The sequence below is a fragment of the Ellagibacter sp. genome (assembly GCF_048412355.1).
In the GTDB taxonomy this organism is placed as follows: Bacteria; Actinomycetota; Coriobacteriia; order Coriobacteriales; family Eggerthellaceae; genus Ellagibacter.
Window position 1 is genome coordinate 57,672 of record NZ_DBFSAP010000047.1, and the last position, 42,720, is coordinate 100,391.

Sequence of the window (42,720 nt, forward strand, 5' to 3'; positions counted from 1 at the left end):
AGCTCCTTGTCTACGAGGACCAGGGGTCGGGTGCATTCATGCGCCTGACTTGCTTCGGCGACTACGCCGAGCCCACCGTCTCCGAATCGTTGCAAGCCGGAGCCGATCTCGTGTCGTTCTCAGGCGATAAGCTGCTCGGCGGCCCCCAGGCGGGCATCATCGTCGGGGCGAAGCCGCTGATCGCGCGCCTGAAGAAAAATCCACTCGCCCGCGCGCTGCGCCTCGACAAGATGACGCTCGCCGCGCTCGAGGCCACATTGCGCCTCTACCTGAACCCCGAGAACGCGCGCCGCGAAATCCCCACCCTGCGCATGCTCACCGAAACCGCCGATGAGGTCCGCGTCCGCTCCAAGAAGCTTGCGAGCATGCTGAAGAAAGCGCTCCCCGCAGATGCCTGCGAGGTTTCCATCGTCGAGGAGATTTCCCGTGCTGGCGGCGGGGCGCTGCCCATGTGCGATATCCCCACCTATTGCGTGCAGGTCAAGTTCTTGCAAGGCGACGCGCTCTCATGCGATCGCCACCTCGTTTCGGAGCGACTCGTTCCCGTTGTGGGACGCCTGAAGAAGGACATGCTGCTCTTCGATGGGCGAACTGCGCTCGACGAGGAAGAAATGCAGGAAATCGTGCGCGCATGCACCGAGTATTTCGAAGGGATCGACCGATGAAGAACCACGACCTCGTCCTGGGAACCGCAGGGCACATCGATCACGGTAAGTCCTCGCTTATCCTCGCGTTGACTGGAACCGATCCTGATCGACTCTCGGAAGAGAAGCAGCGCGGTATCACCATCGAGCTCGGCTTCGCGCGCCTTTCTCTCGACGACGGCACCACCTTAGGCGTGGTCGACGTTCCCGGTCACGAGAAGTTCGTCCGCCAGATGATCTCGGGCTCGACCGGCATTGACATGGCACTCCTGTGCATCGCAGCTGACGATGGCGTCATGCCCCAAACAACCGAGCACTTGGCCGTGCTGGAGCTTCTGCGCATCCCCACGCTCGTCGTCGCGCTCACGAAGACCGACCTCGTTGACGACGAATGGGTCGAATTCATGATCGATGAGGTGAAAGGTCGCCTTGCGGGTGGACCTTACGAGAATGCCGAGATCATTGCTGTATCGAGCCGCACGGGAGAGGGGCTCGACGACCTGAAGGCGGCGCTCTGCCGGGCAGCGAAAGCAACGAAGCGCCAAAAAGCTTCCGACGGTGCTCGCCTGCCTATCGACCGCGTTTTCACAATCAAAGGCGCAGGCACGGTCATCACGGGAACGCTCTGGAGCGGCACCATTTCGATAGGTGACGAACTTGAAGTGCTCCCGAGCGGACGCATGTCCCGTGTAAGGAGCATCCAAATCCACGGAGAGAGCGTCGATCGCGCCGAGGCCGGCCATCGCGTCGCGCTCAACCTGAACGCGCTTTCCACCGAAGAGGTGCGGCCAGGCGATTTTCTCGCAGCGCTCCACACCGTCACCGCGACCGACCGCTTCGATGCCGACTTCACCTACCTCGGCCTCTCCTCGTCCGACAAACCCCTCGAAAGCGGGGCGCGCGTCCATGTTTCGCACGGAACGCGCGAGGTCACAGGGCGAATCCTTCGCATCGGGGACGAGCAGGGTTTCAAGCCAGGCGAGAGAGCCTATGCCCAAATCCGCCTCGACGAGGAGCTTCCCGTATCCTGGCAAGACCACTTCATCGTGCGGTCGTATTCCCCCGTGCACGTCATCGGCGGCGGCGTCGTGCTCCGCGCGCACCCCAAGCGCTCGACCACGGCGACCCCCGAGAAGATCGCGCTCCTCGATGCTTTGCGCGACGGAGATGGCGATCGTGCAGCGGAATGCGCGTTCAACCTTGAGAAGGCGCCGGTAACGTGCGAGGGCATCGTTCATGCAGCAGGATGCAGCCAAGCTGCGGCGAGACGAGCCCTCGAGTCGCTCGAGAAATCGCGCAAGGCCACCCGACTCTCCTCCGAGCAAGCTGGCACGAAAGAGTACTTCACCACGCCGCGCTATGTGCAGAAGATGCGCTCAACGATCGAGAACGCTCTGCTCGCCTTCCATAACGAGAATCCGACGTCGACCGGCATGTCGAAGGAGGCGCTCCGCCAGAAAGCGGCCGCCCGCCTTTCACCCGACTGCTTCGATGCCCTCCTCGCTGATGCGCAAGCTGCTAAGCGCGCTGTTGTCAACGGCGGCGAGGTTTGCCATCCCCAAGCAGGCGCTGGAGCTCAGGCGTTGGAGAAGCAGGCCGCGGAAGCCCTGCTTGCCGTACTTCGCGAGGCTGATGGCTCCCCCGCGACACTCGATGAGATCTTTTCGAGCTGCAAAATCGAGCCTTCTCTCGGCCGACGCGCCATGGCTTCCCTCGAGAAGGCGGACGAAGCGGTGCGCATCACGAAAGAACTCGCCTTCTCCACTGAGGCACTTGCCCAATTTGAACAGGCCGTTCGCACTCGTCTCGCCGACGGGGCCTCTGCGAGCGCCGCAGAACTGAGGGACGCTATGGGCACCACGCGCAAATACGCCATTCCCTTGTTGGAATATTTCGACGACAAGGGCATCACCCGCCGCTCGGGCGACGAGCGCGTGTTAACCGGAAGATAGCGCAGCGCATCTAGCGAGATAACGGCGCCGCACCACGCCGCGTGCCCAGCGAGCAGGGGGAGAAACACCCCCTTTCGTGAAACGCACTCGCTGCAGCAAGCGAACGCCCATCTCCAAGAAAAAGGCCTCAGACGGACCATTCCGCCTGAGGCCTTCGATGTTATGCGCGCCGTTTTCCCTTAGAGGGATGCGACGTAGCGCTCGAGATTCTTCTTCAGTCGACCGAGGAAGCTTTCGCCCAAAGCGGAAAGCTCGGCACCATCCTTCGTGATATACCCGAGATGGATTGTCACATCCGTCTCAAGCGAGACAGTCGTCAGCGCCGGACCATCGGCGATACCCACGAGAATACCGCTCGTCACTGTATAGCCATTGAGGGCTACACAGAGCTCAGAGAGCGAGGCGCGATCGGTCGTCGCAATCTTCTTCGCGCACACAGGGTCGCACACCGCTTCTTCCGCGAATTCAGCAGGAGCGTCTTTACCCTGGTCAAAATAGATATACGGCCAATCAGCAAGATCGTCCAACGTAAGCGACTGCGCATTCGACATCGGGTGGCTCGAGGGCAGGGCCACGCGCGGCGCCGACTGCACGAGCTCGGTGTATCGAACGCCCGCTGCTTTGAACGCCTCGTCGAGAGCGGCATCCGAAGCGGACGTCTTGAGCAGGATGCCCAGTTCGCTCACTCCCTGCGCAACATCATCAATGACGCCTTGCGTCGTGCAGTCGCGCAGCGCATAGGAGTACTCATCGCCGCCCGCCGCAAGCACGGTGTGCGCGAACGTCTGCACATCGAAGAGGTAGTGCTGACCTGAAACCGAAAACGTTTTCGACATAGCCTTCTCCTTACTTCTGCGTACGCTCATCGACGAAACGGCTCGCTTTGTGAGCGGATGACGTGCCCAGCTTGCCTGCGTCGTACACGATCACCTTAGCAGGTCGCACGCCGCAATGGGCCTTCAATGCTGCCTCGACACGCTTCGCAACCTCGGCATACGGCTCTTCGCTGCCAAACGCGCGCTCGACCGAGACTTCGTAGCGAGTCGTGTAGTTCTCGTCGTACACGCGAATGGAGTACTCGCCGGTAAGGCCCTTCGACGCGCGAACAACGTATTCCACATCGGAGGGGAACACGTTCACGGCGCCGACGATGAACATCTCGTCCTTGCGACCGGTCACGTGGATGCGGGCAAGGGTGCGCCCGCATTCGCACTTGTCGGTGCTCACATATCCGATGTCGCCCGAGCGGAAACGGATCATCGGACGTGCCTTCTTCATGAGCGTCGTGTAGGTAAGCTCACCGACGCTGCCTGGCTCAAGCACCTCACCGGTCGTCGGGTCGACAGTTTCCACGAGAATCTGGTCCTCGACGATATGCAGGCCGTCTTTCGCCTCGCACATCGCTGCGCATGCGCCGTAGATGTCGGACAGACCGAAGAAATCGACGACCTTAGCGCCCCACAAATCCTCGATCGCCTCACGCGTCGACGAGATAGAACCGCCAGGCTCGCCTGCGACGATGATGGTGTGGATGCTGAAATCTTCGCGCGGGTCGAACCCCTTCTCCTTCGCTTTCTCGCCAAGCGCCCAAGCGTAGGAAGGTGACGTCCAGATAACGGTCGGCTGATACTGCTTCAGCACGAACAGCAGGCGATCGGAAGGCACCGCGCCAACCCAGATGGCGAGCGCGCCGAGTTCCTGCGCACCCATAACGTCGGGGCCGCCGACGTAGAGCGCGAAGTTCAGCCCGTGCACGTAGCGATCGTTCGGGCGCATACCCGCTTGCCAGAAGAGGCGCGCTTCGGTCGATTGCCACAGGTCGAAGTCTTCTTGCGTGAAGGGGCTTACCGTGGGAACGCCGGTCGAGCCGGATGAGGTCGCCATAAACACGACGTCTTCCTCGGGAACGGAGCACATCTCGCCGAAGAAGCTTCCGACATGCTGCGTCTCGCGCTCCGTCTTCTTGTCGATGAAGGGGAATTTCTCGATGTCGGCGAGCGACGTGATGTCCTCGGGCTTCACACCGGCCTCATCGAAGGAGCGCTTGTAGTACACCGTGTTTTCGTATGCGTACTTCACCATTGCCTGCAGACGCTCGAGCTGGAGCTTCTCCAACTCAGGACGCGGCATGCATTCTATTTCGGGGTCGTAGTATTTCTGATCGTAGGGTATGTTCTTCTTCGCCATGCAAATACTCCTCGTTGCTATTCGTGGATGCCAGATAATAAAACCACTCGAACCTGCTTGAGGCAAGCATTTGGATTGGACTTTCTTTTGAGTACTCGTTATCTTTATAATCGATAGTTGCATATAATGCATTTGCAATACCGCCATCTACTCGAGGCGGTTTGCTTTAAGAAAGGTACTCCATGACTTTACAACAACTTCGCTACCTTATAGCTATTGCCGAATTCGGCTCCATCAATGCTGCTGCTCAAAATCTCTATGCCTCGCAGTCCAATCTTTCTACCGCGATCAAAGAGCTTGAGACTGAACTCGGAATCACCATATTCACCCGCAGCAATCGTGGCGTCACCCTCACCAATGACGGAACCGAGCTGCTCGGCTACGCACGTCAGGTTATCCAACAGGCCGACATGCTCTCCGAGCGCTACGCGAAGGGATCTTCGAGCCACGCGCGCCTGACGGTTTCGACGCAACACTACGCCTTCAGTGTGCAGGCCTTTGTCGAGGTCGCCGAAATGTACACCGGAGACGAGTACGAGTTCACTTTGAGGGAATGCCGAACTGGCGAGATTATCGACGACGTGCGAACCTTCCGTAGCGAGATTGGAATCCTCTTCCGCGATAACTTCAACTCACGTGTACTCGACAAAGCCTTTGCCGATGCAAACGTCGTTTTCACGCCGCTTTTTGATGCGCAGGTCCACGTGTTCGTCGGCGAACATCACCCGCTTGCGAAGGCGAAGATTCTCAAACTGGATGACCTTGAGGATTATCCGCGCTACTCCTTCGAACAAGGCACGGAGAATTCCTTCTACTACGCCGAAGAGCCTTTCAATCAGATTCCCCATAAGAAGGAGATCCGTTTCTCCGACCGCGGAACGTTGACGAACCTCCTTACCAATCATATCGGCTATACGTTGTCTACCGGCGTCCTCTCCTCCGAGATGCACACGGGCATCGTGTCCATCCCGCTCGACACCCGAGGCCTTCCCGGCAGCAACGGTACGATGCAGGTCGGCTATATTATCCATAGCCAGATGAAACGCAGCCCGCTTCTCGAGGATTATATTTCGATGCTCGAGAACGTCATGAAGGACAATCCGTTCGTCCACCCGTACAAGCACTAAAAAAGGCGATGTTTCACGTGAAACATCGCCTCTCGCAAGCTGAGCGCATTCGGGTTATTTAACAGCGCCAATGCGGCAGATCTTGCCCCCGCAGTCAGGGCAGGTTCCCTTCATGATGGGCTTACCGTTTTTGGTAACACCCTCAACCGGGTTCTGCATTTCCTTCTTCGCCTTGCACTTGACGCAATATGCTTCGATGGCCATTCCTATAAACCTCTCTATCGAATCGATATGGGTGGAACCAAAAGCCCGTTTCACCTCAAACGTTCGAAATTATACAGGAAGCAGACAATCTACCTCTAAGAAATCCTACTCCCCTTAGATATTCTTTAGCATTTCCACAACGAACTCGACATTCTTGGAAAGATTGTCCGATTTCACCACGTCAATCGTATCATCCTTCTGACCAAAGAACGCAGGCTTAATCCCGTCCATGCCAGCGAGATGCATAGCCTGAAAACCTTGCTGCGCGGCGTATGCTCCAGACCCCTCGCCCCACGGGATAGTCGCACCGCCCACGTGCGCGCCCGTTGCCTGAGCCGCCTTCTTCACGTAGCGCTTCATACGAGAAGAGACGGATACCTTGCGCAGCGTGCCCTCGCTCTCGATAAGCGACAGCGACCCTGCACCCATCGCCTCGAGATCCACGATGATCGCACCACGCAACTCATCGGCGTGGTCGGCGAGAAACGCCTTCATGCCGTTATGGCCGGAAAGCTCGCAGCCAAGAGCGACGAACCAGACTTCCGTCGTAATCTCGGGGTTATGGAAGTGGTAGATGCGCTCCTCGTCTTCTTCGGGCTCCACAGGCTCCGGCATCATATCTGGCGTCACGATTTCCTCTTCGGAGCGAACGTTTGCATTGCCCATCGAGATGCGCGAGAAGGCGCCTCCGTTCCAACGGCTGCGGCCACCACGGCGCGCGCCATCGTCAGACGCCGGCTCAAAAGCGGTCGTCTTGTCCTCGTAGAAGCTGTTGTCCTCGTCGTAGTAATCGTCGTCGTACTCGTCCTGTGAATATTCCCCGTAGCCAGCCTGCGCAGCTGCATCAGCCTCGTAAGACGCAGACTCGTCGCGGAAGCTCTCCCAACCACCTCGGTCGGCCCCCACAGTGCGAGCATCGAAGGAATCATCGACGTCGAGCCATTCCTGCGGCGTCATGGGAGTGTCTTCTTGCTTCTTCTTGCGGCTAAAGCGGTCGAAGAACTTGCGAACGCGAGACTTCGGCATCTCAACATACCCAGGGCCCGCGAATGCGCCTGTCTCGGTGACAGTGCCGTCGTACGCCGAATCATCAGCATCGTCGACATAGATGTCTTCGTCGGCGACATTCTCGAAAAGCTCCTCATCGACAGGGGCGAAAGAGCCTGTCGCGCTCGCAGGTGCAAAAGATCCGATCTGATTGATCGCGACCGTCGCGTCATCGGACGTTTCCTCGGCAGTTTCATTCTCTTGGGGTGCCTCCGCCGGCTTTTCAAGCGTGATTGAGCCGGAAAGCGACGGAAGAGAGCCTCTCAGGCTCGATATCGACATAGACGAAGGATGAGTCGGAGCGGCTTCCGTTTGGCCCTGAGAAGAGCTCTCAATGGACGGAATTTGAGCACGAAGTCTCTCAACAGGCGATTTTTTTCCCTTTGAGGCGTCTGCAAGAGGCGCGCGCTGCTTCTTCAGCTCGGCGACAGGCTTCAAATCTTCTGCCGTTATCGCCTCGAGCGTCGGTGCCTGTGCAGTGCGGCTTGCTTCCGCGGCCAAAGGAGCCACGAACGGCGCAGGGGCTTCCGCCGCCGCCTGGGCAGCCGCTTCCTCGCGCAGGCCGGTCACGTCGATCGGCGTCATCGCGCACGTAGCGTATTCCTCGGTCGAGGCGGGCGCGGGCGAGTCTGCAGCTCCAGCCTGAACGTTCGACATCGACGCTGCATCCTGTACGGGAACAACAGGAGGAATCGCCGTTGTGGAAACGCGCTGCTCGCCAGCGGGAGAATCGGCGGGCTGCGCCGACACTTCATTGTTAGCAATCGGAGTTGTCTCTGCGGAAACCGGCTCGACAGCGAGGGGCGCCGAGGTATCGACAGGCTTCGTCCATTCGGGCATAGACCAATCGGGGATTGCCTGATCTCTCTCCCCCGCGATGGACACACGCTCCTGTTCGATCACCGCGAAGGTAGTATCTCCGCCCTCACTCTCGAAGCCCGGTGCCTTCACTTCCATTATGGAATCGCGCATAGCAGCCAATCGCTGCTCAGTCTCGGACACAACCGCCTCGTTCGCTTCCTGGAAATGAACTCTGCTCGCGCTCACCGCGGCATCGAGCGCATCGGCATATCGAGAGCGATGGACAGGCTTGTCGTCATTCTTGGGACGCTTGGCCTTTTCCTGGGCGCGCGCAAACCACGCGGGAACGCTCGACCCGTCATCTTCAACCACCATCTCGGCGGCCGCAGGAGCATTCTGCTGCGAGGCGTCGGCATATGCAGCCTCATACGGGGAACCGAGCTGCGACATTTCCTTGTCGAGATATCCCTCGATGGGAGAACCCTGAGCAGCAGGTTGCGGGCGCGACGCCGCCAGCGCTGCCTCGGCGGCATCAGCTTGCGCCGCGATCTGTTCCTGAAGAGCAGCGGCAGCTTCGGCGGGTATCGGTGCGAAGGCGGCCGAGGTGTCCTCGCGAAGCGCCTGTATATCCTCCGCACTAGGCTTACCGAGCGGCTCGTCTTTTACCTGTACGAGATTTTCGGAAATGTCGAATACAGGGGCGGCTCCCGGCACGGGCTTTCCGGAAATCGCCGCGATTGCCGCTTTCGCCTGAGCAAGGCGCGCCTCTGCCGAACCCGCAGGTGCCTGAGCCGTTTCGTAGACCACGGAGGCCCCATCGGGAACCACACCAGCAACGCGAGCCGCTTCCTCTCCGTGGATTACCGGATCCTTTTCATGATTCTCAACAGCAGACGTGGGGCTGCCTACACGAGCGGCTGTCTCCATGAGCACAGCGACTCCTGAAGCATTGCAATTGGCGCCAGCGCTATATCCAGCTGTACGGTGCGCGAGCGCGAAGATTCCCGGAGCAATCGCGATAATCGCAGCAATCACTGTGATGATCGAGACAACGACGACGGGAGCACCCGACGCATTGCCGAGAGCCAACACGCGAATCAGCAGCAGAATTGCGGTAACCGCAGCTGCAACAGGTGCACAAAGCTTGATTATCGGAAGAATTCCCAGAAGAGGCTCGTTCAACTCAGCCTGAACCTTACCGCTATCGTAATGGGAAACGATCACGATCTTTCGATGGGAAGACTTCATGTCGGCGGCAGCGGGCTCGTATTTCGCCACCACGTTCTGACTCACGCCTTTACCGAGCATGCGAGAGAGAACCGGCTTGCCAAGCGATTCGGCGAGCATAAGACCTCCGCTTACCAGAGCAAGGAAGAATGCGAGAATTCCAATAGCGGGAACCGCAAGGCCCAAAACCACTGCAACGAGCAAGATGTCTGCACAAATGAGCGATGGCGTCTCCGTGTTGGAGGCTATGGCGAAGTCCTCGATTTCCGCTGCGAGGCCCGCTTCCTTCTGAAGATAGTCGGCGATATAGAGCGCCGCCTGCTGCTCCTCTTCGGTACCGCCAGGTCGCGGCCCGATTTCCTCGGAGAGATATGACACATGGTCGATGATATCCGGCATAGGATGCCCTTTCGCTTTCCTTTTGTATGAAGGCATATATGCTGCATACTATACGCTATTTATTGAAGGTGCCCAAATAATCACGGATAAAAGCATCTGCGCTCTGCGCTTGTGAACGGGCATTTTCATACATTTCTCGACTCGACGCCGTTTTGCTATCAAACGCTTCCACTACGAGCTCGTCTGGATCCTCCGGAAGCTTCTCCGCGAGTTCGCCCGCCTGTTTCTCCGCGTTGTTGTATGCGTCGTTGTGCTCGGTCGCCGCTTGCGTGTCGCGATTGATAAGCGCATCGTTCGATTCGATGGCGTAGCCTTGCGCCTCAAGTCGCTTATCTATGTAGCTCATATATGCGCTCAAATCCAACTGCGGAAAGAGCTGCTCGGCATTCTGCAGCGCAGTCTTCGCCTTCGAAAAGGACTCTATCGCCTGCTGGGACTTCTCTGTCGACGCCTGCATATCGGCTGACGTTGCCGAGGAAGCGATATCTGCCGCCTCGCGGGCAAGCCCGTCGGCAGCGAGAACTAACTGCCACCCTTTCGTTACCTCTTGCCTCGCTTGGAGAGCACTCACCGTGTCGTCAATTATGGCAGCGCCGCTTGTCATCATCTGACGACGAGCCGTTATCGTATCGACCACCTTTAAATCGGGGGCATTGCTCGCCTCGGAGCTGCTATTTATCGCTACTTGACCTACCGCTTCCTCTGCCGCATCAAGCTCATCGATACAGGTCGACTTCCCATCCTGCACCTTTTTCTGAACATCAAGCATATCGTCTACTGAAAGGGAGGTGACGTCATTGTTCGCTAAATCGACGACGACGGCATCTATTTCCGCCAACAGGTCGTCGGTCCCGGACAGCTCAGAGATGGCGCTGCTCAAGACCCCTTTGTACGTCTGCTGATCTTGATAGGTGCCGAAACCCCACCACGTCAACCCTCCAGCCACCGAGAGCAGTACCACGGTGAGCACGGACGATACGATCAACCGCCCGCGTTTGCGTGCACGCTTGCGCGATGCAACTTCAGCATCGAACGATCGAGGTTCACGCGCGCTGTGCGACCCATGAGCTACCCCACTCGCTCTTTTCTGCTCGAGACGACGTTGTCTGCGCTCAGATCGACTTTGCGCACGCGCTGCTGAACGCGACGCTTCCCGCTGTGTCAGCGCAAGCCCCTCGTCTTTTGACGGCGTGGATATGCGTTTCTTCTTACCAGGAAGCGTGAAAAGGGAAATTGTTCCGAAGGGGCTCGAGCTCCCTTCACCATCGAGCGAATTTTTAGCCGCATCGAGAACACTGAAGGAAATCTCGTTCGAGGTTCCCTCCGTGTTTCTCTTGATGTGCGCCGCTTTCGCGACTTTGTCGATTCGCTTAGCCATGGCAATGTTTCACGTGAAACATCTACTCGTTTGCTGCCGCAAGTCGAGCGATGATCTCGTCGATGGTGCACACTTCTATCGTTTTGCTCGGAAGCGAGCGGAGAAACACCTTCCCATAGCTCTTCGTTATCAAGCGCTTGTCAGCCAAGATGAGAACACCCTTATCGGAAGCCTTCCTGATAAGCCTTCCCGCTGCTTGTTTCGTCTCGAGCACTGCCTGGGGCAGCGAGTAATGGCTCCATGCGTGGTCGTCGCGCGTGGCTCTTTCGCACGAGAGCGGGTCGGTCGGCTTTGAAAACGGCAGCTTAGGAATGATCACACCGCGAAGGGTCGATCCCGGCGCATCGAATCCTTCCCAAAAACTTTTCAACGCAAAGAGTGAAAGATGCCTGTCTTTGATGAAATCATCACGAAGACCTTTAACGGAAACTCCCCATTTCTGACAAACGAGGCGCAGATCCTCTTCTTTGAGGACAGGTTGAACGACGTCGAAGCACTTCTCCATTTCGCGCCGGTTTGTGAACAGCGTCAACATCGACCCCTGCTGCGCGATATGCGTACCAACCAAAAGCCGTTCGAGGGCCTCGAGATAATGCGGGTCGGAAGGCTCTGGAATGTCGTTTGCCACATATACCGTCATATTCTTGTCGAAGTCGTAGCTCGAATCAAGCTGACAGGTGCGCGCACGCGTATCCTCGCCTGCATTCAGCCCCATCGCGTTTTCGAAAGAAGTGAAATCCCCGTCGATGGACAGCGTTGCAGAAGCGAACACGACCGATTTCGTCTGCGAGTACAGCTTGTCTTCAAGAGCCTCTCCCACATTGACGACAAGCGCCTCCAGCTTATCCGTCTGCTTGTCCTTCTTTCGGCACAGCTCCGCAGCGTAAGCGTAGCTGTCAGACTTCTCGCCGAAGATCACCTCGACTGCTCCCACGAGGTCTTTCAAATCCATCGCTACAGAGGCGATTTCGCGCTGGGGTTCCGCCGCACCCTCGATGTTCTCAAGATAGCCGACGAGCTCCTGACTGCAGGTAATCGCCTTTTCCGCGCTTACCTGCATAGCCTTTGCAAGCGTTCTCAACGAACCGAACGTCTCTGAAGCCCGAATATCATCGTTGAGCCACAACTCCGTGCGGTCATAGCTTCGACTGCGCTTATTCGGGTCGAAGTACAGCAAATCCTTGATGTGAGGGGCAAATTCATGGGCTGCCGCAGCAAACATGTCACCTGCAGACTTCACCTTGCCAATCAACCCCTCGAACAGCGTCGCTCCATCGTTTTTAAGAGAGGAACTCAACTTCCTTTCAACACGGGCATAGACATTGCGACTCTCGCCGCTGGCAACTTTTTGCGCAAGTCGAGTGACATCTTCCGCTGCAATCTCCAGCGAGAAGGCGCGGCGAGCTTCCGCCTCGGCACCGTGAGCCTCATCGATGATCCAATGGCGAACGGGCGGGAGCAGACCGTTATCAGCGGCCGCATCGCAGAACAGCAGCGTATGATTTGTGACCACAACATCCGCCGTTTCGGCAAAGCGACGAGCGCCATGCACGAAACACGTTGTTCCATAGAAGGGACATTTACGGCGAAGACAGTCATGGCTCGTGGTCGTCACTGCTCGGCGAGGCACCACGCGATAATCCATTTTCAAACTGTCCATATCGTCATAATCGGTCTGATCGATAAACGACAGCAGCGCGCCCAGAGAAGGAGCCTGGGAATGCTCCGTGCCCTGAACATCAACCATCTTGACGCCTTCTTTTACGAAGCGGTTGACCTTTTTCAGGCATGGGTAATGGGAAAAGCCCTTCAGCGGGGCGTACGTGACGTCGCCAAGCGACTGGGCAAGTGCGGGAAGCTCATGATAGACCAGCTGGTCGAGCAGGGCATTCGTCTTCGTCGCAACACCAATGGCGATGTTGTTCTTCTTCGCCATGAGAACCGCAGGGAGCAAATACGCCATCGACTTTCCAACGCCGGTGCCTGCCTCGACTATGAGATTCTCGGAAGCTTCGAGGGCCGCACGAACTTCTTGAGCCATCGCGAGCTGCTCTTCACGGGGATCAAAATCAACATAAAGCTTTCCCACAATCCCCGTCGGAGAAAATGCTTGAGCAATATCCTCCGCAGTCGGATATTCCATCGTTTGAATCATCTTCGCATCGATACGAGGTCTCCGCTCATACGAGGTCATGCTTTTATGGCGGAGTTCCTTAAGGGAAAACGGCTTTGCCTCCGGCTGGGCAAAATGCTGGAACACCACTGCTGTGTTCCATTGCTCCACCGGTGCGAGAAGCGCGATGCATTTCACCAAGGCCGGCGGCATCTCGTACACCGCCGCAAGCAAGATTCGAAACAGCGCGCACGTCGCTGCAACGTCGTCATCCGCGCGGTGCGTTGACGTCGGCGCCCCAAAAGCCTTCACTAAATCGATAAGGCGATGCGACCTCATACGAGGAAGCGCAATGCGCGCCAGATCGAGCGAGTCAATCCAAATGTTGTCCAAAAGCGGGTATCCACTCGGATGGCGAGTTGTAAACGTGCGGTCAAACTCAGCGTTGTGGGCGACCATCTTCGCATCTCGCGCAAACTCGACAAGCCCCGCGAGTGCCTCATCCGGCGAAGGTGCGTCCGCTACATCTTCATCATGGATGTTCGTCAAATGAGCGACATCATCGGGAATCGCTTTCCCCGGATTAACGAACGTCACATACCAATCAACGACCTCACCGTGTTCCATGCGCGCTGCGGCAATCTGCGTAAGCTCGTCATGGTTAAAAGAGAAGCCCGTGGTTTCGGTGTCAATTACCACGATGTTCTCGTCAAGATCGCCGAAGTCGGACTCTTTGGCCAAATCAGATAAGCGGCGGTAACGCTCACGAACTCGCTCGGGGGTTCCGTCGCTGATATATGCATCGAGATTGCTATTCATGAAACTTCTCTCGTTATTCCTCTCAATTGTTTCACGTGAAACACTCGTCAATTATAAGATAATGTTTCACGTGAAACATTATCCAGCGAAGGAAGCGCACATGGAACGTTATTTCGGCTCATATCAGAAAATCGAGCCTTCATCGAAGAAAGAGGGCGCTCTCCTTCTCAGCGCCGACAACATTATCGGCGATTCCTACGAAATCATCTTCGATGGTGATACAGCCTGGGTTAAGAATCGTTTCGGGGCGCGAGTAGGCCATTTTACCATCGATTTCTCCCGACAGCTTCGCGTCTTGAACGCTCGCGGGTGGAAATTCACCGCATTGCTCTCACTTGTCGCGTTCACACAGGAACCGGAGCCAGGCACATACTGGGCTGAAATGGCCGTATTCTGCTTCGAGCCTCAATATGAGTCTTCAATCACGGAGTTCTCAAAGAGCATCTCGTCTATGCTCGCTGAGGGAATTCGCCCCGAGATCAATCTTGGCGAACAAGCCATATCGAAGGTCATCGAGTCGAACGGCACCTGGAAGCCTGACATGCGCAGCAGCAGGCCTAAAAGCGAAAACGGCACCGTCGTGATGAAAAGCCAGCGAAAAATGAGCGAATCGCTCATCGAGAAAGGCCGTGCGGGAAACATCGGCTGCTACATCGTCAGCATTGCCTTCATCATCGTTGTCATCGCGGTAATTATCTTCGCCATCAAAACGCTGCTTTTCTAGCCTCTCTCCGCAAACAGCGCAGTGCGAACGGAATCACACTGCGCTGCCTCATGTTTGGTCAACGATCCCTCTGAAGCCCCGAAACCCTTTATCGACCGCTCCGCTCGAGCGCATACTCAATCAACATCGTGCACAGCTGGGGGAAGGGAATGCCCGCCGCTGCCGCCGCATCAGGAAGGAGCGAGGTCTCCGTCATACCAGGAATCGTGTTGGTCTCAAGTGCCCACGGTTTGCCCTCAGCATCGAGGATGAAGTCAGTGCGGGAAACGCCCTCGCACGAAAGTGCCTTATGCGCAGCGACGGCTTCCCTCTTAATCGTCTCCGCATCCTCTTCCGAAAGCTCCGCGGGGCAGATATGCTTCGAACCACCAGCAGCATACTTCGATTCAAAATCGTAAAATTCGCCTTTTTGGGCAATGATTTCGATAATGGGAAGCGCGCGCGGCTTGTCATTGCCAATGACCGCGACAGTGAACTCACGCCCTTGCACAAACTTCTCAACCACAATCTCACTGTCATGCTCGAATGCTTCGGCGACAGCCCTCTCCAGAGCTTCGCGAGTATCAACGATCGAAATCCCGATTGAGCTACCCTCAGTTGCAGGCTTAACCACCACATGGGTGCCGATTTGGGCAATAATGGAATCGATATCAAGCGAATCGTTGGACGAAATCGTCATCGAAGGAGCCGTGGGAACGCCTGCGAGACGATAAAATTCCTTGGAACGCGCCTTGTTGATAGCCGTCGCGCTCGACCATACGCCCGGACCAATATAAGGAAGGCCGATCGTCTCCAGGAAGCCCTGAATCACGCCGTCTTCCCCTTTACGACCATGCAAGCAAAGAAATGCAACGTCGAAGTTGCCATCAATCAGAGCAATCAAATCTTCTTTCTTGGCAGGATCGAAGCATTGGACAGGAAACCCCGCCTCTTGCAATGCCGTAAGGGCACCTTTTCCTGACGCAAGCGAAATTTCCCGTTCTCCGCTCGTGCCGCCGGAAAGCAATGCAACGCGGCATGTTGACGTATCGAAAGCGCTCGGCATGATATCTCCCCTTCATCGCGCGTTAATCTCTCACTTCAGTATAGCAATGACTTATAATGCCACTTATGAATACAGACATCAAAACATACGATATGCAGGGTCTTCAGCAAGCTATGAAAGAGCTGGGTCAACCTGCATTCCGCGCAAAACAAATCTATGAGTGGCTCTGGTACAAGCATGTTGACTCGTTTGATAAGATGACGAACCTCTCGCTCGCGCTGCGAGAGGAACTTGCAAGCCGATTTTCGTTGTCTACACCCAAGCTTGTAGACAAGCAGGAGTCAATCGACGGAACGCGAAAGTACGTGCTCGAGCTCTCCGATGGTGCGCTTGTCGAGACAGTCGGAATCCCCGCCGACGCCTCGCGCGAGCGACTCACCGTATGCTTCTCGACGCAGGTCGGCTGCCCTATGGAATGCGTTTTCTGCGCTACGGGCCACGAAGGGTTCACCCGCAACCTCACCATCGGCGAAATCGTCGATCAAGTTTACTTCGTCGAAGAGGACTTCGGGCGACGCGTATCGAACGTCGTCGGTATGGGGCAAGGAGAACCCTTCCTTAACTACGACAACGTGCTCGCCGCGCTGCGCATCATGAACGACAAGAAGGGCCTCAACATCGGTGCACGCCGCATTGCAATATCGACATGCGGCATGCTCGACGGCATCAAACAATTCTCGAATGAGCCCGAGCAATTCACGCTGGCAGTATCTCTCCATTCCGCGATTCAGCCGATTCGCAATGAAATCATGCCACATGTTGCGCGCCAATCCCTGAAAAGCCTGCATTCCTCTCTCGAACGCTACATCGAGAAAACAAATCGCCGCGTGACCTTCGAATATCTCCTTATCCAGGATGTCAACGACACCCAAGAGGATCTCGACGCCCTCATCAAATACTGCAGGGGGCTGCTTTGCCACGTGAATATCCTCCCTATGAACGATATCGAGGGCAGCTATTTTGTGGCGACTCCCCAAAAGACAGTCAAACACTGGCTCGATTCGCTCGAGAAACACCATATCGAGGCAACGCTTCGCTCGCCGCGCGGCTCCGATATCGCCGGCGCCTGCGGGCAGCTGAAGAACAAACAGGTCAACCAATAATTGAGCGTGAAACTCATTCCTTTAAGTTTCTCCTAGCTGATAGAAATGCCTTACTAAGGTCGTCGACAGTAGTCGGCGGCCTTTTGTTTACCCTTCGTTCTTTATGCGAAACCTAAATACTTCGCATTAAAACTGATGTTCACCCAAAACCGAGAAACCCCAAGCCTTGCTTTTGAATAATAGCCATGAGGAACCAAAAGTGCATGAAAAATGAGACTTCGCTGAATTGTTCTTTAGTTGAGTTGAAAATACGTTGTCAGGTAGCGAAATTTCAAGGGTTTATCTACCGACAAGAAGGAGTGTGGAGCTCATGAGACCTATCACCAAGACCATCGTAATCGCCGCCTCGACAATCGCCCTCTGCTTCGGCCTTACCGCCTGCGGCGGGGGCCAGTCCACCTCAAGCGACAATTCCTCATCGAACAATAGCGCTGCATCGAGCGAAAAAACGGCTCAGACCACGCAGGAAGAGAGCAAGGCAGTCGACTTCTACATGTTCAAGGGCGAGATGCCCGAAAGCTACGGGCTGACGGGTCCCAACGGCAACAGCTCCCCGCTCAACATTGTCGAATTCCGCAATATCGAGAACCCCGATAAGATTGTTGACGTCGAAATCGATGAAGGTACCGCTCAAGAGCAGTTCGACAAGGCTGCAGCAAAAGACAAATACACGGCAGGCGACGATGTCAAACTGGGCAAATACACGTGGAAGACGCTCAATTTCACTTGGAACAAACAGCCGAGCGTAGTTCTTTACACGGATATCGCCGAGGGGCTGTACGCTGAGGTAACCCTGTACGAGACGACGCTCGATGATGCCGCCGTCAAGGCCTTCCTCGAGGGTGTCGAATTTGCGACGGATTATGACGCCGCTCATAAGGCAGGCATGGACACGACCGTCGAGAAGTTTGCAGCCGACAACAACCTCACGCTTTGGGAAGCCAAGTAACAAACTCCCAAATCGCTTCTCCCGACAAGGTCGAACCTTGATCTTGCAGGGAGAACAATAGAAGAGAAGTTTTACGAGGGGTCACCGAGAAAATTCGGCGACCCCTCTTTTTACAAGCTAAATAGCGCTTTTCGATAACTTGGGGTAAAAATGAAGCTCCCTCGTCCAACCTAAGAGACGAGGGAGCTTTTTTCGACTCCATATTCAGATAAGAGGCTTATCTCGCCTTACATGTCACGAGAAGAGGTCATTTCCTTGAAGATACGCTCAAGATCTTCTTCATCCTTGAACTCGATCTCAATCTTATTCTTGCCCTTCACTGTCTTGACACGCACGTTGGTCCCGAACGTGCGGCGCAGTGATTTGGCAACCGATTTGAACGCAGCAGGCGTCGGCGTTCGCGGCGTCGACTCGGCTGAATCCTTCTTACCCGAAAGCAGGCGGGCGATTGCCTCCGTCTCGCGAACCGACAGCTTCTCATCGACAAGCTTCTGCGTCAGCTTCTCGCGCCCTTCCTTCGAGGGAATGGAGAGAATAGCGCGCGCATGACCGGCAGTGATTTTCTCCTCAAACAGCAGCTGTTGGGCGCGCTCGGGAAGATCAAGCAAACGAAGTGCATTGGCCACCGTGGAACGACCCTTGGACATCACCTGCGCGACCTCGGATTGCGTCATATTGCGGCGCTCCATAAGGCGGCGATATCCGTAAGCTTCCTCGATGGGGTTCAGATTCGAGCGCTGGATGTTCTCGATGAGCGCGAGCTCAAGCGAGTTATCATCATCAGCCTCTTTGATGCAGATGGGGATCTTCTTAAGACCGGCCATCTTGCATGCCTGCCAACGACGCTCGCCAGCGATGATCTCATACGCGTCCGTACCTGTTTTCCTCACAAGAATGGGCTGCAGAAGACCATGAGCCTCAATAGAGGACGAAAGCTCCTGAAGCTCTTCCTTCTTGAATTGGGTTCGAGGCTGATCGGGGTTCGGGCGGACCGAGTCAATGGGAACCTCATTCGTAATTTTTTCCACGACGCACGGAGAGGGCTCATGGGGAACAACCTCGCTCGCAGCTGCAGCAGCGGGAGCCTGAACGGCAGCGCGGCGCTGGACAACTCCCTTGATATGGATGTTGTCTTCAGGATAGGTCTCGTTAATTTCCTCGCGTTCGAGCACTTCCTCTTCCTCCAACCGACGCTGGGAGGGAGCGGGAATCTGAGCCGGACGAGCTGTAGGAACTGGAGCCGGGGTTGCCTTAACGGTATCCTCATACGAGCCAAGAAGAGCATCTAATCCGCGACCTAAGCCGCCTTTCGTGGATTTAGCCACGGGAAATCACTTCCTTCGCTAGATCGATATAAGACTGGGCACCTTTGCCCGTCGGGTCATACTGCGTAATCGGCTGCCCAAAGCTGGGGGCCTCGGAAAGTTTCACCGTACGCGGAATGGAGGTTTCGAAGACAATCTTTCCGAAATAACGACGTACCTCGTCGGAAACCTGCCGCGAAAGCGTCGTACGGTTGTCTGACATCGTAAGAAGGACACCGTAGATATCGAGCAACGGATTGAGGCGCGATTTGACACGTTTCATCGAATCGAGAAGTTTTGTCACACCTTCCAATGCATAGAACTCGCACTGAATGGGAATAAGTAGCTTGTCGGCAGCAACGAGTGCATTAATCGTAAGCAAGCCAAGCGAAGGCGGACAGTCGATAAATACATAATCGTAACGCCCGCGCATCGGACCGATAGCATCTTTCAATCGATTCTCGCGAGCCATCTCCGATACCAGCTCAACTTCGGCGCCTGCCAAATTGATTGTTGCTGGAACAACATCGAGTCCCTTCGACACATCGGGGATGATGATATCGGTCAGAGGAATGTCGTTAAGAAGTGCATCGTAAATGCAACGGGAAACCCTGTTCTTCTCAACACCTAAACCACTAGAGGAGTTGCCCTGCGGGTCAAGGTCGATAAGAAGAACCTGCTTTCCCATCTCTCCAAGTGCAGCCGAAAGATTGATAGCCGTCGTTGATTTTCCGACGCCGCCTTTTTGATTGATAATCGCGATAACCTTTGTCTGCCCCACAACATGGGTCACTGCCTTCTTTTCGGCGTAGGTTTTCACGGGCACAGTGCGGGACTGGTTTTCGATTTGAGGAGCAGGCTCCCTTTCGATCACCTGGTACTCCTCTTCCACCGTTTCCTCTTCGTTATCCACGGCAGGAACCGACTCAACAATCGGTTCTTTAACTTCAGTGACAGCCTGAGCTTCTTTTCTTTCACGTTTTAGACTATCGAACCAACCCACCTATGGCCCCCTTTCTTGAACTTCGATTAAGTATAGATGTTTCACGTGAAACATCCTGCAACGATTCTGCGAGAATCGGTTATTTTAAGGGACGTTTTTGAGCTAAACCCGTTTTACGAGGCAATTTCACTTCAGCATCCTTGAACTTCTGCATCACGAACATACAACGAGTCGTTTCACCATCCGACAACGTGAACGTATCTTCATGAATACACTTCAACCCCAGCTTATCCTCAAGAGAGAGCGCATGACTCCGCTCCTCATCAGAAAGATGAGATTTATAACATATAAGCAATCCGCCCTGGAAGAGGAGCGGAGAGGCAAGCTCCATCAAAGAAGGAAGCTGCGAAAGAGCGCGGGCTGTGGCAACAGCAAAATGAGAAGGCATTTCTCGACCCAAATCCTCAATACGCCCCGCATAAGTGGAAACGTTGCTGATTCCCAACTTGTCCACAATCCCCTGAATGATCGCAGTCTTCTTTTTAACCGAGTCTACAAGCAGGGTGTCTCGGCCCGTTTGCACAGCCAACGGCACCCCAGGAAATCCCCCGCCTGTGCCTAAGTCGACATAAGGCCCGTCTGGGGCCTCATTTATGTAGTTCAACCCTGAAAGCGAGTCTTCGATATGCAAGACCTCCGCACTTTCACGGGATACGATACGGGTGAGGTTGGTGGTCTCGTTCGCTACAAGTACCTCATCAAGGTAACGCTCGATGACGTCCATTTTTGCTCCTTATAACAAAAAAGCCGGGATGCTTCTCTTCGAAACATCCCGGCTTCAAGTAAGTTTAACGGGGAACGACTACCACGTGCCGGGCGCTTCCTTCGCCTTCGGAAGCGGTATCGACGCGATCATCGTCTCGAAGTGCAATGTGAACGATTCGGCGCTCGTAGGGAGTCATCGGTCGCATCTTCACGCTGCGATGTTGGCTTGCGGCTTTATTAGCAGTGGAGCGCGCGATAGACTCGAGGTTCTCGCGTTGACGGCTTTTGTATCCCTCGACGTCGACGATGACAGGATAGCGAAAGCCCATCGAACGGACGGTGATAGCGGAAACGACGAACTGCAAGGCGTCGAGCGTGCGGCCATGTCGACCGATCAGCACTGCAAGATCGTCGCCGGTGATATCGAGGATAAGCTCTCCTTCGTCACCTTCATATTCATCGATCGTCACTTCGCCAACGTTGAAATATTTCAAGATGTCCTGCAAAGCGGCAATAGCGGTATCGGCGATAGCGTCGAGCTCTTCTTCCGTGACTTCGATCTGATCTTCACTCATAGCTACTCCTCATGTTTCACGTGAAACAATTAACGCTTCTTGGTGGGACGAGGCTTCTTCACCTTGCGGGTAACGTCGATTTTCACCGGCGCAACCTCGGCGACAGCCTCTTCCTCAGCGTCCTTCTTCTTCAGGAAATGCATCGTGAGCTGCTGCTGAATAACCGCGAAGACCGAAGAAGCGCCCCAGAACAAAAGCACGCCTGCGGGAGCGGACCAAGAAATCCAGAGCATGAACAGCGACATAATGCCGGACATCATGAGCATCTGGCGTTTCTGATTCTGATCCTTGCTGTTCTTCTGCTGAAGGAGCATAGGAGCAAAGGTAACAAACGCGAAGATGAGCATGAGGATGAGGTAGGGAATAAAGGCAAGAACGCCCTCGCCCATCGCCGTTGCCGGGTTCTTCGTCAGGTCAGGTACGAGATGGTAGAACTGATACGTCATGCCTTCGGGCATACGATCGACCATGCTATAGAGCACCTGATACAGTGCAATGAAGACAGGCATCTGGATGAGCATCGGGAGGCAGCCGGCAAGCGGGTTGAACTTGGTCTCCGCGTAAAGGCGCTGCATTTCCTCGCGCTGACGAACAGGATCATCAGCAAACTTCGTCTGAATCTCTTGAAGCAGCGGCTGAACCTTCTGCATAGCGAAGTTTGCAGTCGTCGACTTGTGAACAAGCGGAGCAACGATGATGCGGAAGATGATGGTGATGATGATAATCGCCATACCCCAGTCGCCCACGCCATTGTAGAAGAACTGGATTACATCGAAGACCCAGTCCTTAATGACATCCCACATAGTATTCCCTTCTGTATACCAAAGGGAACCTTACGGAACAGGATCGTATCCGTAAGGCCCTCCCGGACGGCACTTCAAGATGCGCTTCGCAGTGAGGACAAACCCCTTTTTGAAGCCGTAGCGGCGAAACGCAATCAGAGCGTACTCCGAACACGTCGGCGTGAATCGGCAGCAGGAAGGGAATAACGGCGAGACGGCAGCACGATAGAACTTGATGAGAAGAAGAGCTAGCTTGACCGGCAGCCCCTTCAACGTACTGCGCATATCGACCATGGCTAATCCCCTTTGGCGACCAATTCTGATCCTTCGACTACCTTGGCGCATGCCGTTAGCACTTTACTATAAGAAGCGCGGGTGACGGACGACTTTGCAAGAAATATCACATCATAGCCCGCCCAAGGGCCTTGCAGATCTCGACAGATGGCGCGCATGCGGCGCTTCGCGGAGTTGCGCCATACTGCGTTGCCGTGCTTTTTCCCTGCAATAAAAGCAACACGACCCCTTAGGTCGTGTTGCACTGCCCCCTCTGTTTTCTCCGAGGCGTAGACTATCGTGAGAAAAGGAGTATGAATCCGCTTTCCTCGCGAGAACATCTCGGAGATCTCTGCGCTGGATTTAATGATATCCAACGAAAAGCCTCGCTACACGCAGAGACGCTTGCGCCCCTTGTTGCGGCGAGCCTTGAGCACGGCACGGCCGCCCTTGGTTGCCATGCGAGAACGGAAGCCATGGCACTTAGCACGCTTGCGCTTGTTCGGCTGATACGTACGTTTCATATCTCTATCCCTTTCATGATCTGTTAATTCAAGCTGGATGCAGAGTAACTTCTGAATTATATAACACAGAAGCCATCGATGAACAGAGCTTTTTAGAAAGATTTCACACTAAGCTGGCCTTTTGCTTAACCGCATGCCCGCAAGCGGAATGATGCCCTTCTTATTCTTCGCCCTTTTTCTTTGTATATATGTTTCTCTTTGTAATGATAATAAGCGCGGGGGATTGGTGAAAAAGAAGCATCTTCCCAGGTGAAATAGCTATTCTCATCCATTTCCCTCGGTAGAGAGCGTGTTCTTCTTTCCAACGTGAATTATCGCTTTCGTTATCACTCCACTTCAAACTGTCGGTTTTCTACCGATTCTTCCCCGATTCTTGAGTAGGTTTTCAAGCATGGACCGAAGCTGCCCGCCGCCCGCCATGCGCACGCGCGGTTACTCGCCTTCCCCTATTTGATCTCAAAACCACCTATTCCCCTCGCTATTAACACTATTTTGAGGGGTTTGAGCAGGCGAAAGGGGAATGGTGGATTGTTCTACAGGTCTCGAATGATCATCTTCAGCGCTTCGATTTCCTCGTTCATGTCGCGGCTTTCCTTGAGCTGCTTCTCGACGTCGCTTACTGAGTACAGCACGGTCGTGTGATCCCGATTGAATTTCTTGCCGATGTCGTTGAAGGGCAAATCAAGCATCTGGCGGCAGAGGTACATCGCGATTTTCCTTGCATAGGTGATATGACGTGGCCTTTTCTTCCCCACCATATCGCTGTGGCTGATTTTGTAATAGTTTTCCACCTCGCGTTGAATGTCGGCGACGGCCAGCCTTTTCGAGGGGCCGCCGGAGAAGTGGCTCTCGAGCACGCCGCGCACGTCGTCGAGGGTCAGGTCGGAGTTGTGAGTGAACGCCATCTGATAGATGATCTTGGTGACGGCGCTTTTCAGTTCGCGGATATTCGAGCTGGAGTTCTCGGCGATGTACATCTGAATGTCACTCGAGATGGAGAACGACGGGTCCCCTTCGCTTTCGCGGTATTCCTCGATGAAGCTTTTCACGATGCCGAGCTTCGTCTCGATTTCAGGAGGCTGGATGTCGAAGGTTCCGCCAGAGTTGAATCGGGTGATGTAGCGCTCGTCGATATCAATGTTTTTAGGTGCGCGGTCGGCGGAAAGAACAACTTGTTTTCCCTGGTCAGTCATCTTGTTGAATATTTGGAACACGATATCGAGCGTCTGTTTCTTGCCCTGGAAGTATTGCACGTCGTCGATGAGCAGCACATCGGATTCCTCGTAGCGCTGCTTGAAGTTGCGGTAGCTCGATTTTTCCTTGTCATGTGCCACCGAGGCTTCCATATAATCCGAGAGCAGCTCTGCGGAATCGACGTAGGTCACCTTCAGCTGCGGTCGCGTCTCGTTGATGTAGTTTTGGATCGCGCGCAAAAGGTGAGTTTTCCCCAGCCCGCTCTTGCCGTAGATGAAAAGCGGATTGAGATGCATCTTGCCGGGGGTTTCCGCAACATCGACGGCCATCGAGTAAGCCATTCGGTTGGAGTCGCCGATGACGAAGTTTTCGAAAGTGAGGGAGGCAGGCCCCTCCGCGCGTTTGTGAGGGGTCGCGTGCGTGGGCGGCTGCTCCTCTGCGCCACGCTCGACCAACGCCGCCTCGAAATGATTGACAAGGGTCGATCGTCGTTCTTGCTCTGGCTGGGGTTGTGCGATTTGAGACTGGTCACCCGAAGGAAAGGACGAGACGATCGTCGGTGAATATTCTTGTGCGGGGACAACGGCAGCACTTGGGGGCATTGTTGCCGGGCTCGCAGGAGCGCTCTGAGGCTCGCGGGTGGTTGTCTGAGGGTTTGGCGGCGCCACCGCGGGTGCAGCCGATGCGGCGTCTACGGCGAGGATGACGTTGAAAGGCACGTGGAAAAGATCATTCAGCGCCTGTTTGATGATTTCGAGGTAATGCTGCTCGACCCACGACTTGATGAAGTCGTTATCGGCTGTAAGCATCAGAAAACCCTCGCTCATCGCCTGGGGAACGAGGCGCGAGAAAAAGGCGTTGACCTGCGATGCGTCGACGTTGTCGTACGTCTTCACCTGTTCGCAAACGTTGTTCCAATTATGGTTGAGTTCAGAGCTGTCCATATAAGTCTCCCGAGCCTATTCGAAGTATCTGCAATTGTATACAAAAAAACGCCGCGCGTGACCGTTTCGCGCGCGGCATGCGAAGGTAATCCAGATGAAGCGTAGGCTACATTGTCTCGGCTATTTCCATGCCGAATGCCGTGAGCGTTCTCTTCTTCTGCCCAGGAACCATCTCGATGAGACCTTCCTCCTGGAGCTTCTTGAGCGTGGTGTAAACGGTTGCTTGAGGTGTGCTCGTGAGCCTGACGAGGTCGGTCACGCCAAGCGGGCCTTCGGCGAGCAGAGCGTTGAGGAATGCCTTCTCTCGCGGATTGAGGGCGGGCGCCGCGTACGAACGGGGCTGAGGCTGGGTGTAAGGCTGCTGGTAAGCGTTAACAACTGGTTGCATGACCTGGGGCGTGACCTGCTGCAGGTAAGGTTGGGCAGGTATCTGCGCATATGTGGGAACAACTTGGGGAACATACCCTTGCTGCGGGTAGTACGGCGCCACTGGTTGTTGCATGGGCTGCTGCATAGGTTGTTGTACGGGTTGCGTGGGTAGTACGGCGCCGGGGTCGATTCGTTCCGCGACGAATTGGTCCTCTTTGGGCGCGTATTTGCCCACGGGAAGCTCCACTTGCGCGCGCTCTTCGCCATCGCCGGCATCCGCCTCGCCATTCATGCTGATGGTGACAACGGTTCCCTGCCCGATGTTGTCGTCGATCGAGATGGAACCATGGGTGAAGTCCAGATAATCGCATACGATCGGAAGGCCCGACCCGACGCCGCGGATGTAGCCCTTCATCGGTTCGATCGCTGAGGAGAATCCTGGCAACTGGGCTTTCTTCTTGTCGCTGATGCCCGGTCCCTGGTCGGCGAAGCGAATGGTGTTTCCCCCATCGAGGATGGAAACGATGATTTCGGTGAAGCGAGCGTGGATGAAGTTTTCCGACACTTCGCGCACGACGGTATAGGGAATCGACCCCCCCGCTTGTTTCGCTTGATTGTAGATGGTCGACGCGAGCGCCTCGATGTAGTCGGGCGTGGATGCCGGCATTATCTCGGTCACGCGCGGCGCGCTGCGCAAATCGTCGTAAAGTGCGATTCGAGCGACCGACGTCACGAAGGTGTAATCGTAGGATCCCTCGCCTTCGGGCTGGGTCATTGGCTCGTCATGTGGGGTGTTGTTCGTTTTTTCCAAAACCGTGTTCCATTTATTCAGCGTTTTTAGTTTTATTCAGATGAATTGTAGCCTTTTTTCAACAATGAAAGAAGCCCACCTGCCCATTTCTTGGTTGAGAAAGAAAGAAATTCACTTTCGGTTGAAAGAATTGGGGAAATCTACGAGGTGCTTTCAGACTTTTTAACAATTCATTCAATAAAAGTTGAAAACTCCGAAAAAGCACGGTGGAAAACGAAAAGTTGAGAAAGAGGATTGTTGAAATTTTCATTGACTTGAGGAAAAAATCGGTTTTGCCTGATGAACGGCGCGCGTAAAATCAAAACCCCAGGTGAATGATTTTCGATCCTTCAAAGGAAGGAATTGAGAATGCTCTCCTTCGGTTGTGCATTAATAAACGACCTGGTCAACATCTTGTTTCTTTATAAAACACCAGGTCGCAAACGTTGAGCAATTAAAGATAGGAAACTACATAAAAATGAGGTAAATTACGACTTTTCCACAGATCTTTATGCATGAATGCCCGTTTTTCAACATTTTCCACAACGGGAAGAGCCTTATCTGGTGGAAAACGATGCATGAGAAGGAATTGTGGATAAAAATGAAAGGGAAAAGCCAATTTTTCACCTTTCAGCGAGGTGAAAAAAGGAGTTGTGTGAAAGAGAGCTTTGAATTTTCGGATGCTTTCAGTTGAAGATTATCCGTGTCTGCTCGAGCCTGTATAATGACGCGCAGCAGAAAAGAAAGAGAGAAGGTTTCCTTGAAATTAAGCATCAGCAAAAGCGAACTCCAGAACGCCCTCGCAATTGTTATTAAAGGTGTATCCACCCGCTCGACTCTGCCCGTTCTCTCCGGTATTTTGCTCGAGGCAACGGGTGACTCGCTTGTTCTCCAGGCGACCGACCTTGAGCTTTCCATTCAGTATTCGACGGCTGCACTCGTGGAAGAGGAGGGTAAGGCGGTTGTTCCCGGCAAGTTGTTCTCCGACATCGTGAAAAACCTGCCCGACGCCGCAGTCCATGTTGAGGCAGACGAAGAGAATGCGCTCATCACCTGCGACAGTTCCTCGTTTTCGATCAAGGCGCTCAACTATGAGGATTTCCCTGGTTTTCCCCACGTGGAGGCCTCGCAGCGCATTGAGGTTCCCTTTACAAAATTTGCTGCGATGGTTAAAAAGGTTGCGCGCGCCGTCTCGAAAGATGAAAGCCGCGCGATTCTCACCGGTGCTTTGGTGACGCTCGAGGAGAACCGTTTCAAGATGGTTGCGACCGACTCGTATCGTTTGGCCTTGGTCGAGGTGGAGCTCTCTGATTCTGCCGCCGATGAATTCGAGGCGGTGATTTCCGGCTCGTTTTTGCAGGATATTGCGTCCTTGCCGAAAACTGAGTCTAACGTACAAATCGCGCTCGCAGAGAATCAGATACTTGTCAGCTGCGAGGGCACCGTTTTCATCAATCGTCGAATCGAGGGCAATTTTCCCAATTACAAGCAGCTGCTTTCGGGGAAGCATGGGACGCGCGCGAAGATCGACGTCAGCCACCTCGTCGCGGCGGTGAAGAGAACGTCTCTTCTTGGTTCCTCTTCCACGCCGATTAAGTTCGATTTGAATGTGGCGTCTCAGACGGTTCAGCTGTCCGCCGCTTCCCAGGACGTCGGATCCGCTCAGGAGACGCTTTCCTGCTCCATCGAGGGTGACGACGCGGAAATCGCCTTCAACTTCGCTTACGTGCTCGACGGCCTTTCGTCGGTTTCGAGTGATTCGGTGTATCTGGAGGTGGGAACTTCTCGTGAACCGGGTATCTTCAAAGCGGAAGCCCCTGAAAACTTCCTGTATCTTGTCATGCCGGTGCGCATCTCGTGACGCTGTCCATCGAGCATATAGGGTTTACTAACTTTCGCAATTACGAGCGCTTCGAGCTGAACGATATCGGGGCGCTCACCTTGTTCGTGGGGCCGAATGCGATCGGGAAGACGAACATTGTCGAGGGCATTCAGCTTATGACGGCGCTTTCCTCGTTTCGGCATCCGCTCATCGACCAGGTAATAAAGCATGGGGAAAGTTATGCCCGCGCCGAGGCGCGCGTGACAGGAGACGATCGGGTCCTCGATATTGTCATGCTGCTTGAAAGTCATAAGCGGAAGTACACGCTGAATGGCAAAGCTCGGCGACCAGCCGACTTGAAAGGGCTCATCCCTTCCGTGTCTTTCACTCCGGATGATCTCGACTTGGTAAAAGGGTCGATGAGCGTCCGACGCACCGCGATTGATGCTTTAGGGTCGCAGCTCTCGCCGAATCACTACCTTATTAAGAAGGATTACGAGAAGGTCATCCGCTACAAGAACAGGCTTCTAAAAGAGGAATCCCAGGTAGCGCTTATTGACAGTATCAACGAGACGTTGGTGACTTGCGGCGCGCAGCTTGCGTGCTATCGCGCGGCGCTGTTCGCGAAGCTTGCGCCGGAGATTTCCCGCCGTTACGCTGACATCGCTCAAGGTGAGGAGCTGCAAGTGACGTATGCTCCTTCCTGGATGACCCCTGTTTCACGTGAAACACCGTGTGGGGTTGCTTCGTTTTCTCGAGATGAGGCGCGTGATGCGCTCGCTTCCGCCCTTGAAGCGCGCCGCGGCGAGGAGCTCGCCCGCCGAAAGAGCGTCGTTGGGCCTCACTCCGACGAGATCGGCTTCTACATCGAGGGAAAGAATGCGGGAAACTATGGAAGTCAGGGGCAGCAACGCTCTATTGTCCTTGCTTGCAAGCTTGCCGAGGCGTCGATTATCGAGGATATGCTCAGCCAGAAGCCGGTGCTCCTTCTCGATGACGTGATGAGCGAGCTCGACGAGCGTAGAAGGCATGCACTGGTGGAATTTATCTCAGGAGACATGCAGACGTTCATCACGACGGCTAATCTCGCCTATTTTGATGATTCCCTTCTCAGGAATGCTCGTGTTGTGCAGTTGGGTGAGGAGGCGACACGTGGCTAGGATTGGGAAAGAGATGGCGCGGCTGTTCAGCTCGCTGCCGACTGACGAAAAGACGCTCATCGCTCGCCGGGCCGCCGAGGTTCGTACGATGTGGAAAGATGCGATCGAGTATGTATACAAGGAGAATGCTCCCTACGTCCTCGATCATGTGAACGCTGTCTATATAAAAGAAGAAGAAGGAATCCGCTCGCTGTATGTGTATATGGATGACGGGAATTTCCGCTCGGATGTCCACTGTAGGCAGCATCTGATTATGCTTCGGCTGCATGAGCGCTTCGGTGAGAGGATAGATGAGTTCAAAACCTACCCTTCCCGATTCGACATGCGCAAGCGTCATCCTTATAGAGATGAGTGCGAAACGAAGTCTGAAAGTTCCCGCTCGGTTCCACTTTCCCCCGAGGAAAAAACCGAAGTTGAGCAGATGGTGTCATCTGTGGAGAACCCTTCGCTCAGGCGCGCGCTGGAAAAGGCGATGATAACCGACAGGGAATGGAAGAAGGGTGAAAGGTCATAAATGGCGAAAAAATGCAGAATCATCCGTTAGAAGGCCTTAGAAACCGCTCAAACGCTTCGTTTTATTCTTCTATGGTACAATAGGTCAGTTCGCGTTCTGCGCGAAGCATCTTCCAAACGTACCGAAAAGGAGCATGTCAGTGGTTAACAAACCCGATCATTACGATGGTTCTGACATTCAAGTCCTCGAAGGTCTCGAAGCGGTGCGCAAGCGCCCTGGTATGTATATCGGCTCTACGGGCCCGCGCGGCCTGCATCATCTGGTGTACGAGGTCGTCGACAACGCCGTCGACGAAGCGCTTGCCGGCTATTGCGACTCCATCGAGGTATGGATTCATCCTGATAACTCGATCACGGTAGCCGACAACGGCCGCGGTATCCCGGTGGACATGCATCCGAAGGAGAAGATTCCGACGGTTGAGGTCGTTCTGACGATTCTCCATGCTGGCGGCAAGTTCGGCGGCGAAGGGTATAAGGTCTCAGGTGGTCTGCACGGCGTCGGCGTGTCCGTCGTTAATGCGCTCTCCTCGCGCGTCGAGGTCAACGTGAGGCGCGACGGCAAGGAATATGAGATCGATTTCGATCACGGCCACACGAAGACGAAGCTCCATGAGATTGGAACAGCGGACCACACGGGAACGAAGGTTACGTTCTGGCCTGACCCCGAGATCTTCGCGGAAACCACGGTGTACGATTACGACACGCTCGCGGCGCGCTTCCGTGAGATGGCGTTTTTGAACAAAGGTCTCAAAATCACGATGCACGATGAGCGCGAGAATCCGAGCGAGGTCGTCTCCGGGAAGGCGGCCGAGCCGCGCACCGAAGTGTTCCATTTCATGGGCGGCATCATCGACTTCGTCAAGTACCTGAACAAGGGCAAGGAAACGCTTAACGAGCCCATTTACTTCTCGGCCGAAAATGCCGACGGAACGGTAGAAGTGGCCATGCAGTGGTCGACATCCTATTCGACGAACTCCGTCATGGCTTTCGCCAACAACATCAACACGCACGAGGGTGGCACGCATCTTGACGGCTTCAAGCAGGCCGTGACGCGCACGATCAACGACTATGCGCGCAGCAAGGGTATTCTGAAGGAGAAGGATTCCAATCTTTCGGGTGACGATACGCGTGAGGGCTTGGCAGCGATTATTTCCGTAAAGCTGCATGACCCGCAGTTCGAGGGGCAGACGAAAACGAAGCTCGGCAACACAGAGATCCGCCCGCTCGTGCAGAACGCCGTGACCCAGGGCCTTGCGGAATATCTGGAGGAGAACCCCTCCCCCGCTAAGAAGATCATCGGGAAGGCGACGCAGGCTCTGAAAGCCCGCGAGGCTGCTCGCAAAGCGCGCGAGATGACGCGCCGCAAGAACGTCCTCGACTCGTTCGCGCTGCCTGGCAAGCTTGCCGACTGTTCTTCCAAGAAGGCGGAAGATTCCGAAATTTTCATCGTAGAGGGCGATTCCGCAGGTGGCAGCGCCAAGCAGGCGCGCGACCGCAAGACGCAGGCAATTCTGCCGCTTCGCGGTAAGATTTTGAACGTCGAGCGCGCGGGTCTTCACCGCTCGCTTTCAAGCGAGACGATTAGCTCGCTCATCACGGCAATCGGCACGAACATTGGAGAAGATTTCGACGCCGACCAGGCTCGCTACCACCGCATCATCATCATGACCGATGCCGATGTCGACGGCGCGCACATCCGCATCCTGCTGCTCACGTTCTTCTATCGTTATATGCCTGAGCTCATCAATCGCGGTTACGTCTACATTGCCTGCCCGCCGATTTTCGGCGTGAAGAAGAAAAACTCGCGTTCTACGAAGATCGAGCGCTACATCTACGACGAGAACGCGCTTTCGGAGACGCTCGCTGAGATGGGTGGTTCGGAAAAGTTTGACGTCCAGCGCTACAAGGGTTTGGGCGAGATGGACCCCGAGCAGCTGTGGGAAACCACGATGGAGCCCGCGACGCGCACGCTTCTGCAGGTCAATATCGACGACGCCGCCGAAGCCGAGCGCACGGTAAGTGAGCTTATGGGCGATCAGGTTGAGCCGCGCAAAGAGTTCATCCAGAAGCACGCCCGTGACGTTCGCTTCCTTGATATTTAAGGCATCGTGCCTTACGGTGATTGAGCCTGAAATCTCGAAAGGATTCTAATGGCAGAAAATAACGACATGACCCCGCCGGAAGGGGAGCAGCCCGAGCGCGACGACGCGTTCAACGAGATGCTTTCCCGTGCCGAGCAGGACGCTGAGACCGAGGAAGGGGAAGAGGAATCGCAGGAAGATTCCGCCACTCCCGCCGTCGGCTCTGCAGTATCCGAAGAGCAGCTCGCGCAGTCGATGCTCGTCGACATGCCGACCGCCCACGGAGAGATCATCGAGGGCGCAAACGGTGGCGAAGGCACGACAGTTCGCAGTGCCTACCTGGGCAAAGAGATGCAGGCGTCGTTCCTGGAATATTCTATGAGCGTTATTGTCTCGCGAGCGCTTCCCGATGTGCGCGACGGCTTGAAGCCCGTTCATCGCCGCATCCTCTATGCGATGAACGAGTCCGGTTATACGCCGAACCGCCCGCATATGAAGTCGGCGCGTACCGTCGGCGACGTCATCGGCAAGTACCATCCACACGGCGACTCCGCAGTGTATGACACGATGGTGCGTCTTGCGCAGCCCTTCTCGATGCGCGTGCCCTTAGTTGACGGCCATGGCAACTTCGGTTCGATCGACGGTGACTCCGCAGCAGCAATGCGCTACACCGAGGCGCGCCTCGACAAGGCCGCGATGGAACTTCTGCGCGACCTCGACAAGGAGACGGTCGATTTCCAGCCGAACTACGATGAGAGCCTCGAGGAGCCGAAGGTTCTTCCCGCGCGCTTCCCGAACCTGCTGGTCAACGGCTCGAACGGCATCGCTGTCGGCATGGCGACGAACATCCCGCCGCACAACCTCGGCGAGACAATCGACGCGACCTGCATGATGCTCGACAACCCCGATATCACGACCGAGGAGCTCATGACCGCGCTCCCCGGACCCGATTTCCCCACCGGCGGCATCATCATGGGGAAGAAGGGCATTCTCGATGCGTATGAGACGGGCCGCGGCTCACTCACCGTTCGTGCGAAATGCACGATCGAGGATCGCAAGAATGGCAAATCGTCGATCGTGGTCAGCGAGATTCCCTACCAGGTGAACCGCAAGCGTCTGCTCGAGAAGCTCGGCGAGCTCGTGCGCGACAAGAAGCTGCCTGAGATTTCCAACATTCACGACGCTGCTGACCGCCATGGCATCGACATCGTTATCGATTTGAAGCAGAATGCGCTGTCTCAGGTCGTGCTGAACAAGCTGTACAAGCACACGCAGCTGCAGGTGGGTTTCGGCGTGATCATGCTGGCGCTCGTCGACGGCGTGCCCCGCGTGCTTTCCTTGAAGGAGATGCTCTTCTATTACATCGAGCATCAGAAGGAAGTCATCGAGCGCAGGACGCGCTTCGAGCTCATGAAGGCCGAAGAGCGTGCACATATCCTCGATGGCTACATCATCGCGCTCGACAATATCGACGAGGTCATTCACATCATTCGCTCGTCCCAGACCGACAAAGAGGCGGGCGCGCGCCTGACCGAGCGTTTCGGGCTCTCCAAGAAGCAGACCGACGCCATCCTGGAGATGCGCCTGCGCCGCCTGACCGGCTTGGAGCGCGAGAAGATCGAGCAGGAGTTAGCCGACCTTCGCGAGAAGATCGCGTACTACAAGCGCGTGCTCGAGGACGAGGGCCTGCTCAAGCAGATCATCAAAGACGAGCTGCAGGAGATCAAGAAGAAGTTCGGCACCCCGCGCAAGACACAGCTTTCAAGCGACGCGAAGGACTTCGACGTCGAGGATCTGATTGCCGAAGAGAACGTGGTCGTCACCATGACGAAGGCGGGCTACGTGAAGCGCCTTCCCGTGACTACCTATCGCCAGCAGAAGCGCGGCGGCAAGGGCATGCAGGGCGTGAGCTTGAAGGACAACGACTACGTCGAGCACCTGTTCGTCGCCTCGACGCATTCCTATATGCTGTTCTTCTCGACTGCGGGCAAGGTATATCGCCTGAAGGTGTATGAGCTTCCCGAGGCATCGCGCCACGCTCGCGGCACCGCAATCGTGAACCTGCTGCCCCTGCAAAAGGGCGAGACAATTTCCGCCGTCATTGCGACGAAGGACTTCCCAGAGGACGAATATCTCATGTTCGCCACTGAGCATGGCATGGTGAAGAAGACCTCGATGGACCTCTATGATCGCACACGCCGTGACGGACTCATCGCCATCAACCTGAAAGAGGACGACCAGCTGATCAGCGTCCGCCGGGTGGCAGTCGGCGAGAAGGTTATCATGGTCTCGAGCGCCGGCAAGGCCATCATGTGGAGCGAGGGCGAAGTGCGCGCCATGGGACGCGACACCATGGGCGTGAAGGGCATGACGGTGCCTGCTGACGCGCATGTGCTCGGTATGGAGATTGCCAAGCCAGGAAGCGACCTGTTCGTGATCACTGAGAAGGGTTACGGCAAGCGTACCTCGATCGATGAGTATCCCGAGCACCATCGCGGCGGTCAGGGCGTGTTCACTATCACAATGACTGACAAGAAGGGTTTGCTGTCGGTGATGAAGATTGTGAAACCCAACGACGAGATTATGATCATCTCTGAGGAGGGTGTCGTTGTTCGCACTCCGGTGAGCGGAATCTCCGAGCTTGGACGCTCGACGCAAGGCGTTCGCGTGATGAATGTCGCGGACAAGGATCGCGTGACGGCTGTCGCCATCTCGAGTACTGGCAAGAAGAAGCGCGATCAGAAGGCCGAGGGAGACGACGTCGACGAAATCGACGAGATTGAGCTGGCCGATGAAGGGGAACTTGGCGAAGACGACCTCGATTAGGCGCAGGCGCTGCGCTCAAGCGGCATAAGTTGTTAATGAGGGGGCTTACGGCTGGCAGGCTGTAAGGCCCCTCTTTTGTTTTCTGGACGCAGCGAAGGGCCCCTGTCGCTCCTGTGGCAGGACTTCCCTTCCTTTGGCGGGACTCCCTTTCAGCATTTACGCTCGGAAGTCTTCAGGGGAGATATTCTCAAGGAAGCTATGGAATTCCCCAATCTCGCTTTCGGAGGCGTCTTCCCTGATGATGTAAGGGTAGCTTCCTTTATCGAGGGTTTTCTCGTCGATGTAGATGGGAGCATCTTCGCGTATAGCCAGCGCGATGGCGTCGCTCGGCCGGGCGTCGAGCTCGATCATCCGGTCGCCTTGCTTTAAATAGAGCTTCGCGAAGAAGGTCGTCCCCTTCACGTCGTTGATGACGGCGTGGTCGATCCGTGCGTCAAGGTTGGTGAGGGCATCGAGCATGAGATCGTGGGTGAGGGGCCTTGGGGTCCTCATGTGCTCGACGGCCATGCCGAGTTGCATGGCTTCAGCGGGCCCGACCCATACCGGCACGATGCGCGATTTCGTTCGCTGATGCTTCTCAATTGGCTCCATGACCAGGGCTGCTGGCTGCATGGAATTCAAAACGATGAGGGTGAGAACTTTCAAAGGGATCATGCCGGCTCCTCAATAAAAAACTTTTTTCAAATTCTAGCAGATTATGGGTTGACGATATCTGGTCGTCGGGTTACTATAATCAGGCACTTTTCAAGGGCCCGTAGCTCAGTTGGTTAGAGCGCACGCCTGATAAGCGTGAGGTCGCTGGTTCAAATCCATTCGGGCCCACCATGATTTGCGATAAACGCTCCACCGTGAGCCGAGTTAGCCGGTGGAGCGTTTATTAATATCATGAGGTAAAAGTCATTCGGGGAATTAGCTCAGCTGGGAGAGCGCGGGCTTTGCAAGCCTGAGGTCAGGGGTTCGATCCCCCTATTCTCCACCATCAACTCAGTCGCCGGTCATTCAATCGACCGGCGATTTTTTATTTCAGCTCGGTGGTGATTGAACCCCGTGAGGGTTGGACAACTCTCACGGGCTTTGCTGCAACTCAAATCGCAATTGACGGTGACCGACCGATATATGCTTCTTACAAGGGGCTTTCATGTTATTTACTCCTCGCGTTGTACAATGAAGCGTCATGATTGAAGGAGGAAGATGAACCGCAACGAGGCACTGCGCCTGCTGGGGCTTTCTGCGGACGCCACGTCCGAGGAAGTGAAGGCAGCATACCGCGAGACGGCTCAGATTCTGCATCCGGATCGGTTTGCTTCGAACAAGAAGCTCCAGGAGCGGGCCACCGAGCAATTCAAAAACCTTCAGGAAGCATATGAGGTGCTGACCAGTGGGAAGGGGTCCTCCGCGCGTGCTCGCGGAACGGTCGCCTCTTCCGCCGAGGAAGCGGAAATCAACGCTCGCCTTGCAGGCATCTCCGCCGCGCGCAAACAGCTGCTCACGCAGCGCGACGTCGCTCTCGACGAGCGCCGCAGCGGTTTCGCGATGGCGGGCATCGGCGCTTTGGTGGCGTTCGCGTTCGGGCGCAAGCTCGGCGTGCTCGCCGTTGTCGCAAGCATCGGCGTGGCGTGCGCGGTGTGGGGCATCGTGAAAGTGGTGAGCGCGCAGAAAACCGCGAGCATCCTCAACGATCACCTCGACGAGCTCGCCGCCGAGAAGAAGCAGCTCCTCGCGCGTCTTGACGAGATAGGGTAAGGAAGAAGATGCGTCTTCCCTTCGGGGGTTTCACGTGAAACAGTCGAAGAGAAGACGCAAACAAGCAGGTAGATTGTAGAAAAAGGAACACAGGTGAAACAAGAGAACATTCGCAACATCGCCATCATCGCTCACGTCGACCACGGCAAGACGACCCTCGTCGACAAGCTTCTGCGCGCGACCGATGCCTTCCGCGAGAATCAGAAGGTCGAGGAGCGCGTGCTCGACTCCAACGACCAGGAGCGCGAGCGCGGCATCACCATTCTGGCGAAGAACATCTCCATCGAGTACAAGGGCGTGAAGATCAACGTCATCGACACCCCGGGCCATGCCGACTTCGGCGGCGAGGTCGAGCGCGTGCTCAAGATGGCTGATGGCACGCTGCTTCTCGTCGATGCGTTCGAAGGACCCATGCCCCAGACGCGCTTCGTGCTGCGCCACGCTATCCAGGCGGGTCTTTCGATCATGATCGTCGTGAACAAGATCGACCGCCCCGGTGCCGATCCCGAGAAGGCTTACAACGACTGCCTCGACTTGATGGCGGACCTCGGCGCAAACGACGAGCAGCTCGAGTTCGCGATGGAGCACGTGGTGTACGCGAGCGCCATGAACGGCTTCGCACGCCTTGACCCCGCCGACGACAACGACAACATGTACCCGCTGCTCGACATGATTCTCGACGACATGCCCGCTCCCGAGGTCGACCCCGACGGTCCGCTCGCCATGCAGTGCGTGACAATCGATCACTCCGAGTATGTCGGACGCATCGGCATCGGCCGCGTGTATTCCGGATCGATTCACACGGGTGACACCATCCTCGTCGTGAAGAACGATGGCAGCGAGTCGACTGCGACGGTTCGCCAGCTCTTCACCTTCGACTACCTCGGCCGCAAGGAATGCGACGTCGTTGAAGCGGGCGACATCGGAGCTGTCGTCGGCATCGAGCGCACCGACATCGGCGACGTCTACACCGACCCTGAGAACCCCATCGCCCTCGACCCGATCGAGATCGACCCGCCGACGCTGTCCATCGTGTTCGAGCCGTCGACGTCTCCGCTCGTCGGCCGCGAAGGCGATATCGTCGGCGCCCGCCAGCTCAAAGAGCGCCTCATGCTCGAGCGCGAGAACAACGTGACGATGAAGATTGAGGAGCTCGAGGACAAATCCGGCATCGAAGTTTCCGGCCGCGGCATTCTCCATCTTTCCGTCCTGATGGAGACGATGCGCCGCGAGGGCTTCGAACTGCAGGTGGGCCGTCCGCGCGTCCTGTTCAAGAAGGACGAGAACGGCAACAAGATCGAGCCGATCGAGCAAGCTGTGGTCGAGTGCCCCGAAGAGTACTCGGGCAAGGTTATCGAGATCTTCGGCACCGCTGGCGGCACGATGGTGTCTCTTGACGCGTCGGGCCTGGTCACGCACCTGGAGTTCAAGATCCCGACCCGCGGCATCATGGGTCTTAAGAATCGCATCCTCAATGTCACCCACGGCGACGGCGTGTTCTACCACACGTTCCTGGAATATGGCCCCTATGCGGGCGACATCGGCGGTCGCAAGAACGGCGCGATGATTTCCATGAGCACCGACAAGGCGGTTGCGTACGCGCTTGGCACGCTGCAGGAGCGCGGCACGCTGTTCGTCGCTCCCGGCGACGCGTGCTATGAGGGCATGATCGTCGGCGAGAGCGCTCGCCCGGGCGACATGGTGGTGAACGTCGCGAAGACGAAGAACCTGGGCAACCAGCGCTCCTCCACTTCCGACATCTCCGTGCAGCTCACGCCTCCGCGCACCTTCACGCTCGAAGAGGCGCTCGAGTACATCACCGATAACGAGCTCGTCGAGATTACGCCGCAGAACGTGCGCATGAGAAAGCGCCTCCTCTCCGCGGTCGACCGCAAGAAGGCAGCCAAGAAATAGGGGGAATTCCGCCGGCCGCGAGGTCGGCGGAATGGTTTTTGAGTCAGGCGGGACTATGTCGAAGAAACTGTTGATGGGCAACGAAGCATTCGCCCACGCCGCCCTCGAGGCGGGGGTGCGGGTTGTCGCGGGATACCCCGGGACGCCGTCGTCTGAGCTGATCGAGACCGTCGCGAAGCTGCATACGGCTGGCAAAGCTCACGGCGTTCACGTGGAATGGTCGACGAACGAGAAGGCGGCGCTCGAGCTTCTTGCGGGCGCGTCGTACTGCGGCGCACGCACGCTGTTCACCTGCAAGCAGGTTGGGCTGAATGTTGCCTCCGACGCTCTGATGAGCCTGAACTACGTCGGGATCAAGGGCGGCTGCGTGCTCTTCGTCGCCGATGATCCAGGCCCCATCTCCTCCCAGACGGAGCAGGACACCCGCCGTTTCGGGGCATTCTCGAAGGTTCCTGTGCTCGATCCCGCCACTCCCGAGCAGGGCTTCGCGATGATGAAGGCCGCGTTCGACCTTTCCGAGAAATATCGGACGCCCGTCATCGTTCGCCCGACGACGCGTATCTGCCATGCGTCGACGTTTTTTGAGGTGGAAGACGAAACCTTTGCGAAGCCGATTCCCGAAGAAGGCTTCGAGCGCAGTTCCCGCTGGGTCATCTTCCCTCGCCGTGCCTTTGAGGGCCATGGGGAAATCAACGAGCGCCTCGTCAGCATCGCGAAGGATTATGCGCAAGATGAGCCCTTTGCGAGCTTCAACCCGCAGGAGCAGGGCGGCGACGCGAGCATGTCGCCGCGCCTTGGCGTCGCTGCCGGTGGCGTGTCGGCGTCGTATGTCCGCGAAGCCATTCGCCGGCTTGAGGAGCTTTGTGGGGAGCAGGGCATACAGATGCCCGCCTACCGCTTCTGGCAGGTAGGGACGCCGCACCCCTTCCCCACCGCGACTGCCGATGAGTTCACCTGCGGCCTGGACCGCGTTATCGTTTTCGAGGAGCTCGACCACGTGATCGAGGACGAGCTTGCCGTGCGTGCGGGCCGCACTCACGCGAGCTACGAGGTGCTCGGCAAACTGACGGGCGACACGCGCGATCGCGGGGAAAACGACGTTGATGATGCGATCGCCCGTCTGACCAGCTTCTTCGGCCTCTCCGATTCTTTGGGCGAGTCCCTGAAAGTGCCGGCTTCCTTCGACGAGCCCTTGCCTGTCCGCCCGCCGGTACTGTGCGCCGGGTGTCCCCACAGGGGAAGCTTCTACGCGGTGAAGCGCGCGCTGGGGAAGACCCCTGCCGTGCTCTGCGGCGATATCGGATGCTACACGCTCGGCAACGCGAAGCCGCTCGATGCGGTCGATACGTGTTTGTGCATGGGCGCGGGAATCACCATGGCTCAGGGATTCTCCGTCGTGGAGCCCGATAAGAAGCAACTCGCCTTCGTCGGCGACTCGACGTTCTTCGCGAGCGGCCTCACGGGCATCGCGAACGCGGTTTACAACGGCCACGACATCACTGTTTGCGTGCTCGATAACGCGACGACCGCCATGACGGGGTCGCAGCCCCACCCGGGGACCGGCGTGACGCTCATGGGACCGCATCGCAAGCCGATCAGCATTGAGGCGGTGCTTCAGGCGCTCGGTGTGGAATGCATCGTTCATGCCGACCCGCTCGATCTGGAAGGCTCGATCGACGCGGCGAAGCGCGCAATCGACTTCGAGGGCCCTTCGGCCATCTTGTTCGAGTCCCCTTGCGTTCAGCTGGTGAAACCGAAAGCGTTTGTGGGCGCTAACGTCGACACCTGCACGGGATGCAAGAAGTGCATCACTGAAATCGGCTGCCCTGGCCTGGGGTTTGACCAGACTCGCCGTGGCGCGAAGAGCAAGGATCGCGGCCAGGCGTTCGTCGATGCCTCGCTGTGCAACGGGTGCGGCCTTTGCGTCCAGGTGTGCCCCTTCAAGGCGCTCGAGCTGCTGGGAAACGCGGAGGAGAAGGAGGCGTCCCATGCGTAACGTGCTTTTGACCGGCGTTGGCGGGCAGGGAACGGTCCTCGCTGCGAAAGTTCTCGCGCAGGCGGCCCAGGCAAAAGGATGGCAGGTTCGTACTGCCGAGACGATCGGCATGGCGCAGCGTGGAGGCAGCGTGGTGTCGCATGTTCGGATGGGCGATACCGGGGAGGAAGTAATCGCCCCGCTCGTTGCGAAGGGCACCGCCGACATGATCATCGCGTTCGAGCCAGCCGAGGCCGCGCGCGTGCTCCCCTACCTTGCGCCCGACGGCGTGATGGTGAGCGCGACCACCTCCATCCAACCTATCACGGCAGCCCTTTCGACCGAGCCGTACCTCGCAAAGGCAACGGTCGCCTCGTTGGAAAAGCGCCTCAATGTGCGTGCCGAAGCGCCCGCCCGTTTCGTCCTCGTCGATGATGAAGCCGTGTTGTCCCAGGTGGGAAACAGGAAGGCACTTAATACCGTGCTTCTTGCCTTCGCACTGAAAACGGGACATCTGCCGCTTTCGCTCGACGATTTGCGCGACGCGATTCGCACATGCGTGAAGCCTCGGTTCGTCGAACTGAACCTTGCGGCGATTGACCTGGTGGAAAGCAAGGAGTAATCGTATGCCTCGCCCCTTCACTCGCCGCGCGTTCATCGCTTCCCTTGCTTGCGCAACTTCGGCTGCCGCCGCCAGCGTCATGACCGCGTGCTCGAAGACGGGCAAGGGCGCAAGCGCCGAGCAGACGGCTACGTTTCTCGACGTGATTCCCCTGAGGGAGGGGCAAGAGGAGGCCGCGTACAATTCGTCGCTTCTCCAACAGGCGATTGACGACGCCTCGAAGAAGAGCGGTTCGGTGCATCTGGGCCCGGGAACATTCTATTTTGCGTGGACGAAAGCTACCGATGAGAGCAATTGCGTTATCGAGATGCGCGACAACGTCGAGGTGCGGGGAAGCGGCAAGGACGCGACGATTCTCAAGCCGCTCGGCCGCTACGCTATGACCGGCGAGGCCCCTCATGGTATCGACATGTTCTACTACGACGGGTTCGACAACCGCCGCTACCTCGACAACGCCTCGTTCTACGACTTCACCATCGACGGCGAGAGCACGCAGGGGTCGCTTCGTGGGTACAACGCCTCGGGCAAGGGGTTTTTCTTCAAGCTGTTCCGCGGCTGTACCTGGGAGCGCGTCGAGGTACGCAACACCGACGGCACGGGCTTCGGCGCCGATTACCCCATCGATTGCGTGATGCGCGATTGCACGGCTATCGGTTGCGGAAAGAACGCCACGGCGGATTCCTACGGTGCATCAGGATTCGGCGTGGGCGTGGGGCTTTCCGAGGACGAATCGATGGTCATCGAGAACTGCACATCGTCGGCGAACACGAAGTTCGGGTTCTTCTTCGAGCATCAATCCCTCTATCGCCTGAACGGCGTTGGGGCGCGCCGCGCGAAGGGCTTTCAGGTTACGAACTGCACGGCCTGGGGAAACCTGATCAACTTCGGCGGCAATCGCGCGTACGACGTTGTATACGATAATTGCGTGTCTGACCAGCCTAAGAAGTCGGGCGACGAGCTGTATACCGACTACGCCTTCACCTTCGTCGAGCATTCTGTTCGCATTCTGGTTCGAAACGCCACGGTCGACCAGATGTATACCGACGTGCTGGCGGACCCTTCCAGTTCCGCGGCGATCGAGTGGGCACTCTCGTGCAATGTGGCGCATGTGGGGGCGAGCGGCAACAATGAGTTCCGTCCCGAAAACAGTATCACTCGCGCGGAAGCGGCTGAGTTTTTCTGGCGTTATGCCGGGCGCCCGGGCATGTTGCCCCTACGTTACGATTACTTTGACGACCCCTCGAGTGACGTCAGCGCTGATTCGTTTTGTGCTGACGCGGTGCGGTGGCTGGAAGACGATGAAATTGCGGCGGGGAACAACTTCCGCGCCGAAGACGAGATAACCATTCAGGAAATCTGCTTGGCCATGCTGCGCTATGCCTATCTTGTAGAAGATGCGTCGAGCGAAGCGTCGCGGGCGCTCGCGCTTTCAGACGAGGAAACCAAGTGGAGCACCCCCTCGAAGCCTTCTTCACAGGAAGAGGAGAAAGTTGCCCTCGATTGGGCTTGCGAACAGGGGATTGTCACCAAGGCAGAAGCGGCCGACCCGAAGGCGAGCTTTACGCGCGCCAGGATGATGGGCATGCTACAAGCCCTCGACAACGCGAAAGCGACAACCGCGAAGTAAACGGCGCTACGGCAAGCTCTCACAACGTGCGCTTAGACTACCCTTCACATCGGGCTTATTCTCGACCGAAAAGAAACCAAAAAAAGCCACCGCTCTTTGTCAACATTAAACTAGAGTGCGAGTTAAGTTTTTGAGGAAAAACAGCCGAGAAATCTGCTAGCGAAGGAAAAGGGCCCTTCGGTATGCTTGCGGGTGTCTAAGCCAAAGCAAGCAAGAGAAAGGCCCTTCACGATGAATCTTACCACGCGCGCCGAC

Annotated in this window: 34 protein-coding genes and 2 tRNA genes (1 of these 36 cut by a window edge); 18 read left to right on the forward strand and 18 right to left on the reverse strand. The window is 56.3% G+C overall.

Going from position 1 to position 42,720, the window contains the following annotated elements; all coding sequences use genetic code 11:
* Together selA and selB are read left to right on the forward strand one after the other, a co-directional pair.
* On the forward strand, positions 1–665 hold the 3' portion of the coding sequence (gene selA, locus ACMRQN_RS07020; protein WP_418734385.1) for an L-seryl-tRNA(Sec) selenium transferase. The gene continues 796 nt to the left of window position 1, outside the view; the window shows 665 of its 1,461 coding nt (coding positions 797–1,461); the start codon falls outside the window, past its left edge; its stop codon occupies positions 663–665.
* A complete protein-coding gene (gene selB / locus ACMRQN_RS07025) occupies positions 662–2,596 on the forward strand; it encodes a selenocysteine-specific translation elongation factor (protein WP_418734386.1) in 1,935 nt (644 codons plus the stop codon). Before selA ends, selB begins: the two co-directional genes overlap by 4 nt.
* 179 nt (positions 2,597–2,775) lie before the next feature.
* Here the strand turns inward: selB and ACMRQN_RS07030 are convergent, their stop codons facing one another.
* Both ACMRQN_RS07030 and ACMRQN_RS07035 read right to left on the reverse strand, forming a co-directional pair.
* The gene (locus ACMRQN_RS07030; protein ID WP_418734387.1) at positions 2,776–3,432 is read right to left on the reverse strand and encodes a LysR substrate-binding domain-containing protein; all 657 of its coding nucleotides are present in this window, start codon (positions 3,430–3,432) and stop codon (positions 2,776–2,778) included.
* 10 nt (positions 3,433–3,442) lie between these two features.
* Positions 3,443–4,783, reverse strand: coding sequence for a phenylacetate--CoA ligase family protein (locus tag ACMRQN_RS07035; protein WP_277013194.1), 1,341 nt, complete (start codon positions 4,781–4,783; stop codon positions 3,443–3,445).
* Positions 4,784–4,965: 182 nt separating this feature from the next.
* Between ACMRQN_RS07035 and ACMRQN_RS07040 the strand changes: the two genes are divergently transcribed.
* A complete protein-coding gene (locus ACMRQN_RS07040; RefSeq protein WP_418734388.1) occupies positions 4,966–5,910 on the forward strand; it encodes a LysR family transcriptional regulator in 945 nt (314 codons plus the stop codon).
* Between the two features lie 54 nt (positions 5,911–5,964).
* Here the strand turns inward: ACMRQN_RS07040 and ACMRQN_RS07045 are convergent, their stop codons facing one another.
* The 4 genes from ACMRQN_RS07045 to ACMRQN_RS07060 form a co-directional block, all read right to left on the reverse strand.
* Complete coding sequence (locus ACMRQN_RS07045; RefSeq protein ID WP_170264504.1) at positions 5,965–6,114, reverse strand: DUF5679 domain-containing protein; 150 nt, start codon at positions 6,112–6,114, stop codon at positions 5,965–5,967.
* Positions 6,115–6,228: 114 nt separating this feature from the next.
* Complete coding sequence (locus ACMRQN_RS07050; RefSeq protein WP_418734389.1) at positions 6,229–9,588, reverse strand: aminopeptidase; 3,360 nt, start codon at positions 9,586–9,588, stop codon at positions 6,229–6,231.
* Positions 9,589–9,643: 55 nt separating this feature from the next.
* A complete protein-coding gene (locus ACMRQN_RS07055) occupies positions 9,644–10,966 on the reverse strand; it encodes a hypothetical protein (RefSeq protein WP_418734390.1) in 1,323 nt (440 codons plus the stop codon).
* Positions 10,967–10,988: 22 nt separating this feature from the next.
* Positions 10,989–13,898: a helicase C-terminal domain-containing protein gene (locus tag ACMRQN_RS07060; RefSeq protein ID WP_418734412.1), complete on the reverse strand. Its 2,910-nt coding sequence runs from the start codon at positions 13,896–13,898 to the stop codon at positions 10,989–10,991.
* Between the two features lie 100 nt (positions 13,899–13,998).
* Here ACMRQN_RS07060 and ACMRQN_RS07065 point away from each other — a divergent pair, with 100 nt between their 5' ends.
* The gene (locus ACMRQN_RS07065; protein WP_418734391.1) at positions 13,999–14,622 is read left to right on the forward strand and encodes a hypothetical protein; all 624 of its coding nucleotides are present in this window, start codon (positions 13,999–14,001) and stop codon (positions 14,620–14,622) included.
* Positions 14,623–14,710: 88 nt separating this feature from the next.
* Here ACMRQN_RS07065 and ACMRQN_RS07070 read toward each other — a convergent pair whose 3' ends face one another.
* Complete coding sequence (locus tag ACMRQN_RS07070) at positions 14,711–15,667, reverse strand: D-alanine--D-alanine ligase family protein (protein WP_418734392.1); 957 nt, start codon at positions 15,665–15,667, stop codon at positions 14,711–14,713.
* A 56-nt stretch (positions 15,668–15,723) separates the two neighbouring features.
* On the opposite strand from ACMRQN_RS07070, the gene rlmN reads away from it, so the two are divergent.
* Together rlmN and ACMRQN_RS07080 are read left to right on the forward strand one after the other, a co-directional pair.
* Complete coding sequence (gene rlmN / locus ACMRQN_RS07075; protein WP_418734393.1) at positions 15,724–16,770, forward strand: 23S rRNA (adenine(2503)-C(2))-methyltransferase RlmN; 1,047 nt, start codon at positions 15,724–15,726, stop codon at positions 16,768–16,770.
* Positions 16,771–17,080: 310 nt separating this feature from the next.
* On the forward strand, positions 17,081–17,719 hold the full coding sequence (locus ACMRQN_RS07080) for a hypothetical protein (protein WP_418734394.1): 639 nt from the start codon (positions 17,081–17,083) through the stop codon (positions 17,717–17,719).
* 227 nt (positions 17,720–17,946) lie between these two features.
* On the opposite strand, the gene ACMRQN_RS07085 is transcribed toward ACMRQN_RS07080, so the two are convergent.
* From ACMRQN_RS07085 to ACMRQN_RS07130, 10 genes are all read right to left on the reverse strand, one after another.
* Positions 17,947–19,044, reverse strand: coding sequence for a ParB/RepB/Spo0J family partition protein (locus tag ACMRQN_RS07085; protein ID WP_418734395.1), 1,098 nt, complete (start codon positions 19,042–19,044; stop codon positions 17,947–17,949).
* On the reverse strand, positions 19,037–20,026 hold the full coding sequence (locus ACMRQN_RS07090; RefSeq protein ID WP_418734396.1) for a ParA family protein: 990 nt from the start codon (positions 20,024–20,026) through the stop codon (positions 19,037–19,039). Before ACMRQN_RS07090 ends, ACMRQN_RS07085 begins: the two co-directional genes overlap by 8 nt.
* Before the next feature lie 79 nt (positions 20,027–20,105).
* Positions 20,106–20,750 (reverse strand): 16S rRNA (guanine(527)-N(7))-methyltransferase RsmG, encoded by a 645-nt coding sequence (gene rsmG / locus ACMRQN_RS07095; protein ID WP_418734397.1) that lies wholly within the window; start codon positions 20,748–20,750, stop codon positions 20,106–20,108.
* Between the two features lie 64 nt (positions 20,751–20,814).
* On the reverse strand, positions 20,815–21,306 hold the full coding sequence (locus tag ACMRQN_RS07100) for a protein jag (RefSeq protein ID WP_418734398.1): 492 nt from the start codon (positions 21,304–21,306) through the stop codon (positions 20,815–20,817).
* A gap of 29 nt (positions 21,307–21,335) precedes the next feature.
* Positions 21,336–22,109 (reverse strand): YidC/Oxa1 family membrane protein insertase, encoded by a 774-nt coding sequence (locus ACMRQN_RS07105; protein WP_418734399.1) that lies wholly within the window; start codon positions 22,107–22,109, stop codon positions 21,336–21,338.
* Between the two features lie 30 nt (positions 22,110–22,139).
* Positions 22,140–22,373, reverse strand: a complete 234-nt coding sequence (gene yidD / locus ACMRQN_RS07110) for a membrane protein insertion efficiency factor YidD (protein WP_418734413.1) — start codon at positions 22,371–22,373, stop codon at positions 22,140–22,142.
* A gap of 11 nt (positions 22,374–22,384) precedes the next feature.
* Positions 22,385–22,738: a ribonuclease P protein component gene (gene rnpA, locus ACMRQN_RS07115; RefSeq protein ID WP_277013224.1), complete on the reverse strand. Its 354-nt coding sequence runs from the start codon at positions 22,736–22,738 to the stop codon at positions 22,385–22,387.
* 12 nt (positions 22,739–22,750) lie between these two features.
* Complete coding sequence (gene rpmH / locus ACMRQN_RS07120; protein WP_158049978.1) at positions 22,751–22,885, reverse strand: 50S ribosomal protein L34; 135 nt, start codon at positions 22,883–22,885, stop codon at positions 22,751–22,753.
* A gap of 533 nt (positions 22,886–23,418) precedes the next feature.
* Positions 23,419–25,023: a chromosomal replication initiator protein DnaA gene (gene dnaA, locus ACMRQN_RS07125; RefSeq protein ID WP_418734400.1), complete on the reverse strand. Its 1,605-nt coding sequence runs from the start codon at positions 25,021–25,023 to the stop codon at positions 23,419–23,421.
* Between the two features lie 106 nt (positions 25,024–25,129).
* Positions 25,130–26,203 (reverse strand): ATP-binding protein, encoded by a 1,074-nt coding sequence (locus ACMRQN_RS07130; RefSeq protein WP_418734401.1) that lies wholly within the window; start codon positions 26,201–26,203, stop codon positions 25,130–25,132.
* A 739-nt stretch (positions 26,204–26,942) separates the two neighbouring features.
* Here ACMRQN_RS07130 and dnaN point away from each other — a divergent pair.
* The 5 genes from dnaN to gyrA all read left to right on the forward strand — a co-directional run bounded on the left by dnaN (position 26,943) and on the right by gyrA (position 34,584).
* Complete coding sequence (gene dnaN, locus ACMRQN_RS07135) at positions 26,943–28,043, forward strand: DNA polymerase III subunit beta (RefSeq protein WP_418734402.1); 1,101 nt, start codon at positions 26,943–26,945, stop codon at positions 28,041–28,043.
* Complete coding sequence (gene recF / locus ACMRQN_RS07140; protein ID WP_418734403.1) at positions 28,040–29,164, forward strand: DNA replication/repair protein RecF; 1,125 nt, start codon at positions 28,040–28,042, stop codon at positions 29,162–29,164. Before dnaN ends, recF begins: the two co-directional genes overlap by 4 nt.
* Complete coding sequence (locus ACMRQN_RS07145; RefSeq protein WP_418734404.1) at positions 29,157–29,678, forward strand: hypothetical protein; 522 nt, start codon at positions 29,157–29,159, stop codon at positions 29,676–29,678. Before recF ends, ACMRQN_RS07145 begins: the two co-directional genes overlap by 8 nt.
* 133 nt (positions 29,679–29,811) lie before the next feature.
* Complete coding sequence (gene gyrB, locus ACMRQN_RS07150) at positions 29,812–31,779, forward strand: DNA topoisomerase (ATP-hydrolyzing) subunit B (RefSeq protein WP_418734405.1); 1,968 nt, start codon at positions 29,812–29,814, stop codon at positions 31,777–31,779.
* Positions 31,780–32,025: 246 nt separating this feature from the next.
* The gene (gene gyrA / locus ACMRQN_RS07155) at positions 32,026–34,584 is read left to right on the forward strand and encodes a DNA gyrase subunit A (protein WP_418734414.1); all 2,559 of its coding nucleotides are present in this window, start codon (positions 32,026–32,028) and stop codon (positions 34,582–34,584) included.
* Between the two features lie 156 nt (positions 34,585–34,740).
* Here the strand turns inward: gyrA and ACMRQN_RS07160 are convergent, their stop codons facing one another.
* Positions 34,741–35,238, reverse strand: a complete 498-nt coding sequence (locus ACMRQN_RS07160) for a bifunctional nuclease family protein (protein ID WP_418734406.1) — start codon at positions 35,236–35,238, stop codon at positions 34,741–34,743.
* A 94-nt stretch (positions 35,239–35,332) separates the two neighbouring features.
* Here ACMRQN_RS07160 and ACMRQN_RS07165 point away from each other — a divergent pair.
* The 7 genes from ACMRQN_RS07165 (at position 35,333) to ACMRQN_RS07195 (ending at position 42,465) form a co-directional block, all read left to right on the forward strand.
* A tRNA-Ile gene (locus tag ACMRQN_RS07165) sits at positions 35,333–35,409 on the forward strand.
* Positions 35,410–35,487: 78 nt separating this feature from the next.
* A tRNA-Ala gene (locus ACMRQN_RS07170) sits at positions 35,488–35,563 on the forward strand.
* A 212-nt stretch (positions 35,564–35,775) separates the two neighbouring features.
* Positions 35,776–36,327 (forward strand): J domain-containing protein, encoded by a 552-nt coding sequence (locus ACMRQN_RS07175; protein ID WP_296059124.1) that lies wholly within the window; start codon positions 35,776–35,778, stop codon positions 36,325–36,327.
* Between the two features lie 93 nt (positions 36,328–36,420).
* On the forward strand, positions 36,421–38,241 hold the full coding sequence (gene typA / locus ACMRQN_RS07180) for a translational GTPase TypA (RefSeq protein ID WP_418734407.1): 1,821 nt from the start codon (positions 36,421–36,423) through the stop codon (positions 38,239–38,241).
* Between the two features lie 55 nt (positions 38,242–38,296).
* Positions 38,297–40,237, forward strand: coding sequence for a thiamine pyrophosphate-dependent enzyme (locus tag ACMRQN_RS07185; protein ID WP_418734408.1), 1,941 nt, complete (start codon positions 38,297–38,299; stop codon positions 40,235–40,237).
* Positions 40,230–40,838, forward strand: coding sequence for an indolepyruvate oxidoreductase subunit beta (locus tag ACMRQN_RS07190; RefSeq protein WP_418734409.1), 609 nt, complete (start codon positions 40,230–40,232; stop codon positions 40,836–40,838). The genes ACMRQN_RS07185 and ACMRQN_RS07190 overlap by 8 nt, the downstream gene beginning before the upstream one ends.
* 4 nt (positions 40,839–40,842) lie before the next feature.
* Positions 40,843–42,465, forward strand: a complete 1,623-nt coding sequence (locus tag ACMRQN_RS07195; protein ID WP_418734410.1) for an S-layer homology domain-containing protein — start codon at positions 40,843–40,845, stop codon at positions 42,463–42,465.
* Positions 42,466–42,720: the final 255 nt, after the last annotated feature.

What these genes read in the sequence shown, in the direction of transcription:
- ACMRQN_RS07035 (WP_277013194.1), bottom strand. Translation starts at nt 4,783, where the DNA reads ATGGCGAAGAAGAACATACCCTACGATCAGAAATACTACGACCCCGAA.
- ACMRQN_RS07070 (WP_418734392.1), bottom strand. Translation starts at nt 15,667, where the DNA reads ATGCCGAGCGCTTTCGATACGTCAACATGCCGCGTTGCATTGCTTTCC.
- selB (WP_418734386.1), top strand. Translation starts at nt 662, where the DNA reads ATGAAGAACCACGACCTCGTCCTGGGAACCGCAGGGCACATCGATCAC.
- ACMRQN_RS07160 (WP_418734406.1), bottom strand. Translation starts at nt 35,238, where the DNA reads ATGATCCCTTTGAAAGTTCTCACCCTCATCGTTTTGAATTCCATGCAG.
- ACMRQN_RS07040 (WP_418734388.1), top strand. Translation starts at nt 4,966, where the DNA reads ATGACTTTACAACAACTTCGCTACCTTATAGCTATTGCCGAATTCGGC.
- ACMRQN_RS07100 (WP_418734398.1), bottom strand. Translation starts at nt 21,306, where the DNA reads ATGAGTGAAGATCAGATCGAAGTCACGGAAGAAGAGCTCGACGCTATC.
- ACMRQN_RS07055 (WP_418734390.1), bottom strand. Translation starts at nt 10,966, where the DNA reads ATGGCTAAGCGAATCGACAAAGTCGCGAAAGCGGCGCACATCAAGAGA.
- ACMRQN_RS07195 (WP_418734410.1), top strand. Translation starts at nt 40,843, where the DNA reads ATGCCTCGCCCCTTCACTCGCCGCGCGTTCATCGCTTCCCTTGCTTGC.
- ACMRQN_RS07080 (WP_418734394.1), top strand. Translation starts at nt 17,081, where the DNA reads ATGAGACCTATCACCAAGACCATCGTAATCGCCGCCTCGACAATCGCC.
- rsmG (WP_418734397.1), bottom strand. Translation starts at nt 20,750, where the DNA reads ATGGACGTCATCGAGCGTTACCTTGATGAGGTACTTGTAGCGAACGAG.
- yidD (WP_418734413.1), bottom strand. Translation starts at nt 22,373, where the DNA reads ATGCGCAGTACGTTGAAGGGGCTGCCGGTCAAGCTAGCTCTTCTTCTC.
- gyrA (WP_418734414.1), top strand. Translation starts at nt 32,026, where the DNA reads ATGCCGACCGCCCACGGAGAGATCATCGAGGGCGCAAACGGTGGCGAA.
- ACMRQN_RS07185 (WP_418734408.1), top strand. Translation starts at nt 38,297, where the DNA reads ATGTCGAAGAAACTGTTGATGGGCAACGAAGCATTCGCCCACGCCGCC.
- ACMRQN_RS07175 (WP_296059124.1), top strand. Translation starts at nt 35,776, where the DNA reads ATGAACCGCAACGAGGCACTGCGCCTGCTGGGGCTTTCTGCGGACGCC.
- rpmH (WP_158049978.1), bottom strand. Translation starts at nt 22,885, where the DNA reads ATGAAACGTACGTATCAGCCGAACAAGCGCAAGCGTGCTAAGTGCCAT.
- rlmN (WP_418734393.1), top strand. Translation starts at nt 15,724, where the DNA reads ATGCCACTTATGAATACAGACATCAAAACATACGATATGCAGGGTCTT.
- ACMRQN_RS07190 (WP_418734409.1), top strand. Translation starts at nt 40,230, where the DNA reads ATGCGTAACGTGCTTTTGACCGGCGTTGGCGGGCAGGGAACGGTCCTC.
- dnaA (WP_418734400.1), bottom strand. Translation starts at nt 25,023, where the DNA reads ATGGACAGCTCTGAACTCAACCATAATTGGAACAACGTTTGCGAACAG.
- ACMRQN_RS07030 (WP_418734387.1), bottom strand. Translation starts at nt 3,432, where the DNA reads ATGTCGAAAACGTTTTCGGTTTCAGGTCAGCACTACCTCTTCGATGTG.
- ACMRQN_RS07050 (WP_418734389.1), bottom strand. Translation starts at nt 9,588, where the DNA reads ATGCCGGATATCATCGACCATGTGTCATATCTCTCCGAGGAAATCGGG.
- ACMRQN_RS07045 (WP_170264504.1), bottom strand. Translation starts at nt 6,114, where the DNA reads ATGGCCATCGAAGCATATTGCGTCAAGTGCAAGGCGAAGAAGGAAATG.
- ACMRQN_RS07065 (WP_418734391.1), top strand. Translation starts at nt 13,999, where the DNA reads ATGGAACGTTATTTCGGCTCATATCAGAAAATCGAGCCTTCATCGAAG.
- ACMRQN_RS07060 (WP_418734412.1), bottom strand. Translation starts at nt 13,898, where the DNA reads ATGAATAGCAATCTCGATGCATATATCAGCGACGGAACCCCCGAGCGA.
- ACMRQN_RS07105 (WP_418734399.1), bottom strand. Translation starts at nt 22,109, where the DNA reads ATGTGGGATGTCATTAAGGACTGGGTCTTCGATGTAATCCAGTTCTTC.
- gyrB (WP_418734405.1), top strand. Translation starts at nt 29,812, where the DNA reads ATGTCAGTGGTTAACAAACCCGATCATTACGATGGTTCTGACATTCAA.